Below are 43,424 nucleotides of genomic sequence, written 5' to 3'. Positions count from 1 at the left end.
CCGGTCTCATTCCGAACCCGGAAGCTAAGCCCGTCCGCGCCGATGGTACTGCATGGGGGACCGTGTGGGAGAGTAGGTCACCGCCGAACAAACTTTAGTACTCAACCCCCGGACACCGTCCGGGGGTTGAGTCATTTCCGGGCCCTTTTCCAGGGCCCGGTCTCCTACTCGCCGTTTCCGTTCATCTGGCCCGGCACCCGCATCGTCAGGATCGCCATGTCGTCCGACGCCGGCTCCGCCGCGAAGCGTTCCACCGTGCGCAGCACCCGGGCCGCCACCGCGCCCGCCGTGAGGCCCGTGCATGTCGTGAGGACGTCGATCAGGCCCTCGTCGCCGAGCATGCGCGTGCCCTCGCGGCGTTCCGTCACGCCGTCCGTGACGCACAGGAGGACGTCGCCCGGGTCGAGGACCAGTTCTTCGCTGTGGAGCTCCAGGTCGTCCATGACGCCCAGCAGCGGCTGGGATTCCGTGGCCTGCTCGACCGTGCCGTCGGGGCGCAGGCGGAGCGGAGGCGGGTGGCCGGCGCAGACGGTCTTGAGGACGGCGCTGCCGTCCGGCTGGGGCCAGAGTTCGCCGTAGAGGAGCGTCAGGAAGCGGCCGCGGGCGCCCTCGTCGAGGATGGCGGCGTTGAGGCGCTCCAGGACCGCCGGGCCGCCGAAGCCCTCGCGGGCCAGCAGGCGCAGTGCCGTACGGGCCAGGCCCGTGACGGCGGCGGCTTCCGGGCCCGTACCGCAGACGTCTCCGATGGCGAAGCCGTAGGTGCCGTCCCGGATCTCGAAGAGGTCGTAGAAGTCGCCGCCGACCTCGTTGCCTTCGCCCGCGGGGCGGTAGATGACCTCGACCTCGACGCCGGGGACGTCCGGCAGGCCCGGGGGCAGGAGGCTGCGCTGCAGGGACTGGCTGATGGTCGTGCGCTCGGAGTAGAGGCGCGCGTTGTCGAGGGCGAGGGCGGCCCGGCGGGAGAGGTCCTCGGCGAGTTCGAGGATCTCCTGGCGGAAGTGCTCGTCGGTCGGCTTGCCGAGGACGAGCATGCCGATGACGCGGTTGCGGGCGACGAGCGGCAGCACAACGGTTTCGCCACCCACGGTCGCCGCCGTCGCGAGGGAGGTCTCGGCGTCCTCGGCGAGGGTCGTGTTGCCCACGATGCTCAGGCTCAGGAACGAGCTGCGCATCGCCAGCGTGTGCGCCGCGTCGCCCGGACCGCGCCACTGGCGGGCGCCGGGGACGAGGACGGCGTCGGGCGGGTCGATGCGGGAGAGGAGGGCGCGCAGGTCGTCGATGCGGTCCTCGTCCTCGTGCAGGACGTAGCTGAGTTCGGGTTCGGCCTGTTCCGGGAGGGTGTACACGGCGCACCACGTGGCGAGCGTCGGAACGATCATCTGGGCCATGAGGGCCAGCGTCTGGTCCCGGTCCAGAGTGCCGGCGAGCAAATCCGAGGCTTCGACGAGGAAGGACAGGGACCCGCGGCGCAGCCGTTCCAGCTCGCCGAGGCGGGCGGACTCGACGGCGAGCGCGATGCGGTCGGCGGCGAACTGGAGGCGCAGCGCCTCCTCGTTGGTGTAGCGGCCGGGCACCTCGGCGGCGACGCCGAGGGAGCCGGTGAGGCGGCCTTCGACCTTCAGCGGTACGGAGACCACGGAGCGCATGCCGGTGGCCGCCAGCAGGGGCACGGCGTCGGGGTCGGCCATGAGGTCTTCGTGGACGGACGGGAGGCGGGCGGAGCCGTAGCGTCCGGTGCCGGTCTCGACGGGGACGCGGGCGAACCGCTGGCGGGCGGAGGGCAGTCCGGTGGAGGCCCGTACCTCCAGCTCGGTCTCGTCGTCGGTGGCGAGCAGCAGGTACGCGGCGTCGCCGGCGAGCATGTCGCGGGCGCGTTCCACGGTGCGCTGGAGCAGGCCGTCGAGGTCGTCGGGGGAGGGGGTGCCGATGAACGCCTCGAAGGAGTTGCCGCCGGGGAAGGCGCCGGCGCGGCCCTCGCTGCCGGGGCTGTCGCCCGCGGGCACGCGCAGCGGGGTCTGCAGGATGGCGCGTTCGCGGTCGCGGACCATGAGGCAGATCGTGGACGGGTCGCCGGCCGAATTGCGCAGGCGCATGTGCGAGGCGTAGACGGGGGTGACGCGCCCGTCGTTGCAGCGGATGCCGTACGAGCCCTCCCAGCGGGAGAGTTGGAGCGCCTCGACCAGTCCGGTGCCGGTGCCGGGGGTGTGCGGCCAGGCGGCGAGGTCGCCGAGGGGCTTGCCGACGACCTTCTCCGATTCATAGCCGAAGAGGTCGCGGGCGTCGTCGTTCCACTCGCTGACGAGGCCGCCGCGGTCGATGCGGACGACGGCCACGCGGATGCGCTCCTCGGCCAGCGGCAGCTCGTCGACGGGCAGCTCGGGGCCGGCGGCGCGGGTGCCGGCGGGCGGTTCCGCGACGGTGAGCTGGAACCAGACGCGCTTGTGCTCCGCGGTGTAGTCGACGCCCCAGCGGCTGGCGAGGGCGGCGCACAGCATCAGGCCGCGGCCGCCTTCGCGGTCGAGGGGCGTGGGCTGGAGCTGGGGGCTGTGCAGCGGCAACTCGCGCTCCGCATGCCGGTCGGCGACCTCGACCCGCACCGCGTCCGCCATCCGGACACAAAGGACGTCTACTGCCGTACCAGCATGAATTATGGCGTTCGTCACAAGCTCACTGGTCAGTACGACGGCGTCGTCTGTAGCCTCGGGATAGCCCCAGCCCTGGAGGGTGTCGCGGACGAAGGTCCTGGCCGCGGCGACGGAGCGCCCGACCGGCTCGAAGGTGGCCGCAGCCCGCGCGGTGGTCACCAGCTCTCCTCTCGATGTGCCACTCTCCCGGCTGAAGGGATGGACGGCGGATGCCAGGGTACTTACCTTCACCCTGCGGACAGATGCCGGATCCTTCTCTTAACACTCGGAAAGTGCGCCTTAGCCGCCGAACTGTTATGGCCTGCCAGGGCCGGGGTGAAACACTGGGAAGGCTTCGGAGGGAGCCCGAGGCGAACGTCGACCCTGCGGGAGGGACACAGTGGAGTCTGACGCGAGCGCGCCGGGCGTGAGTCCGCGCACGAAGGGCGGGCGCTCCCGGACGCCTTCCGGGACCACACAGGTCGATACGGCCTCGCTGTATCGCCTGCTCGGCGCCCTTGAGTCGATGCGCGACGGCAACTTCCGCAAGCGCCTGCGGGTCGGCGGCGACGGCGTGATGTCGGAGATCGCCGAGGTCTTCAACGAGGTCGCGGAGCGTAACCTGCACGTCACCGGCGAGCTGTCGCGGGTGCGGCGCATGGTCGGCCGGGAGGGCAAGCTCGCGGAGCGGCTGTCCGCGGGGCCCTGCGAGGGGTCGTGGGCGGCGGCGGTCGACGCGTCGAACGCGCTCGTCGACGATCTCGTACGCCCCCTGGCCGATGTCGGCAGGGTGCTGACCGCGGTGGCGGAAGGCGATCTGCAGCAGCGCATGGACCTGCGGCCGCAGGGCCAGGACGGCGCCCCGCACCCGCTGCGGGGCGAGGTGCTGAAGATGGGCCGTACGGTCAACGGGCTGGTGGACCAGCTCTCCGTGTTCACGGACGAGGTGACCCGGGTCGCCAGCGAGGTCGGCACCGAGGGCAAGCTCGGCGGCCAGGCGAAGGTGCGCGGGATGTCCGGGTCCTGGAAGGACCTCACGGACTCCGTGAACACCATGGCGTACCGGCTGACGGCCCAGGTCCGCGACATCGCCCTGGTGACCACGGCGGTCGCCAAGGGCGACCTGTCCCGCAAGGTCACCGTGCACGTCGACGGCGAGATGCTGGAACTGAAGAACACCGTCAACACGATGGTGGACCAGCTCTCCGCGTTCTCGTCCGAGGTGACCCGGGTGGCCCGCGAGGTGGGCACCGAGGGCGAGCTCGGCGGGCAGGCGCAGGTCGAGGGCGTCGGCGGGGTCTGGAAGGACCTCACGGACAGCGTGAACCTGATGGCGGGCAACCTGACCGCCCAGGTGCGCGGCATCGCGCAGGTCACCACCGCGGTCGCCAACGGCGACCTGTCGCAGAAGGTGACCGTCAGCGCGCGCGGCGAGGTCGCCCAGCTCGCGGACACGATCAACACGATGACCGAGACGCTGCGCACCTTCGCCGGCGAGGTGACGCGCGTGGCCAGCGAGGTCGGCGCGGAGGGCCGGCTGGGCGGGCAGGCGCAGGTGCCCGGTGCGGCGGGGATCTGGAAGGACCTCACCGACTCGGTGAACACCGCCTTCTCCAACCTCACCCGGCAGGTGCGCGAGTTCGCCCAGGTGACGACGGCGGTGGCGAACGGCGATCTGTCGCAGAAGGTCACGGTGGACGTCTCCGGCGAGATGCTGGAGCTCAAGAACACCGTGAACACGATGGTCGACCAGTTGTCGTCCTTCGGCGCCGAGGTCACGCGGGTCGCCCGCGAGGTCGGCGTGGAGGGTGAACTGGGCGGCCAGGCGCAGGTGGCGGGGGCCGCGGGCACGTGGAAGGACCTCGTCGACTCGGTCAACACGGCGTTCCGCAACCTGACCGGCCAGGTCCGCAACATCGCGCAGGTGACGACGGCGGTCGCGAACGGCGATCTGTCGCAGAAGGTCACGGTCGACGTCTCCGGCGAGATGCTCCAGCTCAAGAACACCGTGAACACGATGGTCGACCAGTTGTCCTCCTTCGCCGACCAGGTGACGCGGATGGCGCGGGACGTGGGCACGGAGGGCCGCCTCGGCGGTCAGGCGCGCGTCGAGGGCGTCTCGGGTACGTGGAAGGACCTCACCGACTCCGTCAACTCGATGGCGAGCAACCTGACCGGCCAGGTCCGCAACATCGCCCAGGTGACGACGGCCGTGGCGCGCGGCGACCTGTCGCAGAAGATCGAGGTCGACGCCCGCGGGGAGATCCTGGAGCTGAAGAACACCGTCAACACGATGGTCGATCAGCTCTCGTCGTTCGCCGAGCAGGTCACGCGGGTGGCGCGCGAGGTGGGCACGGAGGGCAGGCTCGGCGGCCAGGCCCGGGTGCAGGGCGTCGCCGGCGTCTGGCGGGACCTGACCGATTCGGTCAACTTCATGGCCGGCAACCTGACCGGCCAGGTCCGCAACATCGCCCAGGTCGCGACGGCGGTCGCGCGCGGTGATCTCTCGCAGAAGATCGACGTGGACGCGCGCGGGGAGATCCTGGAGCTGAAGAACACCATCAACACGATGGTGGACCAGCTCTCGTCCTTCGCGGACCAGGTGACCCGGGTCGCCAGCGAGGTCGGCACCGAGGGCAAGCTCGGCGGCCAGGCGGAGGTGCAGGGCGTCTCCGGTACGTGGAAGGACCTCACCCAGTCCGTCAACTCGATGGCGAACAACCTGACCTCGCAGGTGCGCAGCATCGCCGAGGTCACCACCGCGGTGGCGCGCGGCGACCTGTCCAAGAAGATCACCGTCGACGCGCGGGGCGAGATCCTCGAACTCGTGACGACGGTGAACACGATGGTCGACCAACTGTCGTCGTTCGCCGAGCAGGTCACGCGGGTGGCGCGCGAGGTGGGCACGGAGGGCCAGCTCGGCGGCCAGGCGCGGGTGCGCGGGGTCTCGGGCATCTGGAAGGACCTCACCGACAACGTGAACCAGATGGCGGTCAACCTGACCAGCCAGGTGCGCAACATCTCCCAGGTCGCCACCGCCGTCGCCAACGGCGACCTGACCCGTACGGTCACGGTCGAGGCCCGCGGCGAGGTCCAGCAGCTCGCGGCCACCGTCAACACCATGGTCAAGACGCTGTCGTCGTTCGCCGCCGAGGTCACCCGCGTCGCCCGCGAGGTCGGCACCGACGGCCGGCTCGGCGGCCAGGCCCGGGTGCCGGGTGTCTCGGGCACGTGGAAGGACCTCACCGAGTCCGTGAACTCGATGGCGTCCAACCTCACCAACCAGGTGCGCAACATCGCCATGGTGACCACCGCCGTGGCCAGCGGCGACCTGTCGAAGAAGATCGACGTGGCCGCGCAGGGCGAGATCCTGGAGCTGAAGACCACCATCAACACGATGGTCGACCAGCTCTCGTCCTTCGGTGACGAGGTGACCCGGGTCTCGCGCGAGGTGGGCACCGAGGGCCGCCTCGGCGGGCAGGCGCGGGTGCGCGGGGTCTCCGGGATCTGGAAGGACCTCACGGAGTCGGTCAACCTGATGGCGAACAACCTCACCAGTCAGGTGCGGCAGATCGCCCAGGTGGCCACGGCGGTGACCCGCGGCGATCTGAACCTCAAGATCGACGTGGACGCCTACGGCGAGATGATGGAGCTGCAGGACCACATCAACACGATGATCGTGAAGCTCCGCGAGACGACCATCGCCAACAAGGAGCAGGACTGGCTCAAGGGCAATCTCGCCCGCATCTCCGGCCTGCTCCAGGGCCGCCGCGACCTCGCCGACGTGGCCCGGCTGATCATGAGCGAGCTGACCCCGGTGGTCGCCGCGCAGCACGGCGCGTTCTTCCTCGTGCAGCGCTCCGGCGCCGAGGCCGTCGTGGAGATCGGCGCGGCCAGCGGGGACGACGCGTACGAGCTGCGCATGATCGGCTCGTACGGGCACTCGGGGAACGAGCTGCCGCACATCCTGCGGCCCGGCGAGACGCTGGTGGGCACCGCCGCGCAGGAGCGGCGCCCGATCGTCGTCGAGAACGTCCCCAAGGGCTATCTGAAGATCGCCTCGGGGCTCGGCCAGGCGCCGCCGGCGCACGTCATCGTGCTCCCGCTGATCTTCGAGGGCCGGGTGCTGGGCGTGGTGGAGCTGGCGTCGTTCCAGCCGTTCACCCAGATCCAGAAGGACTTCCTCGGCCAGATCGCCGAGGTCATCGCCACCAGCGTCAACACCATCAGCGTCAACTCCAAGACCGAGGTGCTGCTCAGCCAGTCCCAGGAGCTGGCCGCGCAGTTGCGCGACCGGCAGGGCGAGCTGGAGGTGCGGCAGAAGGCGCTGCAGGAGTCGAACGCGGAGCTGGAGGAGAAGGCCGAGCTGCTGGCCCGGCAGAACCGCGACATCGAGATCAAGAACGTGGAGATCGAGGAGGCCAAGCAGGGCCTGGAGGAGCGGGCGGAGCAGCTCGCGGTCTCGATGCGGTACAAGTCCGAGTTCCTGGCGAACATGTCGCACGAGCTGCGCACCCCGCTGAACTCGCTGCTGATCCTGGCGAAGCTGCTCGCCGACAACGGCGACGGGAACCTGACGCCGAAGCAGGTGGAGTTCGCCGAGACGATCCACGGCGCGGGCTCGGACCTGCTGCAGTTGATCAACGACATCCTCGACCTGTCGAAGGTCGAGGCGGGCAAGATGGACGTGAGCCCCACCCGGATCGCGCTGGTGCAGCTCGTCGACTACGTGGAGGCGACGTTCCGGCCGCTGACGGCGGAGAAGGGCCTGGACTTCTCGGTACGGGTCTCGCCGGACCCGCCGGCGACGCTCAGCACCGACCAGCAGCGGCTGCTCCAGGTGCTGCGCAACCTGCTGTCGAACGCGGTGAAGTTCACCGACAGCGGCGCGGTGGAGCTGCTGATCCGCACCGCGAAGGACGACGTGCCGCAGGCCATCAAGGAGCAACTGCTGGAGCAGGGCGCGCTGCGCGACCCGGACGCCGAGCTGATCGCCTTCTCGGTCACGGACACGGGCATCGGCATCCCGTCGAACAAGATGGGCGTGATCTTCGAGGCGTTCAAGCAGGCCGACGGCACGACGAGCCGGAAGTACGGCGGCACGGGCCTGGGGCTGTCGATCAGCCGCGAGATCGCCCGGCTGCTGGGCGGCGAGATCCACGTCGACAGCGAGCCGGGCCGCGGCTCGACGTTCACGCTCTACCTGCCGCTGCACCCGACCGAGCTGCCCGCCCCCGGGCTGCCGGGCACGGCCGGCGCCGTCGCGGGCGCGCTCGCGGCGGGCCTGGAGCAGGCCGAGGCGGCGAAGGCTCCCGCCGCGGCCGACGTCGAGGCGCCGCCTTCCGGACGTACCAGGAAGTCCTCTGACGGACGCTCAGGCGCCGCGGGGCCGCCCGCAGGGCCCACGACGGCCGAGACGGGCGCGCGGGACGCCTCGGGGGCGTCTGGGGCCCTTTCCGGCGCCCTCTCGATGAACGGCGCCCTCGAACAGGCGGTGCCGCAGCGGTCGGCGTCGCCGCGCTTCAAGGGCACGTTCCGCGGCGAGAAGGTGCTCATCGTCGACGACGACATCCGCAACGTCTTCGCGCTGACGAGCGTGCTGGAGCAGCACGGGCTCGCGGTGCTGTACGCGGAGAACGGCCGCGAGGGCATCGAGGTGCTGGAGCAGCACGAGGACGTGGCCGTGGTGCTGATGGACATCATGATGCCGGAGATGGACGGCTACGCCACGACCGAGGCGATCCGCCGGATGCCGCAGTTCGCCGGGCTGCCGATCATCGCGCTGACGGCCAAGGCGATGAAGGGCGACAAGGAGAAGAGCATCGAAGCGGGCGCATCGGACTATGTGACAAAACCGGTGGATACCGATAGATTGCTCGCCGTAATGACCGGTTGGATGAGCGGAGAGTAGTCAAATCGCCGTGAATTCCTGCTCTTTGATGACTCAGTGTGTCCAAATGCGTGTGAGAACGCGGGATTCCGGGAACCAAACTGATCGCAGGCGCGTTGTCGCTGTGTATGCAGTGACAACTCGGTGACAGGGTGTGGCGAGTCTCGGGGTGTGGATACGATGACCGGCACGAGGGCGGGCGGCACGGTGGGCGCGTCTTTGGCGACGAGGACCGGCACACCGCCGGGGCGAGGAGGGCAGGCCATGGTGCAGAAGGCCAAGATTCTCCTGGTCGATGACCGGCCGGAGAACCTGCTGGCGCTGGAGGCCATCCTTTCCGCGCTGGATCAGCACCTGGTCCGGGCGTCGTCCGGAGAGGAAGCGCTCAAAGCGCTGCTGACCGAGGACTTCGCGGTGATCCTGCTCGACGTGCAGATGCCGGGCATGGACGGGTTCGAGACCGCGGCGCACATCAAGCGCCGCGAGCGCACCCGCGACATCCCGATCATCTTCCTCACGGCCATCAACCACGGCCCGCACCACACGTTCCGGGGGTACGCGGCCGGAGCCGTCGACTACATCTCCAAGCCCTTCGACCCCTGGGTGCTGCGGGCGAAGGTGTCGGTGTTCGTCGAGCTGTACATGAAGAACCTGCAGTTGCGCGAGCAGGCCGGCCTGCTTCGGCTGCAGCTCGAGGGCGCCCAGAAGGGCAACGGCGACGGGGCCGCGCAGACCGGGCTGCTCGCCGAGCTGTCGGCCCGGCTCGCCGCCGCGGAGGAGCAGGCCGAGGCGCTGTCGAAGCAGCTCAGCGGGGCGAACGCGGAGTCCGCCGTCGTCGCCACCGCCGCGCATCTGGAGCGGAAACTCACCGGGCTGCGCAAGGCGATTGACGCCCTGGAGCCCGGCTCCCGGCCCGACGCGGAGTAGCCGGGCCCGCCCCGCGGGGCGGGGGTGCGCGGAGGATGCGTCCCTGCACGTCCTACGTGTCCCGTGCGGGCGCTGCCGGTAATCTCGCAACCATGGCCTCACGTACCTCTGGCAGCGGCAACTCCCGGCAGCGGTCCGGAGGTAGCACGGCCAAAAAGCCCGCGGCGAAGAAGGCACCCGCCAAGAAGCCGCCGCAGAAGAAGGCCGGGGGCGCGGCCAAGGCGCCGGCCAAGAAGCCCGCCCCCTCGCCGACCGGCGGTGTGCTGCGGCTGCTGCGCGCGATCTGGCTCGGCCTCGCCCGCACCGTCGGCGCCCTCTTCCGCGGCATAGGGCGCGGTGCCAAGGGACTCGACCCCGCCCACCGCAAGGACGGCCTCGCGCTGCTGCTGCTCGGCATCGCCCTGATCGTCGCGGCCGGCACCTGGTCGAACCTCAAGGGACCCGTGGGCGAGCTGGTCGAGATCCTGGTCACCGGCGCCTTCGGCCGCCTCGACCTGCTCGTGCCGATCCTGCTGGCCACCATCGCCGTACGGCTCATCCGCCACCCCGAGAAGACCGAGGCCAACGGCCGTATCGTCATCGGCCTGTCCGCACTGGTGATCGGGGTGCTCGGGCTCGTGCACCTGGCCTGCGGCACCCCCGGGCGCGGCGAGGGCACGCAGACCATCAGGGACTCCGGCGGGTTCGTCGGCTGGGCGGTGTCCCGGCCGCTGGTCACCACCCTCGGCGACGTGCTTGCGCTGCCGCTGCTGGTGCTGCTGACCATCTTCGGGCTGCTCGTCGTCACCGCCACGCCCGTCGCGGCGATCCCGGACCGGATCCACTCCGCGGGGGTGCGGCTCGGGCTCGTACAGCCGCGGCCCGATCCGGCTGCCGCGGCCAAGGCGGAGGAGTTCGACGACGACTGGCGTGACGGCCTGGTGCGTACGGACGAGGACGACGACGGGCCCCCGCCGCCGCGCCGCCGCCGCACCCGCAAGGCCCCCGCAGCACCGGCCGCACCCGCGCGCCCGCGCCGCGCGGCGGCCGACCGCGACTACGGCGGCATGGACCCCATCGACGCGGCCGCCGCCGCGGCCACCGACCTCGACGGCGCCGTGCTGCACGGCGTCCAGCCCTCCCCGCTGCTCGCCAACCTCACCCACGGCGTCGCCGAGCGCACCGGGGGCGTCCCGGCCGCGCGCGAGGAGTCGGGCGCGGAGGAGCCCGTACGCTCCGAGAGCCCGAACGAGCACTCGGTCCCCGACCTCACCAAGCAGGCCGCCGAGCCCGGCTCCGCCGCCCTGCCGCCCCGCGCCGAACAGCTCCAGCTCTCCGGCGACATCACCTACGCGCTGCCGTCCCTCGACATCCTGGAGCGCGGCGGCCCGGGCCGCACGCGCAGCGCCGCCAACGACGCCGTCGTCGCCTCCCTCACCCAGGTCTTCACCGAGTTCAAGGTCGACGCCGCCGTCACCGGCTTCACCCGCGGCCCGACCGTCACGCGGTACGAGGTGGAGCTGGGCCCCGCCGTGAAGGTCGAGCGGATCACGGCGCTGACGAAGAACATCGCCTACGCCGTCGCCAGCCCCGACGTGCGCATCATCAGCCCCATCCCCGGCAAGTCCGCCGTCGGCATCGAAATCCCCAACAGCGACCGCGAGATGGTCAAGCTCGGCGACGTGCTGCGGTCCGCGGCGGCGGCCGGCGAGGACCACCCGATGCTCGTCGGCCTCGGCAAGGACGTCGAGGGCGGCTACGTCTCGGCGAACCTCGCCAAGATGCCGCACATCCTCATCGCCGGCGCCACCGGCTCCGGCAAGTCCTCCTGCATCAACTGCCTGATCACCTCCGTCATGGCGCGGGCCACGCCGGAGGACGTGCGGATGGTGCTGGTCGACCCGAAGCGGGTGGAGCTGACCGCGTACGAGGGCATCCCGCACCTGATCACGCCGATCATCACCAACCCCAAGCGGGCCGCCGAGGCCCTGCAGTGGGTGGTCCGCGAGATGGACCTGCGGTACGACGACCTGGCCGCGTACGGCTACCGCCACATCGACGACTTCAACGCCGCCGTCCGCTCCGGCAAGGCCACCGCCCCGCCCGGCAGCGAGCGGGACTTGGCCCCGTACCCGTATCTGCTGGTGATCGTCGACGAGCTGGCGGACCTGATGATGGTCGCGCCGCGGGACGTCGAGGACGCGATCGTACGGATCACGCAGCTCGCCCGCGCCGCCGGCATCCACCTGGTGCTCGCCACCCAGCGCCCCAGCGTCGACGTCGTCACCGGGCTCATCAAGGCGAACGTGCCGTCCCGGCTGGCCTTCGCCACCTCCTCCCTCGCCGACAGCCGCGTCATCCTCGACCAGGCCGGCGCCGAGAAGCTGATCGGCAAGGGCGACGGGCTGTTCCTGCCGATGGGCGCGAACAAGCCGGTCCGGCTGCAGGGCGCGTACATCGAAGAGGACGAGATCGCCACGGTCGTGCAGCACTGCAAAGACCAGATGGCGCCGGTCTTCCGCGAGGACGTCGTGGTCGGCGGGGCGAAGAAGAAGGAGATCGACGAGGAGATCGGCGACGACCTCGATCTGCTGTGCCAGGCGGCCGAGCTGGTGGTCTCCACGCAGTTCGGCTCCACGTCGATGCTCCAGCGCAAGCTGCGGGTCGGGTTCGCCAAGGCGGGGCGGCTGATGGACCTGATGGAGTCGCGCGGGATCGTCGGTCCGAGTGAGGGTTCGAAGGCCAGGGACGTACTCATCAAACCGGATGAAATGGACGGAGTGCTCGCCCAACTGCGGGGGCAGGATCATCCGTAACGGCGACCAGGGCAACCGGTTCGGCGCCTGATGCGTCACATCAATGGGCCGGGCGGGTGATCCGCGGTCGGGCAGTACGTCTATCCCGATGGCCCATTAAGTGTGCTCGACCGGTTGGCCGATCCTTTTACAACCCCCCTAGACTGAACACCCGGCAGGTGGCTCACCCCGAAAGGCGCCCACGTGTCCCTCGGCAACTCCCCCACAGGCGACCGTCCTTCCGTCGGTCGCGCACTTCAGCAGGCCCGCCTTGATGCCAAGCTGTCCGTCGAACAGGTCAGCTTGACCACGCGTGTGCGCATTCCGATCATTCATGCCATCGAACAGGACGATTTCTCTCGCTGCGGCGGCGACGTCTACGCCCGCGGACATGTGCGAACCCTTGCGCGGGCGGTCGGCCTGGAGGCCGGGGACCTGGTCGCGCAGTACGACGCGGAGCACGGCGGCCGGCCCGAGCCGACACCCGCCGCCCCGATGTTCGAGGCCGAGCGCATCCGCCCCGAGCCCCGCCGCCCCAACTGGACCGCCGCCATGGTCGCCGCGATCGTCGCGGTCGTCGGCTTCGTGGGGTTCACCGTCTTCAGCGGCGGCGACGAGGACGAGCCGGACGGCTCCTCGGTGGCCGGGGAGTCGCAGGGGTCGAAGAAGCCGAAGGACCCCGACTCCGGCAAGGACGCCGGGGAGGACAAGCAGACCCCGCAGCCCTCGGACAGCGCGGTGGCGGGGGCCCCGCCGGACAAGGTGACGCTGCGGATCGTCGCGGCGGACGGGCAGAGCTGGATCTCCGCGCAGGGCGCCGACGGGCGCGAGCTGGAGGAGGGCGTGCTCGCCCAGGGCGACTCCGTCACCGTCACCGACAGCGAGAAGATCTACCTCGTCCTCGGCAACGCCGGCGGCGTCGACCTGTTCGTCAACGGCAAGCAGATCGCCGAGGACTTCCAGCCCGGCGAGGTCGAGCGGCTGACGTACACCAAGGGCGATCCCGAGGCCGGCTGACCTGCCCCGCCGGGCGGCGGCGCGGGCCCGGCCTGCGGCAAGGCTCGTACGTCCGTGCCCTCGCTCTCCCGTGCTTCGCGCAGGCGTACGGAATGCGGCTGGTGGGCGGCCGTTTGCGGGCGCGGGACGAAGTAGGCTGAGCCCATGCCAGAACGCCGTACCGTCGCCCTCGTCACGCTTGGCTGCGCCCGGAACGAGGTGGACTCGGAGGAGCTTGCGGGCCGCCTGGCGGCGGACGGCTGGGACCTCGTCACGGACGCCGCCGCCGCGGACGTCGCCGTCGTGAACACCTGCGGGTTCGTCGAAGCCGCCAAGAAGGACTCCGTCGACGCCCTGCTGGAGGCCAACGACCTCAAGGACACGGGCCGTACGCAGGCCGTCGTCGCCGTCGGCTGCATGGCCGAGCGGTACGGCAAGGAGCTGGCGGACGCGCTCCCGGAGGCGGACGGCGTCCTCGGCTTCGACGACTACGCGGACATCTCGGACCGGCTGCAGACCATCCTCTCCGGGGGCGGCCACGCGGCGCACACCCCGCGGGACCGCCGCAAGCTGCTGCCGATCAGCCCCGCGGAGCGGCAGGACGCCGCCGCCCGCGGCGCGGCGGCGCTGCCGGGCCACGGCGACCCGGCCGCCGTGGATCCCGCCGATCCGGCCGGCCCGGGAGACGCGGCCGCCGCCGCGCCCGCCGACCTGCCCGCCGGGGTCGCCCCCGCCTCCGGGCCGCGGCCGCCGCTGCGCCGCCGGCTCGGCTCGGGTCCCGTCGCCTCGGTCAAGCTGGCCTCCGGCTGCGACCGCCGATGTACGTTCTGCGCCATCCCCTCGTTCCGCGGCTCCTTCGTCTCCCGCCGCCCCTCCGACGTCCTCGGCGAGACCCGCTGGCTGGCCGGGCAGGGCGTACGGGAGATCATGCTCGTCTCCGAGAACAACACCTCGTACGGCAAAGACCTCGGCGACGTGCGGCTGCTGGAGACGCTGCTGCCGGAACTGGCCGCCGTGGACGGCATCGAGCGGATCCGGGTCAGCTATCTGCAGCCCGCCGAGATGCGCCCCGGGCTGATCGACGTGCTGACGTCGACGGAGAAGGTGGCGCCCTACTTCGACCTCTCCTTCCAGCACGCCGCCCCCGAAGTGCTGCGCGCGATGCGGCGCTTCGGGGACACCGAGCGGTTCCTGCAACTCCTGGCGGAGATCCGCTCCCGGGCGCCGGAGGCGGGCGCGCGGTCGAACTTCATCGTCGGCTTCCCGGGCGAGACCGAGCGGGACGTGGAAGAGCTGGAGCGCTTCCTCACCGCCGCGCGGCTCGACGCCGTGGGGATCTTCGGCTACTCCGACGAGGAGGGCACGGAGGCCGCGACGTACGGGTCGAAGGTCGCGCCGGAGGCGGTCGCGGAGCGGCTGGCGCACATGACGCGGCTGGCGGAGGAGCTGACCGCGCAGCGGGCCGAGGAGCGGGTCGGAGAGACGGTACGGGTCCTGGTCGACGCGGTGGAGGACGCCGGTCCTGACGCGGGTGCGGACCCCTTGGCGGACGCCGGGGAGGTCGTCGGCCGCGCGGCGCACCAGGCGCCGGAGACGGACGGCGTGACGCTGCTGGCCGGCGGGAGCGCCCGGGAGGCGGCGCCGGGGGCGCTGGTCACCGCCAAGGTGGTGGCGAGCGAAGGCGTGGATCTGGTGGCGGAGCCGATAGGCGAGCCCGATCGGCGGCGGCCCAGGGAGCCGGCCGAGGAGGCCGCGAGATGAGCCCCGCCCCGGCCGTCGGTCAGGCCGGTCTGTGGAACATCGCCAACGTCCTCACCATGGTGCGGCTGCTGCTCGTACCGGCGTTCGTGCTGCTCATGGCCGCCCACGGCGGCCATGATCCGGCCTGGCGCTCGTTCGCATGGGCCGCCTTCACGGTCGCCATGATCACCGACCTCTTCGACGGGGAGCTGGCCCGCCGCTACGACCTCGTCACCGACTTCGGCAAGATCGCCGACCCCATCGCCGACAAGGCGATCATGGGTGCCGCGCTGCTCTGCCTGTCGGCGCTGGGGGACCTGCCCTGGTGGGTGACGATCGTGATCCTGGCGCGGGAGATCGGCATCACCCTGATGAGGTTCTGGGTGATCAGGCACGGTGTGATCCCGGCCAGCCGGGGCGGGAAGCTGAAGACCCTGGCCCAGGGCGTGGCCGTGGGCATGTACATCCTCACCCTCACCGGACCGCTCGCCACGCTGCGCTTCTGGATCATGGCCGCCGCCGTGGTCCTGACCGTGGCGACCGGCCTGGACTACGTCAAGCAGGCGATCGTGCTCCGCCGCAGGGGGCTGGCCGCCGAACAGGAGCAGAGAGTCCAGTGACCACACAGAACACCGACGGGGCCGCCGCCGGCCTACTCGCCCTCTGCGACGAGCTCGGCGCCACCCTCGCCGTCGCCGAATCCCTCACGGGCGGCCTCCTCGCCGCCGAGATCACCGCGGTGCCCGGCGCCTCCCAGGCGTTCCGGGGCGCCGTCATCGCGTATGCGACCGACCTCAAGCGCGATGTGCTCGGCGTCGACAGCTCGCTGCTCGCCCAGCGCGGCGCCGTCGACGGCGAGGTCGCCCGGCAGATGGCCGCCGGGGTGCGGTGGCGGCTCGGCGCCGACTGGGCGGTGGCGACGACGGGTGTCGCGGGACCCGATCCGCAGGACGGCCAGCAGCCGGGTACCGTCTTCGTGGCCGTGGCCGGTCCCGAGGGGCGGACCGAGACGCGGTCGCTGAACCTGACGGGCTCTCGCACGGAGATCCGCACGGCGGCCGTGGGGGAGGCGCTGGCGCTCCTCCGGCGGCACCTGGACGCGGCACCGAAGGGGCAAGACGGGCGGAAATACCCGGAAAATCCTGATCAGGAGGCCCCCTATTCCTCGCTTGGCGAACGGTGAAGATGACTTCCGTCGCCGCACTGTCACGGTCCGAGGCGGTACGGTGGAGCGGAGAGGATCCGGACCCGAGGTCCTAGGAGGGAGCCACGCATGATTCTGCTCCGTCGCCTGCTGGGTGACGTGCTGCGCCGGCAGCGACAGCGCCAGGGCCGGACGCTGCGCGAGGTTTCCTCGTCAGCGCGTGTTTCCCTCGGCTATCTGTCGGAGGTCGAGCGCGGCCAGAAGGAAGCCTCCTCCGAGCTGCTCAACTCCATCTGTGAAGCCCTGGACGTCCGGATGTCGGAGCTGATGCGCGAGGTGAGCGGCGAGCTCGCCCTCGCCGAGCTGGCCCAGTCCGCGGCGGCCACCGAGCCGATTCCCGCCCCCGTGCGGTCGTTCACCGTGACCTCGGTGACGGGAATGCCCGACGAGCGAGTCACCATCAAGGCGCCCAAGGAGCCCGACCCCGTCGCGGCCTGAGCGTAGAGAGCCTGGCACGAGAGCCCGGTCCGCCGTCGGCGGGGCCGGGCTCTCGGCTTGCGTGCGGGCGTACGGGCCGCGGCGGCGGTCACTCGCCCGGCTGGCAGCGCGGGCACCAGTACGTCACGCGCTCGTCCGCCGTCTCACCCTGCGCCCGTTTGCGCACCGCCGTCCCGCAGCGCAGGCACGGGCGCCCGCCGCGGCCGTAGACCCACAGCCGCCGGTCGGGGCGCCGGGAGGGCGTCGTCGTACGGGCCACGCGGTCCCGGTTCGCCTCCAGCAGCCGCTGCGCGGCGGCCACGAGCCGGCCGGGCTCGGGGAGCGCGGCGACCGGGGCGTACGGGCTGACGCCCGCGAGGAAGCACAGCTCCGACTTGTAGACGTTGCCGATCCCGGCGAGGTTGCGCTGGTCGAGCAGGGCCTCGCCGAGCGGGCGGGCGGGGTCGGCGAGCAGCCGGCGCTCCGCCTCCGCCGGGTCCCAGTCGGGGCCGAGCAGGTCGGGGCCGAGGTGGCCGACGATCCGGTCCTCGGCGGCGGTGCGCAGCAGCTCGAGCACCGGCAGGCGGTAGCCGACCGCGGTGCGGTCGGCGTTGCCGAGGACGGCGCGGATCTGGTGGCCCGGCCCGCCGCGCCAACGCTCCCCGTCCGCGTACGTGATCCAGGCGCCCTCCATCCGCAGGTGCGAGTGGAGCGTGAGGCCGCCCTTGACGCGCGTCAGCAGGTGCTTGCCGCGCGGGACGACCTCGGTGACCTCGCGGCCGGTGAGGTCGGTCGTGGCCAGCTTGGGCACGCGGAGGTCGCAGCGGGTCAGCCGGCGGCCCGCCAGCGCCTCGTGCAGCAGGCGGGCGGTGCGCCAGACGGTGTCTCCTTCGGGCACGTACCCATCGTGCCAGGCGCGGGGCGCACGGCCCCGGTACCGGGTGGGGATAGCCCCACCCTGGTCCGGGGCCTGCGGGGGCGGTGCCCGGGGTGCCGCGCGGGCCACGATGGGCGGCATGATGAGGACGGGAGAAGGAGGCGGGATGAGCAGGCCGCGACGGTACGCGACCGCGCTGGGGCGCGCCCTGGTGCTGGTGGCGCTCGCCCCGCTGGTGACCCTGGTGCAGGCCGTCATGCTGGTGTCGCTCGTGCTCGCCTTCGGCCTGGGGCTGGTGTTCGTCTTCCCCTGGGCCGTCGGCCTCACCCGCGGCACCGCCAACCTGGCGCGGGCCGTGCAGGGCCGCTGGACGGGACGCCCGATCCCCGCGCCGTACCTGCCGGCGCCGCCGCATCCGCGGCCGGGGCCCGACGGGCGCTACCGGCACCTGGGCATCAGCTACCGCAGCCCCGCCCTGCCGGAGTTCTTCGAGCGCGTGCACCGGCTGCTGGCCGACCGCGCGACCTGGCGGGACACGCTGTGGCTGGTCGCCGACCCGGTCGTCGGCCTGGCGATGGCCGCCCTGCCGCTGATAGCCGTCGGCTACGGGCTGGCCGGCATGGCGCTGCCGCTGATGTGGGATCCGTCGTACCCCGGGGACACCCACGGGCACTACGCGGGCGTCGAGGTCGCCTCGCAGGGCACCACCCTCGCGCTCGTGCCGGTGGGCGCGGCGCTCTTCGTGCTCGGGCTGTGGGCCGGGCCGCGGGCGATGGCGCTGCACGCGCGCTGGACGCGGGCCGTGCTGGCGCCGGCGCGGGCCTCGGAGCTGACGCTGCAGGTCGCCGAGCTGGACCGGAAGCGTACGGCGGCCACCGACTGGCAGGCGGCGGAGGTGCGGCGCATCGAGCGGGACCTGCACGACGGGCCGCAGGCCCGGCTCGTCGCCCTGGGCATGACGGTCTCGGCGGCGGAGGAGCTGGTCGACGAGGACCCGGCGGCGGCGAAGGTACTGCTGCGGCAGGCGCAGGAGTCGTCCTCCACGGTGCTGCAGGAGCTGCGCGGGCTGGTACGGGGCATCCACCCGCCGGTGCTGGCGGAGCGAGGGCTCGGGGACGCCGTACGGGCGCTGGCGCTGGACAGCGCGCTGGACGTACGGGTCGAGGTCGACCTGCACGGGCACCTGCCGGACCCGGTGCAGTCGGCGGCGTACTTCGCGGTGGCCGAGATCCTCGCCAACGCGGGCAAGCACGCGGGCGCGGACCGGGTGGACATCGACCTGTGGCACCGCGACGGCGTGCTGCGCGCGACGGTCACCGACGACGGGCGCGGGGGCGCGGTGCCGGTGGCGGGCGGCGGGCTGCGGGGGGTGGAGCGGCGGATCAAGCCGTTCGACGGGGTGCTGGCGATCAGCAGCCCCGAGGGCGGGCCGACGACGGTGGCGGTGGAGATCCCGTGCCCGCCGGGGGAGGAGTGGTGCGAGCCGGACGCCGCCGCGCCCGGAGCGGCGCGGGGGGCGGCGGCCGGGCGCGGGGAGCTGTGGCTGACGGCGCTGGCACCGGTACTGTGTTCCGTCGCGCTGTTCCCGCAGGGGCTGGTCGCGGGGCTGCTGCTGATCTTCGGCACGGACAACAGGTCGTGGTTCCTGGCGCTGTACATGCCGGAACCGCTGCGCTGGCCGACGGTGCTGGCGATGGTGGCGCTGGGCCTGAGCGGGGTGCCGCCGCTGCTGCGGCGGTGGCGGAAGACCGGTGCGGCGCAGCAGTGCTGACGGGGGGCGCGGCCGCCCCGGGTGACGGGGCGGAGAGGAGCGGGGCAGTGCGAGTCGTCCTGGCGGAGGACCAGTACCTGCTGCGGGACGGGCTGACGCGGCTCCTTCAGGCGCACGGCATGGAGATCTGCGCGGCGGTCGAGTCCGGTGACGAGCTGCTGGCGGCGCTGCGCGCCGAGCGGCCGGACGTGGCGGTTGTCGACATCCGGCTGCCGCCGACGTTCACGGACGAGGGGCTGCAGGCGGCGCTGGCGGCCCGCCGGGAGCGGCCCGACCTGCCGGTGCTGATCCTGTCGCAGCACGTGGAGCAGTTGTACGCGCGGGAGTTGCTGGCGGACGGCCGCGGGGCGGTGGGGTACCTGCTGAAGGACCGGGTGTTCGCGGCGCGGCAGTTCGTGGACTCGGTGCGGCGGGTGGCCGAGGGCGGCACGGCGATGGACCCGGAGGTCATCGCGAAGCTGCTGGCGAGCAACGCACGGGACGAGCCGCTGGGGCGGCTGACGCCGCGGGAACGGGAGGTGCTGGCGGGGATGGCGGAGGGCCGCTCGAACGCGGCCATCGCGCGTCAGCTCTTCCTCTCCGAGGGCGCGGTGAGCAAGTACACGACGAGCATCTTCGCGAAGCTGGACCTGCCCCCGTCGGACGACGACAACCGCAGGGTGCGGGCGGTGCTGGCGTATCTGAACGGGCAGGTGGAGTAGGCCCCGAGCGCCCGGGGCGGACGCCGCGGGTCCGGGTCCGCGGCGGCGGCTGCTATCGCGAGCGCCGGGGGCGGGACACGGGTGGCGAGGGACGGCGGTGTCGACCGGGTCCCGGGGGGCCGTGCCGGGCGGGGCGCGGCCGGGCCGGGTTCGGCCCGTGGGCGCCGTGCGCTGCCCGCGGCGCGGCGCGCTGCCGCTGAGCATGCCGCGCCCGCACCACCGCCCGCCGCACGCACTGGTGGCCGGCTCCGTGCCCGGCCGCCGCACTCCGCCTTCGGCGTCAGGCGCGGATGCGCAGGCCGCGGGGGGTGGCCAGGAAGCCGGACTGCTCCAGGAGTGAGCCCAGGGGGGAGTCCAGGGCCGCGGTGGCGTTGATGCGCTCCACCGTCGCCGTACGGCCCAGGGCGCCGCCCCTGGCCGACGCCGCGAGCGCTTCCGCCGCGGCGGCGAGGCGGGGGTCGTCCGCCGGGGGCCAGGCCAGCAGCGTGCGGCCGCCGCGCTCCACGTACAGCGCGAGGTCGCCGTCGACCAGCACCACCAGCGCGCCGGCCTTCCGGCCCGGCTTGTGCGTCGTGCCGGGCGGGGGCTCGGGCCAGGGCAGGGCCGCCCCGTACGCGTTCGCCGGGTCCGCCGCCGCCAGCACCAGCGCCCGCTGCCCCCCTCGGCCCGCGCCACCGGCGCCGTACGCCCGTGGCCCGCCGCCGCGCGGGCGGGGGCCGCCCAGGGTGTGGCCGCCGTACGGACCCGCCGGTCCCTCCTCGTCCACGAACCCGTCGTCCGGCGCCTCCGCCACCGCGGCTTCCACGGCCCCGCGCTCCCGCGCGGTGGCCACCGCCCGCAGCCGGTCCACCGCGCCGTCCATCGCGAACTGCGCGGCGCCCAGCCCCTCCACGACGTACCCGCGGCGGGCCTGGCCCGTCTCCTCGAACGCCGACAGCACCCGGTACGCCGCCGAGAAGCCGCCCTCCACGCCCTCCGCCGACACCGCGCCGCGCGTGACGACCCCGTGCCGGTCGAGCAGCGTGCGGGCCAGCGCGTGCGCCCGGTGCGTGGCGTCCGGCTCCCGCTCGGGCAGCAGGGACCAGCGGCCGGAGACCGTCGGCGGCCCGTTCCGCGACGCCGTGCGCGCGGCGCCCGCGACCGCCAGGCTGCCGTAACGCCCGCGCGGCGTGGGCCGCTTCGCGCGGTGCGCGGTGGCGCCCGCGGTACGGCCCGAGCCGAGGAGGGCGCGCAGCGGTCCCAGGGTGTCGTTCGTCAGCCGCCCGGACCAGGCCAGGTCCCAGACTGCGTCGGCGAGCTGTGCGTCGGTGGCGTCCGGGTGCGTCGCGCGCACCTGCTCGGCGATCTGCCGGAAGAACAGCCCGTACCCGCCGGTGAGCGCGGCCAGCACCGCCTGGTGCAGCGGCGTGACCTCCAGCGGATGCGGCTCGTGCAGCAGCAGCGGGGCGGAGTCCGCGGGATACAGGGAGATCCAGCCGTCCTTGCCCGGCAGCGCACCCGCGCCGGCCCACACCACCTCGCCCGAGTTCGTCAGCTCATCGAGCATCGTCGGCACGTACCCCGCGACCCGCGACGGCAGCACCAGCTTCTCCAGCGCCGACGCCGGCACCGGCGCGCCCTGCAGTTGCTCCACCGCGCGGACGAGGCCGTCCAGGCCGCGGAGGCTGTGCGTGCCCAGGTGCTGCCACTGCGGCAGGAACGCGGCGAGCGCGGCCGGGGCGACGGGCTCCAGCTCCTCCCGCAGCGCGGCCAGGGACCGGCGCCGCAGCCGCCGCAGCACCCCGGCGTCGCACCACTCCTGGCCGATGCCCGCCGGATGGAACTCGCCCTGCACGGTCCGGCCCGCCGCCGCCAGCCGGTGCAGCGCGCCGTCGGTGACCGCCGCACCCAGGCCGAAGCGCGCCGCGGCCTGCCCGGAGGTGAACGGGCCGTGCGTACGGGCGAAGCGCGCCAGCAGGTCGCCCAGCGGGTCGGCCACCGGCTCGGTGAACGCCTCCGGCACGCCCACCGGCAGCGCCGTGCCCAGCGCGTCCCGCAGCCGGCCGGCGTCCTCGACGGCCGCCCAGTGCGCCGTCCCCGCCAGCCGCACCCGGATCGCCCGGCGGGCGCCCTCCAGCTCCCGCACCCACGCCGGCTCCGCGCCGCGCTCCGCCAGCTCCTCGTCCGTCAGCGGCCCGAGCACGCGCAGCGCGTCCGCGACGCCCTCGGCGTCCTTGAGCCGCCGGTCGTCCGTACGCCACTGCAGCTCGCGCTCCAGCTCCGCCAGCACTTCGGCGTCCAGCAGCTCGCGCAGCTCCGCCTGCCCCAGCAGCTCGGCGAGCAGCCGGGAGTCCAGCGACAGCGCCGCGGCCCGGCGCTCGGCCAGCGGCGAGTCGCCCTCGTACAGGAACTGCGCCACGTAGCCGAAGAGCAGCGAACGGGCGAACGGCGACGGCTCCTGCGTCGTCACCTCCACCAGCCGCACCCGGCGGTTCTCGACGTCGCCCATCAGCTCGGTGAGCCCCGGGACGTCGAAGACGTCCTGGAGGCACTCGCGCACCGCCTCCAGCACGATCGGGAACGAGCCGAACTCGCTCGCCACCTGGAGCAGTTGGGAGGCGCGCTGCCGCTGCTGCCACAGCGGGGTGCGCTTGCGCGGGTCGCGGCGGGGCAGCAGCAGCGCGCGCGCCGCGCACTCGCGGAACCGGGCGGCGAACAGCGCCGAGCCGCCCACCTGGTCGGTGACGACCTGGTCGACCTCGCCCTTGTCGAAGAGGACGTCGGCGGCGCCGACCGGCGACTGCCCGTCGTCCCCGGCCGCGTCCGCGGCCGTGCCGCCGCCCGCCGGTTCGACGTCCAGCAGGTCGAGCCCCATCAGATCGGTGTCGGGCAGCCGCAGCACGATGCCGTCGTCGGCGTGCATCACCTGGGCGTCCATCCCGTACCGCTCGGTGAGCCGGGCGCCGAGCGCCAGCGCCCACGGGGCGTGCACCTGCGCGCCGAACGGCGAGTGCACCACCACCCGCCAGTCGCCCAGCTCGTCCCGGAAGCGCTCCACGACGATCGTCCGGTCGTCCGGCACGTGCCCGCAGGCGGCGCGCTGCTCCTCCAGATACGCGATCACGTTCCCCGCGGCCCAGGCGTCCAGCCCCGCCGCCCGCAGCCGCTCCTGGGCCGCCTGCCGCTCCATGCCGCTCAGCTCGCGCAGGAACGCGCCCAGCGCCCGCCCCAGCTCCAGCGGCCGGCCCAACTGGTCGCCCTTCCAGAACGGCAGCCGGCCCGGCACCCCGGGGGCGGGGGAGACCAGCACCCGGTCCCGGGTGATGTCCTCGATGCGCCACGACGTGGTGCCCAGCGTGAAGACGTCCCCGATCCGCGACTCGTAGACCATCTCCTCGTCCAGCTCGCCGACCCGGCCGCCGCCCTTCTTCGGGTCGGCCCCGGCGAGGAAGACGCCGAAGAGGCCGCGGTCCGGGATCGTGCCGCCTGAGGTGACGGCGAGCCGCTGCGCGCCCGGGCGGCCCTTGACCGTCTGCGCCACCCGGTCCCACACCAGGCGCGGGCGCAGCTCGGCGAAGGCGTCGGAGGGATAGCGCCCGGCGAGCATGTCGAGCACGGCCGTGAACGCCGACTCCGGCAGGGCCGCGAACGGCGCCGCCCGCCGCACCAGCGCCAGCAGCTCCTCCACGTCCCACACGTCCATGGACGTCATCGCGACGATCTGCTGCGCCAGCACGTCCAGCGGGTTGGCCGGGATCCGCAGCGCCTCGATGGCGCCCTCGCGCATCCGCTCCGTGACCACCGCCGACTGCACCAGGTCACCGCGGTACTTGGGGAAGACCACGCCGCGCGAGACCGCGCCCACCTGGTGCCCCGCGCGGCCCACCCGCTGCAGCCCGGACGCCACCGAGGGCGGCGACTCGACCTGCACCACCAGGTCCACCGCGCCCATGTCGATGCCCAGCTCCAGGCTGGAGGTGGCGACCACCGCGGGCAGCCGCCCCGCCTTCAGGTCCTCCTCCACCTGCGCCCGCTGCTCCTTGGAGACCGAGCCGTGGTGCGCGCGGGCGATCACCGCGGGCGCGCCCTGCGCCGCGCCGGACTGGGCCATGATCTCGGCGGGCGGCGGCGCGTCCGCCGCCATCGGCTCGCCGGCCGCGCGCTCGTACGCGATCTCGTTCAGCCTGTTGCACAGCCGCTCCGCGAGCCGGCGCGAGTTGGCGAAGACGATCGTCGAGCGGTGCTCCTCCACCAGGTCGACGATTCGCTCCTCCACGTGCGGCCAGATGGATGGCCGGTCGGCCCCGGCGCCTTCGTCCTGCGCGGGTGAGCCGCCCAGCTCGCCCATGTCCTCGACGGGCACGACCACCGACAGGTCGAACCGCTTCTCCGACGGCGGCTGCACGACCTCCACCCGCCGGCCGGGGGACAGGAACCGCGCCACCTCCTCCACCGGCCGGACGGTGGCCGACAGGCCGATGCGGCGCGCGGGCCGGGGCAGCAGCTCGTCCAGCCGCTCCAGGGAGAGCGCCAGGTGGGCGCCGCGCTTGGTGCCCGCCACGGCGTGCACCTCGTCCAGGATCACGGTCTCCACCCCGGCCAGTGCGTCCCGCGAGGCGGACGTCAGCATCAGGAACAGCGACTCGGGCGTGGTGATGAGGATGTCCGGCGGGCGGTTGGCGATCGAGCGGCGCTCGGCCGCGGGCGTGTCACCGGAGCGGATCGCGACCCGCACCTCCGGCTCCGGCCGGCCGAGGCGGACCGCCTCCTGGCGGATGCCCGTGAGCGGGCTGCGCAGGTTCCGCTCGACGTCCACGGCCAGCGCCTTCAGCGGCGACACGTACAGCACGCGGCAGCGCTTGCGCGCCTCCGCGGGCGGCGGGGCGGACGTCAGCCCGTCGAGCGCGGAGAGGAACGCCGCCAGCGTCTTGCCCGAGCCCGTGGGCGCCACGACCAGCACGTCGGAGCCCTCGCCCAGCGCCCGCCAGGCGCCCTCCTGGGCCGCCGTGGGCGCGGCGAAGGCACCCTCGAACCATGCCCGTGTCGCCGGGTCGAACGTCTCCAGCACCGATCTCGCCATGTGAACCATCGTGCACCCGGCCACTGACACCCAGCACACTTGTCCCCATGGGGTCGCGCACGGCGCCGGCGTCGGGCGACGCCGATCGCGAGTGGGCCCGGCACTGGCGCTACACCAGCCTGCCCGGCCTCGACCTGCTGCGCGCCCGGTACGTCGGGCACACCTTCCCCGCCCACTCCCACGACGGCTACGTCTTCGGCGCCGTCACCGCGGGCGTGGAAGCCGTCGGCATGCCGGACGGCACGCTCCTGGCAGGCCCCGGCACCGTCGTCATGATCAACCCCGAGGTGCCGCACACGGCGCGCGCGGGCGCGGCGGAGGGCTGGTCGTACGCGACGCTCTACCCGACCGCCGGCCTGGTCGCCGAGGTGGCGGCGGAGGTCACCGCCATCGGCGGCACCGCGGGCTTCGGCGAGACCATGGTCGACGACCCCGGCGGCGCCCGCCTCATCACCGAGGTGCACCGCGCCGCGGAGGAGGACAACCCACTGGCCGCCGACAGCGTGCTGCGCGTCGTGCTGGCCCGCCTGCTGTGCCGCCATGGCGCGCGGCTCCCGGGGCGCGTGGTGGCGTCCGCGGGCGCGCGGACCGCGGCGCGGGCGCGGGCCGTGCTGTACGAGCGGATGGCGGCGCCGCCGACGCTGGAGGCGCTGGCGGCGGAGCTGGGCACGTCCCCGTTCGCGCTGCTGCGGGCCTTCAAGGAGGCGTACGGCACGCCTCCGCACCGCTGGCTGACCGACGCCCGGGTACGGCGCGCGCGGCGGCTGCTGGACGAGGGGCTGCGGCCGTCGGAGGCGGCGGTGACCGTGGGCTTCACCGACCAGCCGCATCTGAACCGGCACTTCACCCGGATCGTGGGCGTGCCCCCGGGCGCGTACCAGCGGGAGCGGGCGGGCTGACCGGGCCGCGCATGGCGGGGCCGCGCCCGGCAGGGCTGCGCGTTGCGGGGTCGCGGGGGTGGGGTCGCGCAAGAACGTACAAGACCGGTCGGACCCCGGCCGCATAACGTCCGGCGCATGGCCACAGAAGCACAGCCTCCGTCCACCGCCGATCCCGCGCCCGAGGATCGCGCCGCCCTGCGCGACGGCCTCGGGGTCGGGGTCGCCGTCGGGCTCTCCGGGTTCGCGTTCGGCGTCACCGCGGCCGGCGCCGGACTCAGCGCCGCGCAGGCGTGCGCCATGAGCCTGCTGATCTTCACCGGCGCCTCGCAGTTCGCTCTCGCCGGTGCGGTGGCCGCCGGCGGCGGCCCGTTCGCCGCCGCGGCCGGGGCCTTCTTCCTCGGCGTACGGAACGCCTTCTACGGGCTGCGGCTCGCGCCCATGCTCCGGCTGCCCCGCGCGCTGCGCCCGCTCGCCGCCCAGTGGGTCATCGACGAGACGGCCGTCGTCACCATCGCCCAGTCCACCCGCCGCGCCCAGCGCATCGGCTTCGTCGTCACCGGGCTCACCCTCTACGTCTGCTGGAACGTCACCACCCTCGTCGGCGTGCTGGGCGCCGAGGCCATCGGCGACACCGCCGCCTGGGGCCTGGACGCCGCCGGGCCCGCGGTGTTCCTCGCGCTGGTGGGGCCGATGCTGACCGGGACCGTGGAGCGGGCCACCGCGCTCGTCGCCGTCGCGCTCGTCCTCGGCACCCTCCCGGCGCTGCCCGCCGGGACACCGGTGCTGGTCGCCGCGCTGGCGGCGCCGCTGGTGCTGGCGCTGCACGGGAGGCGCACGCGCGGGCGCGCGCAGGGCGACCCCCCGGACCGTACGGACGGCGTGGACGCGCACGAGGCGGAGGGCGCCGCGTGACCACCTGGCTCGCGATCGGGCTGACCTTCGCCGGCTGCTACGCGGTCAAGCTGCTCGGCCTCTCCGTGCCCTCGGGCGCCCTGGAGCGCCCCCTCGTCCGGCGCCTGGCCGCCCTGCTGCCCGTGGCCCTGCTGGCGGCGCTCACCGCGCAGCAGACCTTCGCCGACGGCACCGCGCTGGTCCTCGACGCCCGCGCCGCGGGGCTGGCGGCGGCCGGCGCCGCGCTGCTGCTGCGGGCGCCGTTCCTGGTCGTGGTGGCCGCCGCCGTGATCGTGACCGCGGCGGTTCGGGCCGTGGCCGGCTGACGGACCCCGGGCGTGCGCGGGCCGACAAGGGCCGGTGCCCGCGCACGTCCCGGCCTCTGCCGCGCGCCCCTGCCCGCCCCGTACGCCCCCCAGACCGCCCGCGCGCCCTCAGATCCGCTCGTACGCCCGCAGCGTCAGCAGCGCCTCCAGCGTCGCCAGCGGCCGCGCCTCCAGCTCCGCCCCCGGCGACCAGCGCCGCCACGCCACCGGCCAGCCGCCGTCCGCCCGCTGGTTCGCCGCCAGGAAGTCCAGCGACCGCGCCATCTCCGCGTCGCTGAACCACCGCCGCGCCAGCGACGCCGGCCGCCTGGCGAAGTCGTGCGGGTGGTGGTGCTCGCCCGGCGCGTGGCCCTCCGCGGCCGGCTCCGCGTCCGCCCGGGCGGGGTCCAGCAGCACCAGCCGCTCGGCGCGCACCAGCCGGCCCAGCCGGTCCGCGGCGGCCTCGGCGCGCCGCCGGTCGGGCACGTGGTCGAGGAAGGCGACCGCGGCCTCCGCCTCGTACGGACGGCTCCCGCGCAGCGTCTCCACGGCGTGCCAGCAGAAGTCGGTGGCGCGGAAGAGCCAGGCGTGCCAGATGTCGTTGCGGTGCAGCAGCCCCACGACCGGCGCGGTGGTCAGCAGCGCGCTCGGCGGGTCCGCGGGCACCGGCAGCCACGGCGCGGCCGGGTAGCCGCGCAGCGAGGGATGCACGGCGGGCAGGGCGCCGTCCTGGTTGGAGACGGCGGTCAGATAACGGCAGACGTCCTCCGCGCGGCGGCCGGTGCAGCGGCCGAGGGAGTCGAGGACCCGCAGCGCGTGCGCGGTGTGCAGCGGCTGGCTGCCGGGACCGCGCAGGTCGGGGTCCAGGGCGTGCCCGAAGCCGCCGTCGGCGTTCCGGTACGCCTCGAGCGCCTTCTCCACCCCGTCCGCGTCGGCGGCGCCGGGCACGAAGTGGTGGGCGAACCGGCGCTGCTCCAGCACACGGGCGGTCAGCCAGATGAACTCTGCGGCGCGGACCTGCGGGGAGTCAGCCATGGGGCGACGTTACGATCACGGCGGGGCCGACCGGGAGGCCAACGGGCCGGGAGCACTCTCAGGTGCACGTACGCGCGGGATAATGGACGCATGCGGTTGACGGTCTTCTGGCAGCGGATGCGCGACTACTTCGGCGAGCCCTACGTCGACTCCTTCGCGCGCGACCACGTGATGTCCGAGCTGGGCGGTCGTACGGTCCGCGAGGCGCTGGACGAGGGGTGGGACGCGCGCGACGTCTGGCGCGGGGTGTGCGCCGCGATGGACATCCCGGCGGAGATGCGCTGACGCCGCCGGCGCTGACGTCGGCCACACTGTTCGTCCATGGCTGCATCATCGGCTGCTTCCGACCGCACGAGCGCGCACGAGACACCACCCGTCCCGGACGCCCGCACCGCTCCGGACGCCCAGGACGCCCCGTCCACGCCCGGCACGCCCCCCGGCGACGGCACCCCGCCCGCGAGCCCCCGCGAGCGCATGCCTCCCTGGCTGCCCCGCGCGATCGTCCTCGCGCTGGCCCTGTTCGCCTGCTTCCACGTCGCCGAGTGGGCCTTCGACGAGTTGTACGGGCTGCTGCTCAACATCCTGGTGGCCTTCTTCATCGGGCTGGCCTGCGAGCCCGCCGTCGACCGGCTCGCCGCCCGCGGCATGCGCCGCGGCGCCGCTACCGCGCTGGTCTTCCTCGGGGTGCTGGTGGCCGCAGCGGCGTTCGTCGCCGCCCTCGGCTCGCTCGTCGCCGACCAGGTCCGGCTGATCGTCGAGAACTTCCCCGACTACGTCGAGTCCCTCATCGAGTGGATCAACGAGCAGTTCGGCACCGAGCTGCGCGTGGACGACCTCCAGCAGGACTTCCTGAAGTCCGAGGTCGTACGCGACTACCTGCAGCGCAGCGCCGACAACGTGTGGGGCATCTCCACCACCGTCCTCGGCGGCCTCTTCACCGCGCTGACCGTGGTGCTGTTCGCCTTCTACTTCACCGCCGAGGGCCCGCGGCTGCGCCGCGCGATCTGTTCCGTACTGCCGCCCGCGCGGCAGACCGAGGTCCTGCGCGCCTGGGAGATCGCGGTCGCCAAGACCGGCGGCTACCTCTACTCGCGCGGCCTGATGGCCATCGTCTCGGGTATCGCCCACTACATCGCGATGCTGTTGCTCGACGTGCCGTACGCGCCCGCGCTCGCGGTGTGGGTGGGGGTGGTCTCGCAGTTCGTGCCGACCGTGGGCACGTACATCGCAGGGGCGCTGCCGATCCTGCTGGCGTTCACCGTCGGGCCGTGGACGGCGGTGTGGCTGATCGGGTTCGTGATCCTCTACCAGCAGTTGGAGAACTACCTGCTGCAGCCGCGGATCACCGCGAAGACGGTGGACATACACCCCGCCGTGGCCTTCGGCTCGGTCATCGCGGGGGCCGCGCTGCTGGGCGCGGTGGGCGCCCTGATCGCGATCCCGGCGACCGCGACGCTGCAGGCGTTCCTCTCCGCGTACGTACGCCGCTACGAGGTCGACGTCCGTGTCCAGGAGGAGCGCCCCCTGCGCCGCCGGGGACCCGCCCGGCTGACCCGGATCCGCGCGCTGCTGCGCCACCCCGGCGCACCACCCGGCGCGAATCCCGGCCCGGAGGCGGCGGAGTCCGGCGACGCACCCCGCGCGCCCTAACCGCCCTCCTGCACGCCGCCCTCCGGCGCCGTGCGCGGCACCGCGATCGTCACCCGGAGCCCCTCCGGCTCGTTGCGTTCGTATGAGATACGTCCCCCGGCCGCCGTCAGCAGCGCCCGGGCGATGGACAGACCCAGACCCGAGCCGGAGACGTTCTGATGCCGTCCGCTGCGCCAGAAGCGGTCGCCGATGCGGCCCAGCTCCTCGTCGGTGAGCCCCGGCCCGCCGTCGGCGACGGCGACCGTCACCTCGTCCCCGGCCGTGTCCACCCGCACCTCCACCTCGCCGCACCGCGGCGAGAACTTCACGGCGTTGTCGACCACCGCGTCCAGCGCGCTGGACAAGGCCACCTCGTCCGCCCAGCCGGTCACTGCCGTGGCACCGGACAGGAACAGCCGTACGTCCTGTCCCTCGGCCAGCGGACGCCAGCTCGCGACCCGCTCCGCCGCCAGCCGGGCCACGTCCGTCACCCGCAGGTCGGCGGGGGAGTGCTCGGCCAGCGCCAGATCCAGCAGGTCGTCCAGCACCCGGGCCAGCCGGGTGCCCTCCGCCTGCACCGACTCGATCTCCGCCGCCGCCTGCGGCGCCTCGAGCCGCAGCAACTCGATGCGCAGCAGCAGCGCGGACAGCGGGTTGCGCAGTTGGTGGGAGGCGTCCGCGACGAAGGTGCGCTGCTGCTCCAGGACGGTCTCGACGTTGTCGGCCATCTCGTTGAAGGACCCCGTGAGCCGGCGCAGCTCCGGCGGCCCGCCCGCGGCGGCGACGCGGGACTTCAGCCGGCCGGTGGCGATGTCGTGGGCGGCCTTGTCGAGCACGCGCACGGGCCTGAGCACCCAGCCGGTGAGCCGGTACGCCGCCGCCACGGCGACCGTCATCGCGGCGGCGATGCCCGCTCCGAGCCACAGCCAGCCGGTGAGCGTCCGGGAGCGCATGGCGCCGGTGGGCGAGTCGGTGACCACGACGGCGACCACGTCACCGTCCCGTACGACCGGGGAGGCGACGGTCAGCCGGCCGTCCTGCCAGGGCCAGACCTGCGGGGGGTCGTGGCTGCGGCGGCCCGCGAGGGACTCCGTGAAGGCCCGGTCGCCCTCGGCGCCGGCCATGGCCCGCCAGCCGGTGGGGGCGGCGGCCATCGCGGTGCGGTCGCGGTAGTAGACGCCGGCGCGGATGCCGTAGAGGTCGTGGTACCGGTGCAGCTCCTCCTGGAGCGCGCGCAGCCGCTCGTCCTCGGCCGGCGGGCGGGCCTCGTTGCGGGAGGCGACGTACTGCGCGAGGGAGGCGAAGCGGGCGGTGTCGTCGATCCGGTCCACGATCACGCGCTGCTGCTCCTGCCCGGCGATGCGGTCGGCCAGCGGGAAGCCGAGCGCGAGCAGCACGCCGGCCATGAGCACGATGAGCAGGGGGAGCAGACGGGTACGCATAGGGAGGGGGCCTCAGCCGGCCGGCGGAGGCACGAGGCGATAGCCGACGCCGCGCACGGTCTCGATGAGCGCGGGCAGGCCGAGCTTGCTGCGCAGGGAGGCGATGTGGACCTCCAGGGTCCGGCCCGTGCCCTCCCAACTGCTGCGCCACACCTCGCTGATGATCTGCTCTCGCCGGAACACGACGCCGGGGCGCGCCGCGAGCAGCGCGAGCAGGTCGAACTCCTTGCGGGTGAGCTGCACCTCCGCCCCGCCGACGCTGACCCGGCGGGAGTGGGGCTCCAGCGTCACCGGGCCCACGACGACCAGCGGCGCCGCGGGGTCGTCGGCCCGCTCGCCGGCCGCGGCAGGACCCGCGCCGCCGGGCCCCGCGGCGGGCTCGGGCTCCGCCGCCGCGGTGCGCCGGGCGACGGCGTGCACGCGTGCGAGGAGTTCGCCCGTGTCGTACGGCTTGACGACATAGTCGTCGGCACCCAGGTTGAGCCCATGGATCCGGGACCGGACGTCGGAGCGCGCGGTCACCATGATCACGGGAGTGCCGGTCAGCTTGCGGATGCGTCCGCACACCTCGAAGCCGTCCTGGTCGGGCAGCCCCAGGTCGAGCAGCACCACGTCGAACGGGGCCAGCTCGCTGTGCAGCAGCTCCTGCAGCGCCTCCTGGCCGCTGTGGGCCATGCCCACCTCGAAACCATGCCTGGCCAGCACCGCGGAGAGCGCGGTGGCCACGTGGTCGTCGTCCTCGACGAGCAGCAGCCTCATCAGCCCTCCCGTTTCCTCGCTCGCGTATCGTCTCAGCCCGCACAGGAATACAGGCGGATGCGGCCCTGCCGCGTCAAGTCCGGCCAGGTCACCCAGCGGTTTCCGTTGTGTGACGGGCACGTCGAGCGGCGTCCCGATTCCACCTATTGTGTCCGATTGCAGCCGGATCGTTATGCTCAATTTCCCCTCAGATGTGATGACGCTGGTCGCGGCTGCTCACTAAGGTCCAGGCAACCGAAAAGGACGGAGCAAGACGCGGATGACCGAGGTTTCGATGGTCAAGGACGCCGTCCCCGCGGCGGGCGAACCGCTCGTCGTGCTGGACAACGTCAACAAGCATTTCGGTGCGCTCCACGTGCTCCAGGACATCGACCTGACGATCACGCGCGGCGAGGTCGTCGTCGTCATCGGTCCTTCCGGGTCCGGGAAGTCCACGCTGTGCCGGGCGATCAACCGGCTGGAGCCCATCGACTCCGGCCGCATCACGCTGGACGGCAAGCCCCTGCCCGCCGAGGGCCGTGAGCTGGCCAAGCTCCGCGCCGACGTGGGCATGGTCTTCCAGTCCTTCAACCTCTTCGCGCACAAGACCGTGCTGCAGAACGTGATGCTCGGGCAGATCAAGGTCCGCAAGAAGGACAAGGCGGCCGCGGAGACCTCCGCCAGGGCCCTGCTCGACCGGGTGGGCGTCGGCAACCAGGCGGACAAGTACCCCGCGCAGCTCTCCGGCGGCCAGCAGCAGCGGGTGGCGATCGCCCGCGCGCTGGCGATGGAGCCCAAGGTGATGCTCTTCGACGAGCCCACCTCGGCCCTCGACCCCGAGATGATCAACGAGGTGCTGGAAGTAATGCAGCAACTCGCCCGGGACGGTATGACTATGGTCGTCGTCACGCACGAGATGGGCTTCGCCCGCTCGGCGGCGAACCGGGTGGTCTTCATGTCCGACGGCCAGATCGTGGAGGAGACGACCCCCGACCAGTTCTTCACCAACCCTCGCAGCGACCGGGCGAAGGACTTCCTGTCGAAGATCCTGCACCACTGAGCTGCCGGCAACACACCAGACAGAAGGATGCTCACCATGAATCTCCGCAAGGTCAGCGCGGCCGCTGCCTGCGCACTCGCCCTCACCGTCACCGCGGCCGCGTGCGGCTCCGACGACGACAGCGGCGACAACGGTGAAGGCGGCGGCGGTGGCAAGGACTCCATCACCATCGGCATCAAGTTCGACCAGCCCGGCCTCGGGCTGAAGGAGCCCGACGGCTCGTACTCGGGCTTCGACGTCGACGTCGCCACGTACGTGGCCAAGGAACTCGGCTACTCCGAGGACCAGATCGAGTGGAAGGAGGCGATCAGCGCCGACCGCGAGACCATGCTGGAGCGCGGCGACGTCGACATGATCGCCGCCACCTACTCGATCACCGACGAGCGCAAGCAGAAGGTCGACTTCGCGGGCCCGTACCTGCTGGCCCACCAGGACCTGCTGATCCGCGCCGACGAGAACATCACCAAGGGTGAGGACCTCAACGGCAAGACGCTCTGCTCGGTCACCGGCTCCACCTCGGCGCAGAACGTCAAGGACACCATCGCGCCCAAGGCCCAGCTCGCCGAGCGCCCCGGCTACTCGGAGTGCCTCGACGCCGTCGCCAACGGCCAGATCGACGCCCTGACCACCGACGACTCGATCCTCGCCGGCTACGCCGCCCAGGAAGCCAACGAGGGCAAGTTCAAGCTCGCCGGGCTGAACCTGAGCAACGAGAACTACGGTGTCGGCATCAAAAAGGGCGACGACAAGATGAAGACCGACATCGACTCCGCCCTGGAGAAGATGGTCTCCGACGGCTCGTGGGAGAAGTTCATGGACGCCAACCTCGGCCCCGCGAACTACGACTTCGAGCCCGCGCCGAAGATCGGCGACATCAAGCAGTGACCCCGCCGCACCGCCGCCCCGGCGGCGGTGCGACCGCACTGTCAGAGCGGTGGTGTGCCGCCCGGCCCGGGTGGTACACCACCGCGTCCACTTAAGGCGAGAGCGCTGGACTGACGTTGGACATCATCTCCGAATACGACACACAGATCCTGGACGCGTTCTGGGTCACCGTGAAACTCACCCTGCTGTCCGGTCTGTTCTCCCTCATCTGGGGAACGATCCTGGCGGCCATGCGGGTCAGCCCCGTGCCGCTCATGCGGGGCTTCGGCACGGTCTACGTGAACGTCATCCGGAACATCCCCCTGACGGTCATCATCGTCTTCTGCGCCCTCGGGCTCTCCGACGTGTTCGGCGTCACTCTGGGCGCCGGCATCGACTTCGACGCCAAGTTCTTCCGGCTGGCGGTGCTCGGACTGTCCGCGTACACCGCCGCGTTCGTCTGTGAGGCGCTGCGCTCGGGCATCAACACCGTGCCCGTGGGACAGGCGGAGGCCGCCCGCGCCATCGGGCTGAGCTTCACCCAGGTCCTCACCCTGATAGTGCTGCCCCAGGCGTTCCGCTCGGTCGTCGGCCCGCTCACCAACGTCCTCATCGCGCTCACCAAGAACACCACGGTGGCGGCTGCCATCGGCGTCGCCGAGGCGGCGCTGCTCATGAAGGAGATGATCGAGAACGAGGCGCAGCTCCTCCTCATCTCCGGCATCTTCGCGCTCGGCTTCCTGGTGCTGACCCTGCCGACCGGGCTCTTCCTCGGCTGGGTCGGCAAGAAGGTGGCGGTCAAGCGATGAGTTCCGTTCTCTACGACGCCCCCGGCCCGAAGGCCAAGCGGCGCAACGTCGTCTACACCGTGCTCTTCGTCGCCGCGCTGGCGCTCGGCGTGTGGTGGGTCCTCGACAAGCTGAACGAGAAGAACCAGCTCGAATGGAATCTGTGGAAGCCGTTCTTCACGGACTCCCAGGCATGGACCACGTATCTCCTGCCGGGTCTCGGCGAGACGCTGAAGGCGGCCGGGCTCTCGCTCCTCATCGCGCTGCCGCTGGGCGCGCTGTTCGGCATAGCGCGGCTGTCCGACCACGCGTGGGTACGGGTGCCGGCCGGCGCGGTGGTGGAGTTCTTCCGCGCCATCCCCGTGCTGCTCCTGATGCTGTTCGCGAACCAGTTCTACTCCGAGTACACCGACATCAGCAGTGACCAGCGTCCGCTGTACGCCGTCGTCACCGGGCTGGTGCTCTACAACGCCTCCGTGCTCGCCGAGATCGTCCGCGCGGGCATCCTCTCCCTGCCCCGCGGGCAGACCGAGGCGGCCAAGGCCATCGGCCTGCGCAAGGGCCAGATGATGGGCAACGTGCTGCTGCCGCAGGCCGTCACGGCGATGCTGCCGGCGATCGTCAGCCAGCTCGTCGTCATCGTGAAGGACACCGCGCTCGGCGGCGCGATGATCGGCTTCAGCGAACTGCTCGTCGAGCGGCGCACGCTCGCGTCCAACTACTCCAACGTCTTCGCGAGCTTCATCATCGTCGCGGCGATCTACGTCGTCGTGAACTTCATCCTGACCTCGCTGGCGAGCTGGCTGGAGCGCATCGTCCGGCGCGGCAAGCGGTCCACCGGCGCGGTGGTCGGGGCCGGGGCCGTCGACGACCTCGGCACCGGCGCGGCCGGCGGCGGGCTGGGCATCGTGGCCGGCGGAGCGGGGCCGACGGGCCTCGGAGGCGGCGGTGATGCCGGTGGCGGGGGAGACGGCGGAGGCGGGGGAACGTAGCCCGAGGGGGCGGCCGGAAGCCCTCGGCTTGACTGCGGTGTGCAGCAGTGGGTTGCATACCTCGTGTGATCGCGCACCGGGCTCCCCACCCCTTAGTACGTAGGCACCATGGCGCCGGAGGCGCATCACCGTGGACCCGGTGATCATCGTCGGGGCGGGCCCTGTCGGGCTCGCCCTGTCGTTGGCTCTGGCCCGGCACGCGGTCCCCACCGTCCTCCTCGACGACCGGCCCGCCGGCGACGCCGAGGAGGACGGCAGGCCCGCGGGACCGCGCCCGGCCCGTACCGCCGTGCTGCGCCCGCACACCACCGCGTTCCTCGACCGCCTCGGCGCCGCGGAGACCCGCGAGCGCGGCGCCCCGCTCGCCGGCTGGCGCGTGCTGCGCGGCGGCCGGACGCAGGTGCGGGTGGAGTTCGGCGAGGCCGGGGGACCCGCCCCGCTGCACGTCGCGCAGTCCGCTCTGACCGCCACGCTGGCGGCGCTCGCCGACAACTCCCACCACGTCGAGGTCTTCCGCGGCAGCCGGCTGACGGAGCTGTCGCAGGAGCCGTACGGCGTCAACGTACGCACCCGGGCCGGGACCTGGTGGCGCGGGAGCTGGCTCGTCGGCTGCGACGGCGCCCGGTCGACGGTGCGCAAGCTGCTGGAGGTGCCGTACGCCGGCCGCACGGCCGTCGAGCGGCACGCCGTCGCGGCGGTACGGGCCGACCTGCCCTGGCCCGGCGAGGGCGTCCTGTACCGCGGCGCCCCGCGCAGCGGACCGGGCGCCGAGTGCGTCGCCAGGCCGCTCGGGGACGACAGGTGGCGGCTGGACTGGCTGCTGCCGCCCGGCGGCGGCGTCGTCACCCCGGAGGCCCTCGTCGCGCGGCTGGAGGCCACCCTGCGCGTCTGGACGGGCTCCCGTCACCCGTCGTACGAACTCCTCGACACCGGCGTGCACACCGTCCACCACCGGCTCGCCCGCCGCTGGCGCCGCGGCCGCACACTGCTCGCCGGCGACGCCGCGCACCTCGTCGGCTCGCTGGGCACCCAGCAGCTCGACGAGGGCCTCGCCGACGCCGAGAACCTCGCCTGGAAGCTCGGCCGCGTCTGGCACCAGGCGGGACGCGACGACTCCGGCGACGACCTCGTCGACACCTACGTCACCGAGCGCCGCGCCGCCATCAGCGCCCGGCTGCGCGCCGCCGACCAGGTCCGCCCGCTGCTGCGCCGCGCGGGCGGCCTGCGGGCGGCGGTGCGCGGCAAGTCGGCCGCGGAACTGCTGACGGACGGGCACCTGGGCCGCGGCCGGATAGGCGGCCCGCCGGTGTACGCCACGGCGCCGACGGGCCTGGACGGGGCGGTGGAGGTGGACACGGCACCCGGCGCCCGGGTCGAGGACGTCCAAGTGATTGCTCCGGACGGTTGGACGGGCCGGCTCTCGGAACGGCTGGGAGGCGACCCCCTGGTCGTGCTCGTCGCCCCCGGCACCCGGGTCTGGGACCGCAGCCGCTGGCTGCAGGCGGGGCTGATGCCGAAGCTGGTGCGGCTCGTGGGCGAACTCCCCGCCCGCGCCCGGCTGCTGGTCGCGGAGAGCTACCCGGGCGCGGCGCCGCACACGGTCCTCTACATCCGCCCGGACGGCCATCTGATGGCGGCGTTCGCGGGGGTGCGCGAAGAGTCGATGCGGCTGTGCGCGAACCGGATGCTGGGCCGGCCGGACGACGCGGACGAGTAGCCGGGCGGCAGAGCGGCACCGGCGGAGCAGGACGGGCCCGGGGCCCGGCGGCCTAGAGCCAGCCGGGCGCCGTGTCGCCTTCGGCGACGATGACGGCCGGGCCCGTCATCTCCACCTCGCCGTCGGGGTGTTCGGTCACCACGAGGCGGCCGCCGGGGACATCCACGGTGTACGTCTCCGGGCGGCCCGTCGCCGCCGGGTCCACCCCGTCGCGGCGGGCGGCGGCGACGGCCACCGCGCACGCGCCCGTACCGCACGAGCGGGTCTCGCCCGAGCCGCGCTCGTGGACCCGCATCGCCACGTGCCGCGGGCCGCGGTCCACCACGAACTCCACGTTCACACCCTGGGGATACGCCGACGCCGGCGCGACCCCCGGCGCCTCGTACAGCCGCCCAGCGTCCGCGAGGTCGGCGACGAACGCGACCGCGTGCGGATTGCCCATGCCGACGTTGCGCGCGGGCCAGCTCCGCTCGCCCACCGTGACCGTCACCTCGGCGTCCGGCCCGGCCGCGAGCGCCGCCCGGCCCATGCCGACCGTGAGGTCACCGTCCTTCGCCAGGTGCACCCGCCGCACTCCCGCGCGCGTGCCGACCGCCAGGTCGCCGCTCTCCGCGAGCCCGGCGTGCTGGAGATAGCGGGCGAAGACCCGCACCCCGTTCCCGCACATCTCGGCGACGCTTCCGTCCGCGTTGCGGTAGTCCATGAACCACTCGGCCTCGGCGGCCATCCGCCGCCCCTCCGGGTGCGCGTCGGACCGCACGACCCGCAGCAGGCCGTCGCCCCCGATGCCTGCCCGGCGGTCGCAGAGCCGGGCCACGGCGGCGGGGGACAGGTCGATGAGACCGGCCGGGTCCGGGACGATCACGAAGTCGTTCTCGGTGCCGTGTCCCTTGAGGAAGTGCAGTTGCGCGGTGCTCACTCCGTGATCGTAACCGGCCGCGCCGACAACGCCCCGGCGACGGGGTGGGACCGGGCTCCGGGCGCCGGTCAGCCCAGCCGGGCCACCCGCCAGACGGCCAGCGCGACGACCGCCGCCACCGCCACCGCGTACAGCAGCGCGATCCGCCAGTCGGCCCGCCGCCCCGAGCCGCGCCGCGGCAGCCCCGGCAGCGCCAGCCCCACCCGGCGCGCGGCCATCATGGCCCAGCCGGCGGCACAGCAACTGATGAGCAGCCCGAGCATCGCCACCACGGGACCGCCGCCGCCGAACTCGAAGGCCAGCGGGAACGCGAACATCAGCGAGCCCAGCGCGGCCAGCGCGACGATGGGGGCGAGCTGCCAGAAGCGGAGCAGCCGCGGCGGACGCAGTTCGCGGAACGACTCCTGGCCCACAGGCTCCGGCGCGTCGGTGAGATCCCCCGCGAGATCGTCCGCGGGCTCTGCCACGGGCCCCGCGATCCGGTCGTCCTGCGGCTCCCGTCGACTGTCACGAGGGCCGGCCTCCATAGCCACGTGCCCTCCCAACCTCCGGCGACTTTCAGGCTTCCCAGCTCGCCTCGATGATGGCACGGCGGAGAACACCCGCAATGCCACCGAGGCGTCCCGATGCCATGACGTGATCAGCCTGTAACCGACCGTTCGAGTAGGTCACACGCGGTGTCCGGAAGGCGGTCACGGTCGGCCTCCGAGCCGCTGATCCAGTGCACGCGCGCGTCGCGCCGGAACCACGTCTCCTGCCGTCGCGCGAACCTCCGGGTGGCCCTCACGGTCTCGTCCCGGGCCTCCGCTTCCGTGCACTCGCCGGCGAGGAACGCCAGCACCTGCTGGTACCCCAGGGCCCTGGCGGCGGTACGGCCCTCACGCAGCCCTTCCGCTTCCAGCCGCCGCACCTCGTCCACCAGACCGGCCCGCCACATCCGGTGCACCCGCTGCTCGATCCGGGCCGCCAGCTCCGGCCGCGGCACCGCGATACCGATCTGGACGGTGTCGTAGACGGACTCGTGCGCGGGGAGGTTGGCCGTGAAGGGGCGGCCGGTCAGCTCGATCACCTCCAGGGCCCGGACGATCCGGCGGCCGTTGCCCGGCAGGATCGCGGCGGCGGCGTCGGGGTCGGCGGCGGCGAGGCGCGCGTGCAGCGGACCCGGCCCGCCGGCCGCCAGCTCCGCCTCCAGCCGGGCGCGGACGCCGGGGTCGGTGCCGGGGAAGTCCATGGCGTCGACGGCCCCGCGCACGTACAGCCCGGAGCCGCCGACGAGCACCGCGGCGCGGCCGAGCGCGCCGAGCCGGTCGATCTCGGCGCGGGCCAGGCGCTGGTACGCGGCGACGCTGGCGGTCTCCGTGACGTCCCACACGTCGAGCAGGTGGTGCGGCACGCCCTGCCGCTCCGCGGGCGTCAGCTTGGCCGTGCCGATGTTCATCCCCCGGTAGAGCTGCATCGAGTCGGCGTTGACGATGTCGCCGCCGAGCCGCCGGGCGAGCGCGATCCCGAGTTCGGACTTGCCGGTGGCCGTGGCCCCGACGACCGCGACGACCTGGGGACGGGGGGTGGTCTCTGTCACGCGGCAAGTCTCGCAAACAACGGGACACCCCTCGAACGAGTGACGTAACGCGGTGTCCTCGAGGTCGTTTGCCGTTCCGAGGTTCCGAACGCCGGTTTACGGACCGGGCCCCCGGGCGGCGCAATGAGCCGCTCCGGGCGGCGCGGAATTTCGCCCACACGAGTCAGTTATGGAGTAGAGATGGGCGTTTTTGCCAAGCTTCTTCGTCGCGGCGGATCGAGCGGGGAGGGACAGCCCGCCAAGGAGCCGGCGCCCGCCGCCGAACCGCCGGCCGGGGAGGCCGCGGCGACCGCGGCGCAGCCGGAGGCCGCCGAGGAGCCGGCGAACGCGGAGGCCGCGGCTTCCGCGGGCATCCCGAAGCAGCAGTCGGCCGAGGGGGCCGCGGACAGCGACGCGGGCGACGAGGCCCGTAAGTAGGACCACTCCGGAAGGCGCGCGGCCCCGCACGGGGCCCGCGGCCTCCGGGCCGCCGCGGCGGCGGGCGTCAGGACCAGGTGGCCACGAAGTAACCCACGCCGTACGGCGCCTCGTTGTAGAGAAGCGCTCCGCGCAGGGCCGCGTTCTCCGCCGCGCCCGCGGCGACCTGCCAGCAGGCGCGGCCCGCGGCCTGCAGATCGGCGGCCAGCTCCGCGTCCAGCGCCGCCAGGGCGGCGGCGTCCGCGGCCCCGAGTGCGCGCGCCGCCTCGGCGTCGAAGCCGGCGGCACGCTCGTCGTAGTAGCCGGGGGCCTTCTGCGTACGGCGCGCGCTGCCGTCGCCCAGCACCAGCAGCGCCACCCGCCCGGCCCGGGCGGCGATCTCCCGGCCCGCCGCCGCGCAGCGCTTGCCCGCCGGCAGCTCGCCGACGCCCAGCCCCTCCACGGGCGCGCCGTTCCACTCCGCCCGCTCCAGCAGCCAGGCGCCCACCGCCAGCGACGGCGGCAGCTCCCGCCCGCCGGGCTCCCGCTCCGCACCGCCGGCCGGCCCGAGCCGTACCGCCAGATCCACGCCGTAGCCCCGGAAGGATCCCGCGGTTCCCTGCGGATACGGGCCCTGCCCGGACTCCTCCGCGGGCCCGGCGACGACCAGCAGGTCCGGCCGCGCCGCCGCCAGCACCCCCACGGCGTCCATACACGCCGCTCTGAGCGTCTCCAGCTCGCCGGCGGCACCCGAGGCCACCTCGGGCACCAGCAGGGGCGGACACGGGCAGCAGGCGGCGGCGACGAGCATGGGCCGCAGCCTAGCCGCCCCCGCTCCGGCGGCTTCGGCACGTCCGGGGATCACGGCTGGCTACGCCCGGGGGCGCGCGATCTACGCGCGCGTGGATCGCGCGCTCGGGGCGGGGTCGTACGGGAAGCAGGCCCCTTCGCGGGGAGCCCGTCAGTGCGCCGCGCAGCCCTGCGCCGCCGGCAGCGGATCCGGTACGCCCACCTTCGGCAGCCCCAGCAGCACGCCCGCGCCGCCCTCGTCGGGCGCCGCCTGCCGCGCCGCCCAGGCGTCGCCGGAGCGCGTGCGGCGTACCGCCCGCGGCGGGGCCTCCGCCAGCAGGTGGTGCGGCGCCGCGTAGGTGATCTCGACCGTCGCCATGTCGCCCGGCCGCACCGGCTCCTCCGGCCGCGCGAAGTGCACCAGCCTGTTGTCGGGCGCCCGTCCCGACAGCCGCCGCGTGGCGCCGTCCTTGCGGCCCTCGCCCTCGGCGACCATGACCTCCAGCACCCGGCCGACCTGCTTCTTGTTCTCGCCCCAGGAGATGTCCTCCTGGAGGGCGACCAGCCGCTCGTACCGCTCCTGCACGACCGCCTTCGGCACCTGCCCGGCCATCTCCGCCGCCGGCGTCCCCGGCCGCTTGGAGTACTGGAAGGTGAACGCCTGCGTGAAGCGCGCCTCGCGCACCACGTGCAGCGTCTGCTCGAAGTCCGCCTCGGTCTCGCCGGGGAAGCCCACGATGATGTCCGTGGTGATCGCCGCGTCCGGGATCGCGGCCCGTACCTTCCCGATGATCCCCAGGTACCGCTCCTGCCGGTACGAGCGCCGCATCGCGCGCAGCACCGCGTCCGAGCCGGACTGCAGCGGCATGTGCAACTGCGGCATCACGTTCGGCGTCTCGGCCATGGCCTCGATCACGTCGTCGGTGAAGTCCCGCGGGTGCGGCGAGGTGAAGCGCACCCGCTCCAGGCCCTCGATCCGCCCGCAGGCGCGCAGCAGCTTGCCGAACGCCTGCCGGTCGCCGATGTCGGACCCGTACGCGTTGACGTTCTGCCCCAGCAGCGTGATCTCGCTGACGCCCTCGGACACCAGCGCCTCGACCTCGGCGAGGATGTCGCCGCTGCGGCGGTCCTTCTCCTTGCCGCGCAGCGCCGGGACGATGCAGAACGTGCAGGTGTTGTTGCACCCGACGGAGACCGAGACCCAGGCGGCGTACGGGCTCTCCCGCCGCGTCGGCAGCGTGGAGGGGAACGCCTCGAGCGACTCGGCGATCTCCACCTGCGCCTCGCGGGCCACCCGCGCGCGCTCCAGCAGCACCGGCAGCTTGCCGACGTTGTGCGTGCCGAAGACGACGTCGACGTACGGGGCGCGGCTCACGATCGTGTCGCGGTCCTTCTGCGCGAGGCAGCCGCCGACGGCGATCTGCATGCCGGGCTTCGCGGCCTTCTTCGGCGCGAGCTGGCCGAGGTTGCCGTACAGCCGGTTGTCGGCGTTCTCCCGTACCGCGCAGGTGTTGAACACGACCACGTCCGCGGTGCCGGCGTCCGGCTCCGCGCGGACGTAGCCCGCCTCCTCAAGCAGCCCCGACATCCGTTCGCTGTCGTGGACGTTCATCTGGCAACCGAACGTCCTGACCTCGTACGTGCGCGGCTGTGCGACTTCCTCGGGCATGCCAGCGATCATCCAAACGGCGACGGGGGTTCACGGACGGGCCGCCGGGGGCGGCCCGTCCGTCAGTCTACGACCTCGGCTACCGCCTCAGTCGGCCTGTCCCACGGGGGCGTACCGCCTCAGCTCGGCGGCCAGTTCCTCGTGGACCAGGGCCTTGAGCAGCGTGCCCGCGGCGATGTGCTCCTCCACGAGCACCTCGCCCTCGTCGTGCACGCGCGAGACGAGCGCGCCCTTCGTGTACGGCACGACGGCCTCGATCTCGACCTGCGGGCGCGGCAGCTCCACGTCGATGAGCGCCTTGAGCTCCTCGATGCCCTCGCCGGTCGACGCCGAGACCGCGATCGCCCGCGGCTCGATGCGCAGCAGCCGCCGCAGCACGTCCGGGTCCGCGATGTCCGCCTTGTTGATCACCACGATCTCGGGCACGGACGTCGCGCCCACGTCGCGGATCACCTCGCGCACGCTGACGAGCTGCTCCTCGGGCGCCGGGTGCGACCCGTCGACCACGTGCAGGATCAGGTCGGCGTCGCCGACCTCCTCCATGGTGGAGCGGAACGCCTCGACGAGGTGGTGCGGCAGGTGCCGGACGAAGCCGACGGTGTCCGCCAGCGTGTAGAGCCGCCCGCTGGGCGTCTCCGCCCTGCGCACGGTCGGGTCGAGGGTGGCGAACAGCGCGTTCTCCACCAGCACGCCCGCGCCCGTGAGCCGGTTGAGCAGCGAGGACTTGCCCGCGTTCGTGTAGCCGGCGAT

The 43,424-nt window shown here is 73.3% G+C and carries 33 protein-coding genes and 1 rRNA gene (1 of these 34 running past the window's edge); 22 read left to right on the top strand and 12 right to left on the bottom strand.

The window, feature by feature from the left end; genetic code table 11:
- Positions 1-89, top strand: a 5S ribosomal RNA gene (gene rrf, locus ACFYVJ_RS26225); the annotation flags it as partial.
- Positions 90-164: 75 nt separating this feature from the next.
- On the opposite strand, the gene ACFYVJ_RS26220 is transcribed toward rrf, so the two are convergent.
- Positions 165-2,804, bottom strand: coding sequence for a SpoIIE family protein phosphatase (locus ACFYVJ_RS26220; protein ID WP_388896051.1), 2,640 nt, complete (start codon positions 2,802-2,804; stop codon positions 165-167).
- Between the two features lie 346 nt (positions 2,805-3,150).
- Between ACFYVJ_RS26220 and ACFYVJ_RS26215 the strand changes: the two genes are divergently transcribed.
- The 8 genes from ACFYVJ_RS26215 to ACFYVJ_RS26180 all read left to right on the top strand — a co-directional run bounded on the left by ACFYVJ_RS26215 (position 3,151) and on the right by ACFYVJ_RS26180 (position 16,593).
- Positions 3,151-8,535 (top strand): HAMP domain-containing protein, encoded by a 5,385-nt coding sequence (locus tag ACFYVJ_RS26215; RefSeq protein WP_388896049.1) that lies wholly within the window; start codon positions 3,151-3,153, stop codon positions 8,533-8,535.
- Positions 8,536-8,778: 243 nt separating this feature from the next.
- Positions 8,779-9,441 carry a two-component system response regulator gene (locus tag ACFYVJ_RS26210; protein ID WP_018838062.1) on the top strand — a complete coding sequence of 221 codons (663 nt, stop codon included), beginning with the start codon at positions 8,779-8,781 and terminating at the stop codon, positions 9,439-9,441.
- A 92-nt stretch (positions 9,442-9,533) separates the two neighbouring features.
- A complete protein-coding gene (locus tag ACFYVJ_RS26205) occupies positions 9,534-12,236 on the top strand; it encodes a DNA translocase FtsK (protein ID WP_388896046.1) in 2,703 nt (900 codons plus the stop codon).
- A gap of 183 nt (positions 12,237-12,419) precedes the next feature.
- Positions 12,420-13,232 (top strand): helix-turn-helix domain-containing protein, encoded by an 813-nt coding sequence (locus tag ACFYVJ_RS26200; protein ID WP_388896043.1) that lies wholly within the window; start codon positions 12,420-12,422, stop codon positions 13,230-13,232.
- Positions 13,233-13,376: 144 nt separating this feature from the next.
- Entirely contained in the window at positions 13,377-14,972 is a 1,596-nt protein-coding gene (gene rimO, locus ACFYVJ_RS26195) for a 30S ribosomal protein S12 methylthiotransferase RimO (protein WP_388896041.1), read from the top strand.
- Positions 14,969-15,571, top strand: coding sequence for a CDP-diacylglycerol--glycerol-3-phosphate 3-phosphatidyltransferase (gene pgsA / locus ACFYVJ_RS26190; protein WP_388896039.1), 603 nt, complete (start codon positions 14,969-14,971; stop codon positions 15,569-15,571). The genes rimO and pgsA overlap by 4 nt, the downstream gene beginning before the upstream one ends.
- Positions 15,568-16,134 (top strand): CinA family protein, encoded by a 567-nt coding sequence (locus tag ACFYVJ_RS26185; RefSeq protein WP_388896036.1) that lies wholly within the window; start codon positions 15,568-15,570, stop codon positions 16,132-16,134. Before pgsA ends, ACFYVJ_RS26185 begins: the two co-directional genes overlap by 4 nt.
- A gap of 90 nt (positions 16,135-16,224) precedes the next feature.
- Positions 16,225-16,593: a helix-turn-helix domain-containing protein gene (locus ACFYVJ_RS26180; RefSeq protein WP_018838068.1), complete on the top strand. Its 369-nt coding sequence runs from the start codon at positions 16,225-16,227 to the stop codon at positions 16,591-16,593.
- Between the two features lie 88 nt (positions 16,594-16,681).
- Here the strand turns inward: ACFYVJ_RS26180 and ACFYVJ_RS26175 are convergent, their stop codons facing one another.
- The gene (locus ACFYVJ_RS26175) at positions 16,682-17,470 is read right to left on the bottom strand and encodes an Fpg/Nei family DNA glycosylase (RefSeq protein ID WP_388896034.1); all 789 of its coding nucleotides are present in this window, start codon (positions 17,468-17,470) and stop codon (positions 16,682-16,684) included.
- Positions 17,471-17,615: 145 nt separating this feature from the next.
- On the opposite strand from ACFYVJ_RS26175, the gene ACFYVJ_RS26170 reads away from it, so the two are divergent.
- Both ACFYVJ_RS26170 and ACFYVJ_RS26165 read left to right on the top strand, forming a co-directional pair.
- Positions 17,616-19,220, top strand: a complete 1,605-nt coding sequence (locus tag ACFYVJ_RS26170; protein ID WP_388896032.1) for a sensor histidine kinase — start codon at positions 17,616-17,618, stop codon at positions 19,218-19,220.
- A gap of 47 nt (positions 19,221-19,267) precedes the next feature.
- Positions 19,268-19,921 carry a response regulator transcription factor gene (locus ACFYVJ_RS26165; protein ID WP_326798872.1) on the top strand — a complete coding sequence of 218 codons (654 nt, stop codon included), beginning with the start codon at positions 19,268-19,270 and terminating at the stop codon, positions 19,919-19,921.
- Positions 19,922-20,201: 280 nt separating this feature from the next.
- Here ACFYVJ_RS26165 and ACFYVJ_RS26160 read toward each other — a convergent pair whose 3' ends face one another.
- Positions 20,202-24,980, bottom strand: a complete 4,779-nt coding sequence (locus ACFYVJ_RS26160; protein WP_388896030.1) for an ATP-dependent helicase — start codon at positions 24,978-24,980, stop codon at positions 20,202-20,204.
- Positions 24,981-25,027: 47 nt separating this feature from the next.
- Here ACFYVJ_RS26160 and ACFYVJ_RS26155 point away from each other — a divergent pair, with 47 nt between their 5' ends.
- The 3 genes from ACFYVJ_RS26155 (at position 25,028) to ACFYVJ_RS26145 (ending at position 27,078) form a co-directional block, all read left to right on the top strand.
- Entirely contained in the window at positions 25,028-25,879 is an 852-nt protein-coding gene (locus tag ACFYVJ_RS26155; protein WP_388896028.1) for an AraC family transcriptional regulator, read from the top strand.
- 117 nt (positions 25,880-25,996) lie between these two features.
- Positions 25,997-26,773, top strand: coding sequence for an AzlC family ABC transporter permease (locus ACFYVJ_RS26150; protein ID WP_388896026.1), 777 nt, complete (start codon positions 25,997-25,999; stop codon positions 26,771-26,773).
- Positions 26,770-27,078, top strand: a complete 309-nt coding sequence (locus tag ACFYVJ_RS26145) for an AzlD domain-containing protein (protein ID WP_388896024.1) — start codon at positions 26,770-26,772, stop codon at positions 27,076-27,078. The genes ACFYVJ_RS26150 and ACFYVJ_RS26145 overlap by 4 nt, the downstream gene beginning before the upstream one ends.
- A 108-nt stretch (positions 27,079-27,186) precedes the next feature.
- Here ACFYVJ_RS26145 and ACFYVJ_RS26140 read toward each other — a convergent pair whose 3' ends face one another.
- On the bottom strand, positions 27,187-28,092 hold the full coding sequence (locus tag ACFYVJ_RS26140; protein ID WP_388896022.1) for a hypothetical protein: 906 nt from the start codon (positions 28,090-28,092) through the stop codon (positions 27,187-27,189).
- Between the two features lie 90 nt (positions 28,093-28,182).
- Here ACFYVJ_RS26140 and ACFYVJ_RS26135 point away from each other — a divergent pair, with 90 nt between their 5' ends.
- Complete coding sequence (locus tag ACFYVJ_RS26135) at positions 28,183-28,377, top strand: DUF3046 domain-containing protein (RefSeq protein ID WP_388896020.1); 195 nt, start codon at positions 28,183-28,185, stop codon at positions 28,375-28,377.
- A gap of 189 nt (positions 28,378-28,566) precedes the next feature.
- Positions 28,567-29,742 carry an AI-2E family transporter gene (locus ACFYVJ_RS26130; RefSeq protein WP_388896068.1) on the top strand — a complete coding sequence of 392 codons (1,176 nt, stop codon included), beginning with the start codon at positions 28,567-28,569 and terminating at the stop codon, positions 29,740-29,742.
- On the opposite strand, the gene ACFYVJ_RS26125 is transcribed toward ACFYVJ_RS26130, so the two are convergent.
- On the bottom strand, positions 29,739-31,163 hold the full coding sequence (locus tag ACFYVJ_RS26125; protein WP_388896018.1) for an ATP-binding protein: 1,425 nt from the start codon (positions 31,161-31,163) through the stop codon (positions 29,739-29,741). The two genes, ACFYVJ_RS26130 and ACFYVJ_RS26125, sit on opposite strands and share 4 nt — an antisense overlap.
- A 12-nt stretch (positions 31,164-31,175) precedes the next feature.
- Complete coding sequence (locus ACFYVJ_RS26120; protein WP_388896016.1) at positions 31,176-31,922, bottom strand: response regulator transcription factor; 747 nt, start codon at positions 31,920-31,922, stop codon at positions 31,176-31,178.
- 259 nt (positions 31,923-32,181) lie between these two features.
- On the opposite strand from ACFYVJ_RS26120, the gene ACFYVJ_RS26115 reads away from it, so the two are divergent.
- From ACFYVJ_RS26115 to ACFYVJ_RS26095, 5 genes are all read left to right on the top strand, one after another.
- Complete coding sequence (locus ACFYVJ_RS26115) at positions 32,182-32,961, top strand: amino acid ABC transporter ATP-binding protein (protein WP_388896014.1); 780 nt, start codon at positions 32,182-32,184, stop codon at positions 32,959-32,961.
- Between the two features lie 36 nt (positions 32,962-32,997).
- Positions 32,998-33,846 carry a glutamate ABC transporter substrate-binding protein gene (locus tag ACFYVJ_RS26110; RefSeq protein ID WP_388896012.1) on the top strand — a complete coding sequence of 283 codons (849 nt, stop codon included), beginning with the start codon at positions 32,998-33,000 and terminating at the stop codon, positions 33,844-33,846.
- Positions 33,847-33,962: 116 nt separating this feature from the next.
- The gene (locus ACFYVJ_RS26105; protein ID WP_388896010.1) at positions 33,963-34,634 is read left to right on the top strand and encodes an amino acid ABC transporter permease; all 672 of its coding nucleotides are present in this window, start codon (positions 33,963-33,965) and stop codon (positions 34,632-34,634) included.
- Positions 34,631-35,605 (top strand): amino acid ABC transporter permease, encoded by a 975-nt coding sequence (locus ACFYVJ_RS26100; RefSeq protein ID WP_388896008.1) that lies wholly within the window; start codon positions 34,631-34,633, stop codon positions 35,603-35,605. Before ACFYVJ_RS26105 ends, ACFYVJ_RS26100 begins: the two co-directional genes overlap by 4 nt.
- A 130-nt stretch (positions 35,606-35,735) precedes the next feature.
- Positions 35,736-37,322, top strand: coding sequence for an FAD-dependent monooxygenase (locus ACFYVJ_RS26095; RefSeq protein ID WP_388896006.1), 1,587 nt, complete (start codon positions 35,736-35,738; stop codon positions 37,320-37,322).
- Between the two features lie 52 nt (positions 37,323-37,374).
- On the opposite strand, the gene dapF is transcribed toward ACFYVJ_RS26095, so the two are convergent.
- The 3 genes from dapF to miaA form a co-directional block, all read right to left on the bottom strand.
- Entirely contained in the window at positions 37,375-38,241 is an 867-nt protein-coding gene (gene dapF / locus ACFYVJ_RS26090; RefSeq protein WP_388896004.1) for a diaminopimelate epimerase, read from the bottom strand.
- A gap of 68 nt (positions 38,242-38,309) precedes the next feature.
- The gene (locus ACFYVJ_RS26085; protein ID WP_164716222.1) at positions 38,310-38,768 is read right to left on the bottom strand and encodes a hypothetical protein; all 459 of its coding nucleotides are present in this window, start codon (positions 38,766-38,768) and stop codon (positions 38,310-38,312) included.
- Between the two features lie 113 nt (positions 38,769-38,881).
- Positions 38,882-39,820, bottom strand: a complete 939-nt coding sequence (gene miaA, locus ACFYVJ_RS26080) for a tRNA (adenosine(37)-N6)-dimethylallyltransferase MiaA (protein ID WP_388896002.1) — start codon at positions 39,818-39,820, stop codon at positions 38,882-38,884.
- Positions 39,821-40,000: 180 nt separating this feature from the next.
- Between miaA and ACFYVJ_RS26075 the strand changes: the two genes are divergently transcribed.
- Positions 40,001-40,237, top strand: a complete 237-nt coding sequence (locus tag ACFYVJ_RS26075) for a hypothetical protein (protein WP_388896000.1) — start codon at positions 40,001-40,003, stop codon at positions 40,235-40,237.
- Positions 40,238-40,304: 67 nt separating this feature from the next.
- Here the strand turns inward: ACFYVJ_RS26075 and ACFYVJ_RS26070 are convergent, their stop codons facing one another.
- The 3 genes from ACFYVJ_RS26070 to hflX all read right to left on the bottom strand — a co-directional run.
- The gene (locus ACFYVJ_RS26070; protein WP_388895998.1) at positions 40,305-41,027 is read right to left on the bottom strand and encodes a class III extradiol dioxygenase subunit B-like domain-containing protein; all 723 of its coding nucleotides are present in this window, start codon (positions 41,025-41,027) and stop codon (positions 40,305-40,307) included.
- 150 nt (positions 41,028-41,177) lie between these two features.
- Positions 41,178-42,674: a tRNA (N6-isopentenyl adenosine(37)-C2)-methylthiotransferase MiaB gene (gene miaB / locus ACFYVJ_RS26065; protein WP_388895996.1), complete on the bottom strand. Its 1,497-nt coding sequence runs from the start codon at positions 42,672-42,674 to the stop codon at positions 41,178-41,180.
- An 87-nt stretch (positions 42,675-42,761) separates the two neighbouring features.
- On the bottom strand, positions 42,762-43,424 hold the 3' end of the coding sequence (gene hflX / locus ACFYVJ_RS26060) for a GTPase HflX (RefSeq protein ID WP_388895994.1). The gene runs 834 nt beyond the window's last position; the window shows 663 of its 1,497 coding nt (coding positions 835-1,497); the start codon falls outside the window, past its right edge; it ends in the stop codon at positions 42,762-42,764.

It is taken from the genome of Streptomyces sp. NPDC004134, from assembly GCF_042874195.1.
Lineage (GTDB): Bacteria > Actinomycetota > Actinomycetes > Streptomycetales > Streptomycetaceae > Streptomyces.
The sequence above is the reverse complement of the archived record's forward strand: the minus strand, read 5'-3'. Positions and strand labels throughout refer to the sequence as shown.

Bases quoted from the DNA above. Each gene is read 5' to 3' on its own strand.
- ACFYVJ_RS26130 (WP_388896068.1), top strand. From the start codon at position 28,567: ATGCCTCCCTGGCTGCCCCGCGCGATCGTCCTCGCGCTGGCCCTGTTC.
- ACFYVJ_RS26170 (WP_388896032.1), top strand. From the start codon at position 17,616: ATGAGCAGGCCGCGACGGTACGCGACCGCGCTGGGGCGCGCCCTGGTG.
- rimO (WP_388896041.1), top strand. From the start codon at position 13,377: ATGCCAGAACGCCGTACCGTCGCCCTCGTCACGCTTGGCTGCGCCCGG.
- ACFYVJ_RS26070 (WP_388895998.1), bottom strand. From the start codon at position 41,027: ATGCTCGTCGCCGCCGCCTGCTGCCCGTGTCCGCCCCTGCTGGTGCCC.
- ACFYVJ_RS26160 (WP_388896030.1), bottom strand. From the start codon at position 24,980: ATGGCGAGATCGGTGCTGGAGACGTTCGACCCGGCGACACGGGCATGG.
- miaB (WP_388895996.1), bottom strand. From the start codon at position 42,674: ATGCCCGAGGAAGTCGCACAGCCGCGCACGTACGAGGTCAGGACGTTC.
- ACFYVJ_RS26210 (WP_018838062.1), top strand. From the start codon at position 8,779: ATGGTGCAGAAGGCCAAGATTCTCCTGGTCGATGACCGGCCGGAGAAC.
- ACFYVJ_RS26135 (WP_388896020.1), top strand. From the start codon at position 28,183: ATGCGGTTGACGGTCTTCTGGCAGCGGATGCGCGACTACTTCGGCGAG.
- ACFYVJ_RS26215 (WP_388896049.1), top strand. From the start codon at position 3,151: ATGCGCGACGGCAACTTCCGCAAGCGCCTGCGGGTCGGCGGCGACGGC.
- ACFYVJ_RS26110 (WP_388896012.1), top strand. From the start codon at position 32,998: ATGAATCTCCGCAAGGTCAGCGCGGCCGCTGCCTGCGCACTCGCCCTC.
- ACFYVJ_RS26155 (WP_388896028.1), top strand. From the start codon at position 25,028: ATGGGGTCGCGCACGGCGCCGGCGTCGGGCGACGCCGATCGCGAGTGG.
- ACFYVJ_RS26180 (WP_018838068.1), top strand. From the start codon at position 16,225: ATGATTCTGCTCCGTCGCCTGCTGGGTGACGTGCTGCGCCGGCAGCGA.
- ACFYVJ_RS26085 (WP_164716222.1), bottom strand. From the start codon at position 38,768: ATGGAGGCCGGCCCTCGTGACAGTCGACGGGAGCCGCAGGACGACCGG.
- ACFYVJ_RS26120 (WP_388896016.1), bottom strand. From the start codon at position 31,922: ATGAGGCTGCTGCTCGTCGAGGACGACGACCACGTGGCCACCGCGCTC.
- ACFYVJ_RS26150 (WP_388896026.1), top strand. From the start codon at position 25,997: ATGGCCACAGAAGCACAGCCTCCGTCCACCGCCGATCCCGCGCCCGAG.
- ACFYVJ_RS26140 (WP_388896022.1), bottom strand. From the start codon at position 28,092: ATGGCTGACTCCCCGCAGGTCCGCGCCGCAGAGTTCATCTGGCTGACC.
- ACFYVJ_RS26205 (WP_388896046.1), top strand. From the start codon at position 9,534: ATGGCCTCACGTACCTCTGGCAGCGGCAACTCCCGGCAGCGGTCCGGA.
- pgsA (WP_388896039.1), top strand. From the start codon at position 14,969: ATGAGCCCCGCCCCGGCCGTCGGTCAGGCCGGTCTGTGGAACATCGCC.
- ACFYVJ_RS26115 (WP_388896014.1), top strand. From the start codon at position 32,182: ATGACCGAGGTTTCGATGGTCAAGGACGCCGTCCCCGCGGCGGGCGAA.
- ACFYVJ_RS26125 (WP_388896018.1), bottom strand. From the start codon at position 31,163: ATGCGTACCCGTCTGCTCCCCCTGCTCATCGTGCTCATGGCCGGCGTG.
- ACFYVJ_RS26100 (WP_388896008.1), top strand. From the start codon at position 34,631: ATGAGTTCCGTTCTCTACGACGCCCCCGGCCCGAAGGCCAAGCGGCGC.
- ACFYVJ_RS26075 (WP_388896000.1), top strand. From the start codon at position 40,001: ATGGGCGTTTTTGCCAAGCTTCTTCGTCGCGGCGGATCGAGCGGGGAG.